This window comes from Gilvimarinus sp. 1_MG-2023 (assembly GCF_030548285.1).
Window position 1 is genome coordinate 1 of record NZ_JAUOSC010000001.1, and the last position, 57,671, is coordinate 57,671.

General features: G+C 50.5%; 49 protein-coding genes and 1 pseudogene (1 of these 50 running past the window's edge). 25 read left to right on the forward strand and 25 right to left on the reverse strand.

All coding sequences use genetic code 11. The features are described 5' to 3' along the window. Positions 1-465: 465 nt before the first annotated feature. Complete coding sequence (locus tag Q4563_RS00005) at positions 466-831, reverse strand: SirB2 family protein (RefSeq protein ID WP_303603194.1); 366 nt, start codon at positions 829-831, stop codon at positions 466-468. 207 nt (positions 832-1,038) lie between these two features. On the opposite strand from Q4563_RS00005, the gene Q4563_RS00010 reads away from it, so the two are divergent. Further along, a complete protein-coding gene (locus tag Q4563_RS00010; RefSeq protein WP_303603195.1) occupies positions 1,039-1,236 on the forward strand; it encodes a hypothetical protein in 198 nt (65 codons plus the stop codon). A gap of 80 nt (positions 1,237-1,316) precedes the next feature. Here Q4563_RS00010 and Q4563_RS00015 read toward each other — a convergent pair whose 3' ends face one another. The 3 genes from Q4563_RS00015 to Q4563_RS00025 form a co-directional block, all read right to left on the reverse strand. Beyond that, a complete protein-coding gene (locus Q4563_RS00015) occupies positions 1,317-2,615 on the reverse strand; it encodes a methyl-accepting chemotaxis protein (RefSeq protein WP_303603196.1) in 1,299 nt (432 codons plus the stop codon). Between the two features lie 232 nt (positions 2,616-2,847). Then, positions 2,848-4,200, reverse strand: coding sequence for an NADP-specific glutamate dehydrogenase (gdhA, locus tag Q4563_RS00020; protein WP_215975562.1), 1,353 nt, complete (start codon positions 4,198-4,200; stop codon positions 2,848-2,850). A gap of 372 nt (positions 4,201-4,572) precedes the next feature. Then, positions 4,573-6,168: an ABC-F family ATPase gene (locus Q4563_RS00025; protein WP_303603197.1), complete on the reverse strand. Its 1,596-nt coding sequence runs from the start codon at positions 6,166-6,168 to the stop codon at positions 4,573-4,575. Between the two features lie 26 nt (positions 6,169-6,194). On the opposite strand from Q4563_RS00025, the gene Q4563_RS00030 reads away from it, so the two are divergent. From Q4563_RS00030 to Q4563_RS00060, 7 genes are all read left to right on the forward strand, one after another. Then, on the forward strand, positions 6,195-6,365 hold the full coding sequence (locus Q4563_RS00030; protein ID WP_303603198.1) for a hypothetical protein: 171 nt from the start codon (positions 6,195-6,197) through the stop codon (positions 6,363-6,365). Positions 6,366-7,315: 950 nt separating this feature from the next. Then, a complete protein-coding gene (locus Q4563_RS00035; RefSeq protein ID WP_303603199.1) occupies positions 7,316-8,122 on the forward strand; it encodes a LuxR C-terminal-related transcriptional regulator in 807 nt (268 codons plus the stop codon). A 240-nt stretch (positions 8,123-8,362) separates the two neighbouring features. Further along, the gene (locus tag Q4563_RS00040) at positions 8,363-8,764 is read left to right on the forward strand and encodes a collagen-like triple helix repeat-containing protein (RefSeq protein ID WP_303603200.1); all 402 of its coding nucleotides are present in this window, start codon (positions 8,363-8,365) and stop codon (positions 8,762-8,764) included. Continuing rightward, complete coding sequence (locus tag Q4563_RS00045; protein ID WP_303603201.1) at positions 8,761-10,014, forward strand: collagen-like protein; 1,254 nt, start codon at positions 8,761-8,763, stop codon at positions 10,012-10,014. The genes Q4563_RS00040 and Q4563_RS00045 overlap by 4 nt, the downstream gene beginning before the upstream one ends. A 1-nt stretch (position 10,015) precedes the next feature. Next, a complete protein-coding gene (locus Q4563_RS00050) occupies positions 10,016-11,923 on the forward strand; it encodes a hypothetical protein (protein WP_303603202.1) in 1,908 nt (635 codons plus the stop codon). 725 nt (positions 11,924-12,648) lie between these two features. Next, positions 12,649-14,838, forward strand: a complete 2,190-nt coding sequence (locus Q4563_RS00055; RefSeq protein WP_303603203.1) for a DUF7933 domain-containing protein — start codon at positions 12,649-12,651, stop codon at positions 14,836-14,838. Positions 14,839-15,572: 734 nt separating this feature from the next. Further along, positions 15,573-17,849, forward strand: coding sequence for a S8 family serine peptidase (locus Q4563_RS00060; RefSeq protein WP_303603204.1), 2,277 nt, complete (start codon positions 15,573-15,575; stop codon positions 17,847-17,849). A gap of 35 nt (positions 17,850-17,884) precedes the next feature. Here Q4563_RS00060 and Q4563_RS00065 read toward each other — a convergent pair. From Q4563_RS00065 to Q4563_RS00075, 3 genes and pseudogenes are all read right to left on the reverse strand, one after another. After that, positions 17,885-18,292, reverse strand: a pseudogene (locus Q4563_RS00065) (transposase); the annotation flags it as partial. 331 nt (positions 18,293-18,623) lie between these two features. Beyond that, positions 18,624-22,334 carry a methionine synthase gene (gene metH, locus Q4563_RS00070; protein ID WP_303603205.1) on the reverse strand — a complete coding sequence of 1,237 codons (3,711 nt, stop codon included), beginning with the start codon at positions 22,332-22,334 and terminating at the stop codon, positions 18,624-18,626. A gap of 118 nt (positions 22,335-22,452) precedes the next feature. Next, entirely contained in the window at positions 22,453-23,364 is a 912-nt protein-coding gene (locus Q4563_RS00075; protein WP_215975586.1) for a D-hexose-6-phosphate mutarotase, read from the reverse strand. A gap of 61 nt (positions 23,365-23,425) precedes the next feature. Between Q4563_RS00075 and rapA the strand changes: the two genes are divergently transcribed. The 3 genes from rapA to Q4563_RS00090 all read left to right on the forward strand — a co-directional run bounded on the left by rapA (position 23,426) and on the right by Q4563_RS00090 (position 27,205). Beyond that, positions 23,426-26,434 (forward strand): RNA polymerase-associated protein RapA, encoded by a 3,009-nt coding sequence (gene rapA, locus Q4563_RS00080; RefSeq protein ID WP_303603206.1) that lies wholly within the window; start codon positions 23,426-23,428, stop codon positions 26,432-26,434. A gap of 81 nt (positions 26,435-26,515) precedes the next feature. After that, a complete protein-coding gene (locus Q4563_RS00085) occupies positions 26,516-26,803 on the forward strand; it encodes a hypothetical protein (RefSeq protein WP_303603207.1) in 288 nt (95 codons plus the stop codon). A 60-nt stretch (positions 26,804-26,863) separates the two neighbouring features. Beyond that, positions 26,864-27,205: a putative signal transducing protein gene (locus Q4563_RS00090; RefSeq protein WP_215975588.1), complete on the forward strand. Its 342-nt coding sequence runs from the start codon at positions 26,864-26,866 to the stop codon at positions 27,203-27,205. A 48-nt stretch (positions 27,206-27,253) separates the two neighbouring features. On the opposite strand, the gene Q4563_RS00095 is transcribed toward Q4563_RS00090, so the two are convergent. Beyond that, positions 27,254-27,748: a MarR family winged helix-turn-helix transcriptional regulator gene (locus Q4563_RS00095; protein WP_215975604.1), complete on the reverse strand. Its 495-nt coding sequence runs from the start codon at positions 27,746-27,748 to the stop codon at positions 27,254-27,256. 367 nt (positions 27,749-28,115) lie between these two features. Between Q4563_RS00095 and ectA the strand changes: the two genes are divergently transcribed. The 6 genes from ectA (at position 28,116) to Q4563_RS00125 (ending at position 34,494) form a co-directional block, all read left to right on the forward strand. Then, on the forward strand, positions 28,116-28,613 hold the full coding sequence (ectA, locus tag Q4563_RS00100) for a diaminobutyrate acetyltransferase (RefSeq protein ID WP_215975589.1): 498 nt from the start codon (positions 28,116-28,118) through the stop codon (positions 28,611-28,613). Between the two features lie 72 nt (positions 28,614-28,685). Further along, complete coding sequence (ectB, locus tag Q4563_RS00105; RefSeq protein WP_303603208.1) at positions 28,686-29,960, forward strand: diaminobutyrate--2-oxoglutarate transaminase; 1,275 nt, start codon at positions 28,686-28,688, stop codon at positions 29,958-29,960. A 73-nt stretch (positions 29,961-30,033) separates the two neighbouring features. Further along, positions 30,034-30,432, forward strand: coding sequence for an ectoine synthase (locus Q4563_RS00110; protein WP_215975591.1), 399 nt, complete (start codon positions 30,034-30,036; stop codon positions 30,430-30,432). A 52-nt stretch (positions 30,433-30,484) separates the two neighbouring features. Then, the gene (locus Q4563_RS00115) at positions 30,485-31,921 is read left to right on the forward strand and encodes an aspartate kinase (protein ID WP_215975592.1); all 1,437 of its coding nucleotides are present in this window, start codon (positions 30,485-30,487) and stop codon (positions 31,919-31,921) included. Further along, positions 31,909-32,817 carry a TPR end-of-group domain-containing protein gene (locus Q4563_RS00120; RefSeq protein ID WP_215975593.1) on the forward strand — a complete coding sequence of 303 codons (909 nt, stop codon included), beginning with the start codon at positions 31,909-31,911 and terminating at the stop codon, positions 32,815-32,817. Before Q4563_RS00115 ends, Q4563_RS00120 begins: the two co-directional genes overlap by 13 nt. A gap of 60 nt (positions 32,818-32,877) precedes the next feature. Beyond that, entirely contained in the window at positions 32,878-34,494 is a 1,617-nt protein-coding gene (locus tag Q4563_RS00125) for a BCCT family transporter (protein WP_215975594.1), read from the forward strand. 115 nt (positions 34,495-34,609) lie between these two features. On the opposite strand, the gene Q4563_RS00130 is transcribed toward Q4563_RS00125, so the two are convergent. Next, on the reverse strand, positions 34,610-35,200 hold the full coding sequence (locus Q4563_RS00130; RefSeq protein ID WP_442903682.1) for a lytic transglycosylase domain-containing protein: 591 nt from the start codon (positions 35,198-35,200) through the stop codon (positions 34,610-34,612). Next, on the reverse strand, positions 35,178-36,911 hold the full coding sequence (locus Q4563_RS00135) for a proline--tRNA ligase (RefSeq protein ID WP_303603209.1): 1,734 nt from the start codon (positions 36,909-36,911) through the stop codon (positions 35,178-35,180). The genes Q4563_RS00130 and Q4563_RS00135 overlap by 23 nt, the downstream gene beginning before the upstream one ends. A 136-nt stretch (positions 36,912-37,047) precedes the next feature. On the opposite strand from Q4563_RS00135, the gene Q4563_RS00140 reads away from it, so the two are divergent. Beyond that, positions 37,048-37,524: an HIT domain-containing protein gene (locus Q4563_RS00140; RefSeq protein WP_215975597.1), complete on the forward strand. Its 477-nt coding sequence runs from the start codon at positions 37,048-37,050 to the stop codon at positions 37,522-37,524. A gap of 92 nt (positions 37,525-37,616) precedes the next feature. Here the strand turns inward: Q4563_RS00140 and Q4563_RS00145 are convergent, their stop codons facing one another. The 10 genes from Q4563_RS00145 to cspD form a co-directional block, all read right to left on the reverse strand. After that, entirely contained in the window at positions 37,617-38,024 is a 408-nt protein-coding gene (locus Q4563_RS00145; protein WP_215975598.1) for an HU family DNA-binding protein, read from the reverse strand. A 276-nt stretch (positions 38,025-38,300) separates the two neighbouring features. Further along, positions 38,301-38,801 carry a DUF7931 domain-containing protein gene (locus Q4563_RS00150; RefSeq protein ID WP_215975599.1) on the reverse strand — a complete coding sequence of 167 codons (501 nt, stop codon included), beginning with the start codon at positions 38,799-38,801 and terminating at the stop codon, positions 38,301-38,303. Then, a complete protein-coding gene (locus Q4563_RS00155; protein WP_303603210.1) occupies positions 38,779-39,321 on the reverse strand; it encodes a GNAT family N-acetyltransferase in 543 nt (180 codons plus the stop codon). The genes Q4563_RS00150 and Q4563_RS00155 overlap by 23 nt, the downstream gene beginning before the upstream one ends. Before the next feature lie 60 nt (positions 39,322-39,381). After that, complete coding sequence (locus Q4563_RS00160) at positions 39,382-40,545, reverse strand: cupin domain-containing protein (protein WP_303603211.1); 1,164 nt, start codon at positions 40,543-40,545, stop codon at positions 39,382-39,384. Between the two features lie 57 nt (positions 40,546-40,602). After that, positions 40,603-41,967 carry an adenylosuccinate lyase gene (gene purB / locus Q4563_RS00165; RefSeq protein ID WP_303603212.1) on the reverse strand — a complete coding sequence of 455 codons (1,365 nt, stop codon included), beginning with the start codon at positions 41,965-41,967 and terminating at the stop codon, positions 40,603-40,605. A gap of 134 nt (positions 41,968-42,101) precedes the next feature. Further along, the gene (hflD, locus tag Q4563_RS00170; RefSeq protein ID WP_215976757.1) at positions 42,102-42,734 is read right to left on the reverse strand and encodes a high frequency lysogenization protein HflD; all 633 of its coding nucleotides are present in this window, start codon (positions 42,732-42,734) and stop codon (positions 42,102-42,104) included. Between the two features lie 46 nt (positions 42,735-42,780). Further along, on the reverse strand, positions 42,781-43,875 hold the full coding sequence (gene mnmA / locus Q4563_RS00175; RefSeq protein ID WP_303603213.1) for a tRNA 2-thiouridine(34) synthase MnmA: 1,095 nt from the start codon (positions 43,873-43,875) through the stop codon (positions 42,781-42,783). A gap of 38 nt (positions 43,876-43,913) precedes the next feature. Beyond that, positions 43,914-44,360 carry an NUDIX hydrolase gene (locus tag Q4563_RS00180; protein ID WP_215976759.1) on the reverse strand — a complete coding sequence of 149 codons (447 nt, stop codon included), beginning with the start codon at positions 44,358-44,360 and terminating at the stop codon, positions 43,914-43,916. 26 nt (positions 44,361-44,386) lie between these two features. Beyond that, positions 44,387-45,031: a pseudouridine synthase gene (locus tag Q4563_RS00185; RefSeq protein WP_303603214.1), complete on the reverse strand. Its 645-nt coding sequence runs from the start codon at positions 45,029-45,031 to the stop codon at positions 44,387-44,389. 74 nt (positions 45,032-45,105) lie between these two features. Next, entirely contained in the window at positions 45,106-45,330 is a 225-nt protein-coding gene (cspD, locus tag Q4563_RS00190; RefSeq protein WP_215976761.1) for a cold shock domain-containing protein CspD, read from the reverse strand. A gap of 264 nt (positions 45,331-45,594) precedes the next feature. On the opposite strand from cspD, the gene clpS reads away from it, so the two are divergent. Then, positions 45,595-45,984: an ATP-dependent Clp protease adapter ClpS gene (gene clpS / locus Q4563_RS00195; protein ID WP_215976762.1), complete on the forward strand. Its 390-nt coding sequence runs from the start codon at positions 45,595-45,597 to the stop codon at positions 45,982-45,984. 57 nt (positions 45,985-46,041) lie between these two features. Then, on the forward strand, positions 46,042-48,324 hold the full coding sequence (gene clpA / locus Q4563_RS00200) for an ATP-dependent Clp protease ATP-binding subunit ClpA (RefSeq protein ID WP_215976763.1): 2,283 nt from the start codon (positions 46,042-46,044) through the stop codon (positions 48,322-48,324). 77 nt (positions 48,325-48,401) lie between these two features. On the opposite strand, the gene Q4563_RS00205 is transcribed toward clpA, so the two are convergent. The 5 genes from Q4563_RS00205 to trxB all read right to left on the reverse strand — a co-directional run bounded on the left by Q4563_RS00205 (position 48,402) and on the right by trxB (position 51,888). Beyond that, a complete protein-coding gene (locus Q4563_RS00205) occupies positions 48,402-48,800 on the reverse strand; it encodes a globin domain-containing protein (RefSeq protein ID WP_336623023.1) in 399 nt (132 codons plus the stop codon). A gap of 154 nt (positions 48,801-48,954) precedes the next feature. Continuing rightward, complete coding sequence (infA, locus tag Q4563_RS00210; RefSeq protein ID WP_049722125.1) at positions 48,955-49,173, reverse strand: translation initiation factor IF-1; 219 nt, start codon at positions 49,171-49,173, stop codon at positions 48,955-48,957. A gap of 147 nt (positions 49,174-49,320) precedes the next feature. Further along, positions 49,321-50,028: an arginyltransferase gene (locus tag Q4563_RS00215; protein WP_215976765.1), complete on the reverse strand. Its 708-nt coding sequence runs from the start codon at positions 50,026-50,028 to the stop codon at positions 49,321-49,323. Positions 50,029-50,168: 140 nt separating this feature from the next. Further along, positions 50,169-50,879: a leucyl/phenylalanyl-tRNA--protein transferase gene (gene aat, locus Q4563_RS00220; protein WP_215976766.1), complete on the reverse strand. Its 711-nt coding sequence runs from the start codon at positions 50,877-50,879 to the stop codon at positions 50,169-50,171. 73 nt (positions 50,880-50,952) lie between these two features. Continuing rightward, positions 50,953-51,888: a thioredoxin-disulfide reductase gene (gene trxB, locus Q4563_RS00225; RefSeq protein ID WP_215976767.1), complete on the reverse strand. Its 936-nt coding sequence runs from the start codon at positions 51,886-51,888 to the stop codon at positions 50,953-50,955. Between the two features lie 319 nt (positions 51,889-52,207). On the opposite strand from trxB, the gene Q4563_RS00230 reads away from it, so the two are divergent. The 5 genes from Q4563_RS00230 to serS all read left to right on the forward strand — a co-directional run. Further along, a complete protein-coding gene (locus Q4563_RS00230; RefSeq protein ID WP_215976768.1) occupies positions 52,208-54,547 on the forward strand; it encodes a DNA translocase FtsK in 2,340 nt (779 codons plus the stop codon). Between the two features lie 66 nt (positions 54,548-54,613). Continuing rightward, positions 54,614-55,234, forward strand: coding sequence for an outer membrane lipoprotein chaperone LolA (gene lolA, locus Q4563_RS00235; protein WP_303603216.1), 621 nt, complete (start codon positions 54,614-54,616; stop codon positions 55,232-55,234). Between the two features lies 1 nt (position 55,235). After that, complete coding sequence (locus Q4563_RS00240; protein WP_215976770.1) at positions 55,236-56,576, forward strand: replication-associated recombination protein A; 1,341 nt, start codon at positions 55,236-55,238, stop codon at positions 56,574-56,576. 2 nt (positions 56,577-56,578) lie between these two features. Continuing rightward, positions 56,579-56,956, forward strand: a complete 378-nt coding sequence (crcB, locus tag Q4563_RS00245; RefSeq protein ID WP_215976771.1) for a fluoride efflux transporter CrcB — start codon at positions 56,579-56,581, stop codon at positions 56,954-56,956. Positions 56,957-57,000: 44 nt separating this feature from the next. Continuing rightward, on the forward strand, positions 57,001-57,671 hold the 5' portion of the coding sequence (gene serS / locus Q4563_RS00250; protein ID WP_303603217.1) for a serine--tRNA ligase. 610 nt of this gene lie beyond the right edge of the window; the window shows 671 of its 1,281 coding nt (coding positions 1-671); its start codon is at positions 57,001-57,003; its stop codon lies off the right edge, out of view.

The window sequence follows — 57,671 nt, forward strand, 5'->3', positions numbered from 1 at the left end:
CCGGTTCCCGGTACAATTGGCTCGCACGTACGTGTGCTCGGCCTTACAGGCCAGCGAAGCTGCCTAAATCTGTTCCGAACAGATTTTTCCGGCTCCGCGCATGACATACAGGGAGTGTATTAATGTCGCGGGCGCAGGACGCGCAAGAGCGACCCATTATTTTTTCTTCGCTCCAAACTCCCAGTAAATTGAAACAAGCGGTATCTTTCTAACCAAGCCGTCATTGAACCGGTTCCCGGTACAATTGGCTCGCACGTACGTGTGCTCGGCCTTACAGGCCAGCGAAGCTGCCTAAATCTGTTCCGGACAGATTTTTCCGGCTCTGGGCGCTATTATTTCTTTTTTGATTATCTATTGTTGTGTTTCCGGCTAACATTTCGTCAGGTGGGGCAGAGTGGATCTAGTGTCCGCCTTAAACTCATTGGATGGAATATACATGGGTTTAAGGCGGTTATTGAGCGAGGGCTAGAAGCTTTTACTGAGTGCTAAATGCAAAATGCCGGCAATGCAGAGTAGGGCGCCGGCCGCCGCACCCCAGCGGATTGCTTTGGTTGAAGACTTCATCGCTACGATGCCGCAGCCAATATAGGCCACAACGAGTAGCAACTTGACTGTCAGCCAGTTTATGGGCCACAGAGGGTAGCCAACCAGGATGATTAAGCTGATACCGCTTAACAGAAGAGCCGTGTCGATGATATGTGGCGCAATCTTGAAAGGCTTGGCATGGATAAAGCGAGCGTTACACTGGGTTGCGATAAATCGCAGAAAAAACAGCCCGATGGATAAAACAATCAGTAGCAGATGCGTATGCTTTAATGCCATATAGCCCATGGTGGGAGTGTCCTTTATTGTGGGTGGTCTGGCTGGAAGTTTATCACAGTCTTATTTCTCGCCGGGAAATCACCCTTGTCGAGTTGGTGTTCGTTGGCTATTCGCTATACGCCTTGTCGGGCGTTGTTGAGAGTGGAGTCAATGGCACTTTACAGTATTTCTGATAAGCTCAGTAGACTGTTTATTGCTTGAGCAAGTGGTGATGTGATGAAACGATTTTACCTGATTGGGTTTGTAGCGTTGTTCGGTTTACTGGGCAGTGGTTGCGAAAAGTCCGATCGCGATAACAATTCTCAAGGGGCGGGCACTGTGTTTGACGATCAAATTCAAGCCCATCAAACCGCTAAAGATTTGGAAAAGAGCCTCCAGGAGGCGGCTGAAAAACGAGCCGAGCAAATGCCCTAGAAAACCTGTGGGGCTTCTCTAGGGCGCCCGCCCGCAAGGCTTACGCAAGTGTTTAACGCCGGGGCCTGGCAATAGCTAAATTATTGCTGCCCCAATTGGTTAACTACTTGGGCAAAGTTGGTAACCCCTTCCGCAATTTGCTCAACACCCTCGGACACCTGATTAATTCTATCCTGCCCTTGGGTGGAGATGGTGCTGACGTCTTCCATCTGTTGTTTAATTTGGTGGGTTAATTGGTGGTTCTCCCCAACGACCGTAGAAATTTCTTGCGTCGCCTCACTAGTGCGAGCCGCAAGTTGCCTAACTTCATCCGCTACCACCGCAAACCCTCGGCCCTGATCACCGGCCCGGGCCGCTTCAATAGCCGCATTAAGGGCCAGTAGGTTGGTTTGTTCTGCAATCGCGCGAATGGTGGTGACAATCTCAGAGATGCTATCTGATTGAGTGCTGAGCTTATCGGTCAGGGAGGCGGCTTCATGGATTTGGCTGGCGACCTGGTTTGAGGTGCTGACCGCATCCCCCAGCAACTCTTTGGCGTGAGTGGTAATCTGCGAGGTTTCCTCCGATGTGCTGGATGCTGCCTCAACCGCGGCAAGAGCGGCCTGAATACGCTCGGTAATATCCGAGGCAAACTTAATGACTTTATATACTTTACCTTCGGCATTTTTCATAGGGTTGTAGGTGGCTTCTAGCCAAACACTCTCACCGGCCGAATTTATGCGCTCAAACTTACCCGAGTTAAAATGACCATTGGCCAGTTGCTGCCAAAAGTCTGGGTTTTGCCGATAAAAACTGTCGTGACAGAACATCCGGTGGTGCTTGCCCACGACCTGTTCTAGTTGATAACCCGTGGCGGCTAAGAAGTTACTGTTAGCGCTAAGTATGGTGCCGTCTGGGGTAAACTCGATCACTGCCAGTGAGCGGCTAATGGCGTCAAACATGGCGTTGCGATCAAGCAAGTCTATGTGGTGTTGGGTTACATCAGAGGCTATTTTGATAACCTTAGTAACTTTGCCGTTCTCCCGAACTGGAAAGTAATTTGACTCCAGCCAAAGCGCTTCACCATTTTTATCGATACGTTTGAAGGTGCCGTTCTGACTGATACCGGCGTTTAGATTGGCCCAGAAAGTGTGATACTCCCCGGAGCGGGCATAATCCTGCTCGCAAAATATCTTATGGTGTTTTCCTTTTATCTCATCGATAGAGTAGCCGACAAGGCTTAAAAATATCTCGTTAGCATCCAAAATATCCCCGCCCGGGGTGAACATAATATAACCAATGTGTGTGCGGATGGCACTAATGTAAGAGCATAACTGACGATTTGTTGCTTCTAATTGGCGGTTTTCCGCCTCTAGCTCACGGTTTCTACCAAACATCATGAAATCTTCCTAGATAATGCGGTTTAATCAATTATCGACCAAAGTCTTGGTTTCTCAAGTTTTTATTGTGGTTTAACCGCGGGGGGATGCTTGTCGAACGCAGCTCGATACGCCGAGCAGCCAAGGGGTAACGCCGAGGGGGACTAAACGTATGCACAGTCGGGCGGGGCTCTTCCATGAGCATTTTGCCGTGACTACGTTTGCAGTGGTGTGTTCTTGTTAGGGTTGTTGGCTAGACAACCCCTTGTTCAATCATAGCTTCGGCTACTCGCTTAAAGCCGGCTATATTGGCGCCAAGTACTAAATTATTCGGTTGTCCATATTCTTGCGCCGCATTACTTGCAGCGGTAAAGATATTTTTCATAATGGCTTTGAGTTGTTCGTCGACTTCTTCGAACGTCCAGTTGCGCATGCTGGCGTTTTGCGACATTTCTAGTTGACTGGTAGCGACGCCCCCAGCATTGGCGGCTTTACCCGGGCCGTAGGCAATTTGGGCTTTAATAAAAGCCTCAACGGCCGCTTGCGAAGATGGCATGTTTGCGCCTTCGCTGACTAACGTGCAACCGTTGGCCAATAGTACTTGCGCGTCTTCGCCAGTTAATTCGTTTTGGGTCGCACAAGGAAAAGCTGCATCGGCATTAAAGCGCCATACGGCGTGGCCATCTTCAGGGTATTCACCGCTGGGTGTGTAAATAGCATCGCTGTGAACTCTCATATATTCTTCAAGACTGAGCCGGCGAACCTCTTTGATATCTTTGATTAGTTCGAGGTCGATACCTTGCTCGTGGAAAATCGTTCCGCGAGAATCGGAGCAGGATACCGGGGTTGCCCCTAGTTCAAGCAATTTTTCGATGGCGTATATGGCGACATTGCCTGCGCCGGACACAAGGCACTTTTTCCCTTTTAGTGAGCTACCCTGTGCTTCGAGCATATACTGGGCAAAATACACAGTGCCGTAACCGGTGGCTTCTTTACGTGCTAGGGAGCCTCCCCACAATAAACTTTTACCGGTTAAGACTCCTTCATAGCGGCCGGTCAGGCGCTTGTACTGGCCAAACATATAACCAATTTCACGGGCGCCGACACCAATATCGCCAGCCGGTACATCGGTGGTGGGGCCGATATGGCGGTATAGCTCGTTCATATACGATTGGCAAAAGCGCATAATTTCGTTGTCGGAGCGACCTTTGGGGTCAAAGTTAGCGCCGCCCTTACCGCCGCCAATGGGTAGCCCGGTTAAGGCATTTTTAAAAATTTGCTCAAAGCCTAAAAATTTAATAATGCTTGCATTTACGCTAGGGTGAAACCGCAACCCACCTTTGTAAGGGCCAAGAGCCGAATTAAACTCAACACGGTAGCCCTTATTAACTTGCACATTGCCGTTGTCATCTACCCAGGGTACCCGAAACATAATTTGGCGCTCAGGCTCAACAATGCGTTGAATAATGGCGTGCTTCTGGTAGCGCTTACTGGTTTCCAGGAGTGGCTCGAGAGACTCTAAAACCTCTTCTACGGCTTGATAAAACTCGCATTGGGCCGGACTGGATTGCTTTAGGTCGGTAATGGTCTGATGTATATAAGTCATAAGCAAAGTTAAATTTTAGGGGGTAAGAAGCTGTTGTTGCAGCTGAGAAGGTAAAGCAGACGCACTGATTACAGGCGTTCGAATTTTTGTTTTAATATTATTTGCTTATTGTGCCCTACGGTGGTGCGAGGGGTCAAGATTGGTGCGTTTTGAGGGGGTGCATACTGCACTTGTTGGGCCGCAAACGTTGAAGGAGGGGGGTGTTTCCGGCGGCGGTTGGTTGTAGGGGGCAAGTCGTATTTTGTGGCCGCCTATCATTACAATTCACGATTTAAAGCTGAGGCCAATCATTTTTTCTTATGATGGCTAAGCGACGTAGCGCCGCTTAGCCATAACAGGCCGTGAGTTTAACAAACCGTCAATGTTAAAGCGTTAACCTTGTAGGCCTTTACTGGCCAAGTACTCGTCGTAAGTGCCCGAGAAGTCGATGATTTTATTATCGGTGATTTCTAAAATACGGGTGGCTACCGAGGAGACAAACTCGCGGTCATGGCTGACAAAAAGCAAAGTGCCGGCATAATTCTCAAGCGCCACGTTAAGCGACTCGATAGATTCCATATCCAAGTGGTTCGTGGGTTCATCCAGCAACATCACGTTGGGCTTTTGCAGAATTAGACGGCCAAAAATCATGCGGCCCTGCTCTCCACCGGAGATCACTTGCACGCGCTTATTAATATCGTCATTGCCAAACAGTAAGCGCCCTAAGGTGCCACGAATTAACTGCTCGTCACCATTAACCGGTTTAAACTGGCTCATCCATTCAAACAGCGTCTCGTTGTTGGCAAAGTCGCTGCTGTGGTCTTGCGCGTACTGACCCAGCCTAACGTTTTCGGACCACTTAACCGTACCGCTGTCGGGGGTAAGCTCGCCCAATAGAGTGCGTAACAGGGTGGTTTTACCCGCGCCGTTCTCACCAATAATGGCAATGCGCTCGCCCACCTCAACCATTAAATCAAAAGACTTAAACAGCGGGCCATCTTCAAAGCCTTTGGTTAAATCGTGCACCTCTAGCGCTAAGCGGTGCAGTTTTTTATCTTGCTCAAAGCGGATAAACGGATTCACCCGGCTAGAAGGTTTAATGTCTTCTAGCTGGATTTTGTCTATTTGCTTAGCGCGCGAAGTGGCCTGCTTAGCTTTAGAGGCATTGGCCGAAAAGCGGCTGACAAACGATTGCAGCTCGGCGATTTGGGTTTTCTTTTTGGCGTTGTCGGCGTGTTGACGGTCGCGCACGGCGGTGGCGGCGGTCATGTAATCGTCGTAGTTGCCGGGGTAGAGGCGAATCTCGCCGTAATCCACATCGGCCATATGGGTACACACGCTGTTTAAAAAATGACGGTCATGCGAGATGATTACCATGGTGCTGTTGCGCTGGTTAAGCGTCTCGCTTAGCCAGTGAATAGTGTGAATGTCCAGGTTGTTGGTCGGCTCATCCAGCAGCAGTACATCCGGGTCCGAGAACAGCGCTTGGGCCAGCAGCACCCGTAGCTTCCAACCGGGAGCGATCTCACTCATGGGGCCAAAATGTTGCTCGACACCAATGCCCAGGCCAATCAGCAGCTCGCCGGCACGCGATTCGGCAGTGTAGCCGTCCATCTCGGCAAACTCGGCCTCCAGGTCGCCCACACGAATACCGTCGGCTTCGCTCATCTCAGGCAAGCTGTAAATACGGTCACGCTCTTCTTTTACCGCCCACAGCTCGGCGTGGCCCATAATCACGGTATCCACCACTGAGTATTGTTCAAAGGCGAATTGATCCTGGCGCAGCTTACCGATGCGCTCACCGGGGTCGAGCGAGACGTTGCCGGCGCTCGGCACCAAATCGCCACCGAGGATTTTCATAAAGGTAGACTTGCCGCAGCCGTTGGCGCCAATTAAGCCGTAACGGTTGCCGTTGCCGAATTTAACCGAAACGTCTTCAAATAACGGCTTAGCGCCGAACTGCATAGTGATATTGGCGGTAGTGAGCACACGAGATCCTGTAGTGGGAGGGGTGTTTGTCGAGCACAGATGTTGTATTCCGTCAGCGCTCTTGCAAGAAGCGCGCGATTGTCCCAGAAGTGGGGGGATACATCAACGGTAAAGGTATGAATATGTCGCTAACGCCGGGTTTCACGGTTATGCCGGCCTTGAGCTGGTATTTAGGGGTGGCGCCGCCGGAGGCGTAAGCTTTTTATATGCCTGTATCGCCGAGCGTGGCGAGTTACTTTTCTTTGTTTGGGTAAATCAAAGTAACCAAAAGGTCGTTCCTGCGCACAGCCCAGGCTGCTCTCTCTTGCATCGCAATTCACCTTTTCCTACTTGCTTACCCCCTAAAATGAGCCTCCGATCGGCTCAGTCGCATGGGCCCTCAATGCGGCACTTCGTAGCGATACTGGGTTGGTGGTTGCCTTTATCGCTATGGCATAATTCTACAGAAAACATAAGCACCGAGCGCGCATTTCAGTGGTCAATTAATCTCGGACAAGGAGCTGTCAAAACTACTATTTTCTCTTTTTTATCAAACACGTTCGGTAATATCCTAGATCCACCTCTCTTGGAGATAGCTTGCCGTGGGTGCGCACAATTCAAGGCTGAACCCCAGCAATTTCATTTAGCGAGGAGGACATCCATTGTGTTGATGATTTATGCGGCATAAATTTGATCTGACCCCATTTATTTCATTTATCCTGTTTCCGTTGCAAGGCTTTAACATATGATAAACATAGGTCGTGGTTTTGCAGTTAGCCGAAAACATTCTTCTGGTGAGTCTACATAGTTTGCACTTGAATAAGGCATCATAATTTTTTACTCTCGCGACTTTATTGCTAAAGTCTGTTGTCGGCGGGACAAAACAGCTCATAAGTTAACAACTGGCAAGGGGCCCATGTGTCAAAAGAACCGGATGGCTTATTGGAGGGTTGTGCGGGTAGATCAATACTATTCGAGGTGGTTTGAATCAATCAAGGCAATGAGAATTAGCTGTAAATGGTGTTATGCTGAGCTCATGGCATTAATGATGAGATAAACCTACGGCTTTAGCTCACAAGTTGTTATCTGGTTCCTGTTTATTGCTTCTAGCTTTAAATTAAGCGATTAGCTGCTTATATTAAAACGAACAACAAGAAGTTAGCCTGCTATGAATTTATCAAATGCTGAGGTCAGGCAAGTTGCTGAGTTAATACGCAATCCCCCACATCAAACCTTTTTTACGTTGCAGGCCTATATGCAGCTGTTGTGCAGAGTGCTGAATGCTGATGCCGTTGGATGGCTAGCTGCATTTGGCGGTCGGTTTGGCCGTAGGGATGATCGTGAGCGTGAATTGCTAACCGATTGGAAGGTTATTGATATGATCTTTCTTGGCATGCAGCCGGCTGAAGCTCAAATGGCAAAGCGCGAGTATTTGAGCTTGTCAGATTTACTTGACGAAGTGGATCCGTTAACACAGTGGGCCTTGGGTACCACAGGGTGCGACAGGGTACATACAATGCAATGTTCATTGCTGAGCCGTGATGACGTCGATCATTGGTTTCCAGAGTTTTTTTTGCATAAAAACAATATCCAAGATCGTATGTTGGGCGTAATTTCGTTGGGTCCAAATTGTGAAAGCTATATGATAATAGACAGGAATAGGGGCAGTGCTAATTTTAGTGAGGCTGATCAACAACGATTGTTGTCTTTTAACGCATTAATGGCGAGGCTCCATTTTTGGCTTATGTTGGAGCGAGGCCTAACCCAGTGTGCCAATGGTGTATTGACACCCCGACAGCGTCAAATTGTTCATCTATTGTTGCAAGGGTTGCCGGAGCAGGCCATAGCTAAGCAGCTGAAGCTGAAGAGCACTACAGTTCATAACTATATAATTGATTTGTACAAGTTATACCGAGTAAACAGCCGCAGCGATTTGCTTCTCAAGTGGTTGAATACCCCCTATCTGACGCGTTAGCACCGTTACGTATTGATCAGGCCCGTAGGGCATAGCTGGCAGTGAAAGTATAAAAAAGGATTTTTTATATCACTGGTGGGTTTTGTTAGATATGGGCCGCATGTGTTTTTGTCTTCCATTACTGTTCTTTTTGCCGCCAGCCATATATCCATACCACCATATGGTAGAGGAGCATTTTTGGGCAGTTTAGTAATACGCCATATACTTACGTATTACACCTACCTGTCGGGGGACTTCACAATGAAACGGAAACTTCTAGGGCGTTACGGTGCCGCCCTGATATTGCTTTGTTTGCTATCTGGTAACACCTGGGCGGGTGAGGTGGAGTACCAGCAGTTGCTATCGAATTACCGCACACTGCATGCGTTAAGACTGTCTTTGACCGAAATAAAACTAATAAGCGGACCAATGGGGCCACAAGGAGAGGTGGGTGAAAAAGGACTGCAAGGCTCACCGGGGGACCCGGGAGTTGGGTTTACTCAAGAGCAAGAAGATGAGCTGGGTGCCAAGCTTGATGCGAGCCGGGATCATATCACCGAGCTGCACGCTCGTATGGAACAGCTACGCCGAATGATCAGCACGACAGAAGTCTATATACAGGATTGGCATGATATTGCCGACCAGCTGGAGGCTCAAGAATGAAGCTACAATTGATAATGCTTTGTTCATTAATAGCCACTTTGGCGGCTTGCGGTGGGTCAGGTTCAGATAGCTCTGGCGCAGCGAATGAGTCTGTCACTAGCGACTCATCTTCGGTCTCCAGTGCCGCTTCTTCGGTCTCCAGTACCACTTCTTCGGTTTCCAGTACCGCTTCCTCACTAAGTAGCTCCAGTGCTGATCAAGAACCTTCGCCCTTCACGCACTATCAGACTTTGATACAGGAGGTTAATGACGCCGGAGCTATTTTGGTGGAAAATCATACAAACTCAAATGAGGCTGTTGAGCTTGTTGACCTTCAGGCGATAGTCGAGGCGTTGAACACCTTGGAGCAGGAGGTTACGGAAGACACGATCTTGAAGGATAGTGAAAGGGACCTATTATTCGATGAAATTTCACAGTATCGAGAAGGGCTAACCCAAGCAATTTTGCAAATAGAAATAAACAATCAACTAATTGCTGATAATGAACAACTTCAAATTCAACTCAATGAATTAAAACTGGTCAGTGCAGAAGCGGCACAGTTCGAGATTGAGTTGGCCACACTTGAACTGCTGCTTAATATTCTGGATGAGCAACATCAGCGAGTTGGTCCTGATGAAGAGAGTATTGATCGCTTACAAGATGAGTACGATAAATGGCAAGAGAAGCGTTTGGTATTGCAAGCTAAATATCAGGTTAATCACGACGTCTACGATTCATACTCCATTGCAGCCAAGTCCGGTACCGTCGCTCAGATTGAATTCGCCAAAACACTAAGTGAGCGGCAAGAAGAAATAAATAGGCACCTTGAAGAGTTTAATCAAAGCCTGCTACATATAAAGAGTGTTCTCGATGCGATCATTACTCTAATTTCTCAGCTAGAAACGAAAATTTCGAACGCACAATTACAATGGAGCCGGCTGTTGAGCTATGTAGAAAGTAACAACTCTATAGAGCGAAGCCTTACCGAAAAAGTAAATAATCTGACATTAGTTCCGGGTCCACAGGGCCCGCCAGGTGAGCGCGGTCCACGGGGTGGACAGGGCGAGAAAGGTGTAGAAGGTGACGGTCTGAATGACAATGATTTCAATACGCTGAATGCAATGATTGAGGGCGCCTTGTACTGGGAGTATTTGGGCGGCATAGATCCTGACGAATATTTTAATATGGGTGAAAAGTATATTTTTACCTTTGAGGAAAATTTAGGCAGGATCAATAAAACGCTCTACAATATGCACGTCGAGGAAAAGTAGCATGAGGTCATATCTGGTATTTTTTTTCCTGTCTTTATCTGTCGTTGCCTCTGCACAAACAGATCCGTGCGAGCAGGCTTCAGATAAAATAACTTGTATTGTAAATAAAATTAAATATGAGAAGGGGGAAATTGAAGCTCTTTTAGAAAATCTAGATAGGCCAGGTCCGCAAGGGCCTCAGGGCCTTATGGGTGAGGTGGGTGAGGTGGGGGATGATGGGGTACAAGGATTGTCACAAACGTTGTTCTATGGCTCAGTTGTAGAAAGGCATGATGAGTTGCTAGCGTTGATGGGTGATTCTTCCAACGAGGGTACTGTATTAGGTGATGAACTGTATGTTCGAAGAAAATTAGCGCCCATAAATAATGTGGGATCTACACTTGTATCTGAGTTTCAGCGAGCCAGGCTGAGAGTTTCCAATCACAATCGCAATCCCTCCGATGTTATTACTAAGTTGCCATATGGTGAGGTGACTGAAATCGATGGAATCACCTATTATATCTATGAGGGCTTGGCATTCCCTCGTGCGGATAACAGTAGTTCTGTTGTTGCCGGCCCATCAAGAGCGGGCTATTTTTTTAACGCCGAAAATGGTGATGTATTTCATGCTTGGGCGGAAACCTCTGGTTCAGGCGGTGATTTATTTGAAAATGTTTTTGTGGATCCTGTAGTAAATCCTGGTCAAAGTTACCCCGTAGAGCCACTTTGCAAGGCGCTACCTGGTATACCGGTTTGCTCGACCCGAATGGGGAGTCGGGTGTATTCGGATACTATTCTGCTGACCTATACGGATATCGATACGCCAATAGATGTTGACTTTGATGAATACCTTGATGAGCCTGAAGAGCTGCCGGGGCTGTACGATGTTCCTATTCGCGTTGTGAGCCTTAAGGATCATGCCAGTTACTTGTTAGGGGCGGAGCCAGAAAATCCGATATTTCAACGAGCGGTTAGCCGTACGCTGGATCTACTCGAAGAAGATGAACTGAAAATTATTGAGTCGTTGGACGAGGCGAGATCAAGCTTCGTGATTGATTATGCGGCGTACTCAGGCATTCCTGATTTTGCGGAGGAAGCTGCTAACATTGATACTTCCTTTACCAAATCTATCGAGCTTGTTCAGGTTTTGGCCCAGAACAACCCACACGCAAGAATAGTACTGGAAACACTGGCGCTCGAATCGCCTTTGATGCGCTATTTGCTGGTGTGTAATCTTATCGATATATACCTTGAATATCGTGATGGTTCGCTTTTTGGGTTAAGTGAAACGGAAATATACCATCTAGAATTGTTCGAAGATGGACTGGCTAGATTTGTACGCAGTTATACCGTTAAAATGCGGGACATATCTAAAAAATTGCTTGCTGCAGATATGAGGACAAGAGCTAGCTTACACAATGTTCTGGCGCTTCCGTTTGGGCCTTATGTAGATTCTGCGCGGGATCTGTTGTATGCAGATGCTGTGATTAAGCAGCCGCAGGTGTATAGGGAATTGTACGATGCATTATTTGTCAATGATGCTGATTTAGAGACAGTGGCGGTCATTTCTGCTGCGGTATCCACAACTACCGGTGTAAACCCGACATTACTTCTAGAGCAACAACTTGAAGGCACCATTCGGCGTGTGGTCGATAAAGCCATAAAAAAAGTTGCGGCTAAAGGTGCCAAGGTTTTGGTTAGAGTTCTGAAAGTCGGTGGCAATAGTAATGTTGTTGCCAAAATCATAACTACCTCCATAGAAATTGCTATTGAAGGCGGCTTACAAGCTAGCGAAAATTCCAAACAACGGGATGCTTTTTATGCCTTGATGGAGGCTGCGAGTCAGCTACCTGATTTTGACAGGTGGACCGATGAGGATATCGCTAATGCAGCACAAGACTGGCTAACCATTGGTATCGATGTCAATTAACAATTTTGAGTGGCCTCAGTCGCTGGGCGGACGAGAGAAATATTAATGGAGTCGGGCCTTACAAATCACATTTTATATTTTTCGCGTGTGTAAATTGTAGGGCCTACCTCACTCAACGCGCAAGAGCTATTCCTGATGTTGGTTGGGTAGGTGCAGCGTACGCGAGTGGAAAATCAATGTGTTGTCAAATGAAAGGCAGGAAACTTTGATTGTGCGAGATTATATTTGGGCTTTTCTAATAATTTTCTTGTTGATTTTTTCTACCATGGCGTAGCATTTTTATCACTAGATTCTCTAGTTAAATCGTCTTTATATTTGAGTTTTAAGTGGGGCGTAAGCTACCCCACTCAGTAGCCCCCCCCCCAAAAAAACATCTGAGGCGCGACAAATGGGCATGGATACTGGGCAGTGAGCAGTTTAAGCGCGATTTCGAGTCGAAAACGGGAAAATCCGTCGTTTCCAGACAGCTCGGCGGCGACCGGAAATCACCAAGCTGGAGAAATCAATGACTTTGACCCCATTGATCCCGGATTCCATCGATCCCTTGTATATCATTGCCCTGCCTCAAATGGTCTTAATCTGAGCCGGACATTAAGGTAGTACGACTGCGATTATCGGTAGATATGAAACAATAGGAATCGTATACTTTATGCTCTCGGCGGAAGATTCCGAGTGATAGCGGCTTTGAACGGAAGCCGCAACAAACCATTAGGGATATTTCCAACATGAAAAAACTTCTCTGGCTTACGCTCTTGGGCTGCCTGTTCTCAGTATCAGCCTCAGCGCAAGTGTCTCCTACCTTTAGCAAAACGTTTGTTCCTGAAAAAATAGAAACCAGCGATACAGCAGTGCTAACCTTCACGCTGGATAACTCGGCCAACGCGACGACCGCACTGACGGTGAACTTTAGCGATACTCTGCCACCCCCGATGGTTGTGGGCGCACCATCGAATGCCAGTACCAACTGTGTAGGAGGCACGCTGAGTGCTCCTGATAACGGGGGTAGTATTACCTACACGGGCGGCGCAATTCCCGCAGGCGGGATCTGTCAAATTGTCGTCGATATAGTCGCACCCAGCACCGAAGGCTTGTACGTCAACACCACCTCGGATCTTACATCTTCGTTTGGCAACAGCGGACCTGCCAGCAGCACACTGGAGGTAATCGAAAACGTTTTATTCCTACCTCTGCCGGTCGACCAAGACTTCGAGAGTATCCCCATTCAGGAAGTGAGATCCAACGACGCCCTGCTGGACATCCCCGGTTTTCGGTATGAACAAAACTCGCCCAATGGTCGATTCGCGATCCGATCCGACTTCGACCCCGATGGTATGCGCATAGCCTCTATGGATAACCCATACGGAGAGAGCTTAAACCACATCATTCTGGGGTTTGACGGATCGGCCCATCCTCCAGGCCAAGAGCTCTACTTGGATTTCAACTGGTACGATCACGGTGACGAAGCCGACATCGAGGACATCGTTGAAATCCGTGGTACGCCGACTGATGCATGGCTCCAGATTTACAATTTTGGCGCTAACTCGAATAATGGCGCTTGGACGTCGGTCACTGACCGAGAGCTCACTGCGGTGCTAAACGGCAACGGCCAGTCTTTAAGCAACCAAAGCCAAATTCGATTTGGCCAAAACGACAACTTTCCGATCAATACCGATGGAATCAGTCTGGACGATATCGAGATCGGCCCGTCCGTCAAGTTTGATAAGGCGTTTAGTCCTACGCTGGTTGCACTGGGTGATTCGGCACGGCTAACGTTCTCCATCGACAACCGCGGAACCCTCGATGCGACCGGCATCAATTTCTCGGACAACTTACCAGCAGGCATGACATTAGCGACACCCGCCAATGTTATCAGCACCTGCATCGGCAACCTGACAGCCGCCAACGGCACCAGCTTGATCGACTACAGCAGCGGCTCTCTAGTCTCAGGTGCCAGCTGCACGATCGAGGTCGACGTAGTCACTTCGGCGCCGGGCGACTTGATCAATACCAGTAATGCGCTGACCTCTTCGGCGGGTGACAGCGGCTCGGCTTTGGCCACGCTGACGGTCACCACTGAGCCAAGCTTCAGCAAGGCATTTGCGCCGGCCTCGGTCACCACAGGCACGACGAGCACTCTGACCTTCTCGCTAGACAATTCGGCCAATAGCGTAGCTGCCACTACGGTCGACTTCACCGATAACCTACCGGCCGGCTTGGTCGTGGCCACCCCCCCGAATCTCACCACCACCTGCACCGGCGGTACGCTCACGGCCCCAGCCGGCAGCGGCAGTATCGGCTATAGCGGCGGCACCATTTCAGCGGCTTCGGTTTGCACCATTGCTGTTGACGTCGTTGCCAGTACACTCGGTGAACTCATCAACCTCACCGGCGACCTGACCTCCAATCTGGGCAACAGCGGCACTGCCAGCGCCACGCTGGCTGTCAACGATGCTCTAGGCTTTGGCATTAGCTTTTCTCCTACGAGAATCACCTCTGGACAGCAATCGACGATGAGCTTCACCATCGACAACAGTGGCTCAATTGATACCGCGACAGATCTGGAGTTTTCCCTGCCGCTACCACCAGGAATGGAGGTTGCCTCACCCATCAACTTAATCGACGACTGTGGCGGCGCACTGATAGTCAGCGGTAGCACTCTCGATTACAGTGGCGGATCCGTGGCGGCGGGAGCAAGCTGCAGCATCAGCCTCGACGTGACGGCGTTCATCGGCAGCAGCTTCTCGCCGATGACTACGCTCTCGTCCAGCCTTGGAAACACATCCAGTGTATTATTGCTCGGTGCGCTGGGCGTCAACGCGCTCCCCCTACCGATGCTTTCAAACTGGAGCTTGGGACTACTCATCATAATGGTTATGGCCAGCCTGTTCATCCGCAGACGTCAGTTCTTCGGTTAATGGCTGGTTGAGTAAACGCAAAAATCCCCGCCTGTGTGGCAGGTGGGGATTTTGTACCTGATCTCTAGTCAGCTCATTGTAGAGGGCCGTATCGACAGGGCGCGGCCCAAGCCGACTTCTCTGCCTCCGGCATTCACCTTCTCTTATCTGCTTACCCCATAAAATAGGCCTGCGCTCGGCTGGCTGCAAGGGCCCCAAAAGCGTCATTTCGTAACAGGCTTGGGTTGGTAGTTGTGTTTATCGTTATGGCGTAATACTCTACGGTAAATATACGCGCCCAGCGCACATTTTAGTGGTCAATTAATCTCGGACAAGGAGCTGTCAGAAAATGCCGTTTTCCTCTTTTCGATCAAACACATTCCGCAACTCCTTAAACCGATTTTCACCGAGGATAGTTTGTCGGGGTTATTGGGGGTAGACCTTACAGTTGAGAATATTAAGTTTTTCGCGTGTGTAAATTGTAAGGCTTGACCCCGGTGGTTCCGTAGCCAGTTAGGAAGGTGAGATAATAAAGGGCGCAGCCCAGGATATACGCAGTAGCTCTTATCCCTACCTTTCCAGTTTGCAAGTCATCGCATAGAAATTAATGAACGAGTCATCGTGTTTGGGGTTTACATTGTGTGAATGTAAGGCCTCGTATATTGACGATGCCGATGATCTCGTAGAGCAGCTGTACCTAGCAACCACTTAAACTATGGCCGAATTGACTTGGCCACAACAACAAGGAGTTTCTTATGAATAAAATGAAAGTCATATCAAGCATTATTTTGTTAGCGTCCCCGCTAGCTTGGTCACAAAACTATCTAGACATTCCTTCAGGTAAGGACCCCAAGAAATATCAGTGGGGGTTGCACGCCATGGAGTTTCCTGATGCTTGGGAGATCACAACAGGCAATGCATATGTTGGTGTGGTTGATGGCGTTAACTATCAAGAAGTTCAATCTATAGAGGGCTTAAAGAGTAATCTGAAACCGCATATGTCAAATAAATTGAATAATTATGTTGATCCAGGCAAAGTGATACATAGTTTGCATGTGGCGGGAATAGTTGCGGCAGATGGGAAAGATGGAATTTATGGTGGTTGCCCTACATGTAATTTAATGGTTTGGAGTCGTTTAGATGAGCATGAAGAATTAACAGGTATAAGATCAGGCACAGCTGAGGGTGAAGCGATAGAGGCTGCGATTGAATCTGGGGTTCAGGTTATCAATCTTAGCTGGGGCGGGTCGACAGAATACAAAACTACTATCGGTTCCGCCATAACTAATGCGAAAAACAGAGATGTATTGATAGTGGCAGCCAGCGGTAATAGAGGCAACAAGTTTAATGGCCCTGATTTTCCAGCAAAAAATACTGGGGTATTAGCCGTTGGAGCAATGTCGCATTATGATTTTGATGGTTGGATCTTGATGAATTATGCTTGTAATAACGATTCTGGAGATATATATGTATCGCAACCCTTCGATGAAGACAACGGGGGAGTAGTTGCTCCTGGCCTAGACATACTTTCTTATTATGTTAAAGGAGATAACTATTTAGGCCTGGAATCTCTTAATGAAAATGATCCAGATTATCCAGTATACCCTGAGCTGTGCTTGTGGACCGATAGCGATAATCATAGAACTGTGGTGGATCCCAATATTGCAAATGACGGAATTGGTTTGTTATCTGGGACGTCTATGGCTGCCCCGCACGTCTCAGCATTAGCGGGTATTATTCGTTCTATTAACCCACTTATGTCAGCCAGTACAGCGATAGAAAAAATTAAAAAAGCATCAGACCGTTATGGTGCGAGTTATGAGGCATTAACTGAATTAATAGAGATGCAGGAAAGTAACTTTGAGGATGAAATACAAGATACTTTTGGCACTTCTGACGGATCAGTAGCGTATTATGAACCTATCAATCCATCAAGCCCTTCTGATCCATCAAACCTTCCTGATCCTCTGGGGAGTGGTTTGCCCAGTGCAAGCAGGGCATCACACTTGGCTTTAGCTACACTACCTTCTCGTTTAACACCATTGTTTTCATTGTATAGCAATGATCGAAAGGATCATTTTTACACTACTATTCCGCAAATGGCTGTTGGCGCACTAAATGGTCTTTTGTTACCTACATCATCTGAAAATTCCGCATCAAATATTTATACTACATTTGGAGAAGATATTCGAACTAGAAACTTTAAGTATGGGTATAATAAATTTCCATCTCTTTCTGACACAATAATTCCAAAAGCTGAAATATTTGTTTTCACTACACCACAAAATCCTTCGACAGGGGACGATCTTTCACCTTTATATAGAGTCAGTAAAAGTTGTGAATCTGAAATGGATTACTTCTGTATCAATAATCCTAATAATGTAGATATTGGTTATGCGATTGATATGGATGAACTACAAATCTATAAGAATAGTGGTTATTCAATCGATGGAATTGAAGGCTATGTGTACCCATATGATGAGCCTCAACCTCCAGGAACAGTCAAGCTGTTTAAAGGCTATTCTTTAAGTGTAAAAGATATAGCAATTTTTCCAGAAACCAAATTGCAGGAAATGGAGGACAAAGGTTATACAGGAAGCATTGGTAAGAGACATATTGGTTACGTATATGAAAACTTAGGTGCCTATGAGCCTTTACTTGATCAGCACAAGTCAATACAGCCACATGCTGTTCCTTTGAAGCCGACATCAGCGATTATTGTTGAACATAGTGAAAGTAGAGTTTTAAGATTTACTTGGAGTAAGGTTCCAGGTGCAGACAAGTATAAGCTCCATTTCTATGCTAGGACTAACCCACAAGGGGGCTTTACTAAAGTAGAGCTGGGCGCTAGTAGTAGTATTTGTAGATCAACGGGGAGTACCTGTTCATCGGCTGTCCAACTAACAACGGCGTTAAAATATTCAGAGTTTGGGGAAGTAAGGCCATTTCACTGGGAAGTTAGAGCTCGAGTCAATGGGACTTGGCAAAGTAGAAAATTCGTGAATAGTTTAAGTGTTAAGATGGTCGAATAAGAGGGTGTTCAAAACTCTGTGTCAGCCAACTAGCCTCATAGGCTAATGTGTTTTTCTAGGCGCTCCGGGAAGTGAATCGTCAGCTGTGACAGCGTCAGGTTCCAGTTCTGAATCGGGTGCGTCCAGCGCTCAGAAGCTTTGAGTATACCGGCGTACAGAAGTTTGAGTAAGCCGTTCTCGCCGGCGAAGCCACCTTTAGTTTTTGTCAGCTTTCGGAACTGGCGGTGAACAGCCTCAACCGCATTGGTGGTGTAAATCGCTGTGCGCACGTAATCCGGGTATTTGAAGTAGGCTGACAGCGTCGCCCACTTACTGCGCTAGGATTTGATCACCATTGGATACTTGTCGCCCCACTTGGCCTCCAGTTCGTCCAGGGCGCTCTCGGCGGCATTCAAGGTTGCCGCTTTGTAAACGCACTTTAGATCAGCCATGAACGCTTTCTCGGGTTGTTGAGGGTCAAGTCTTGAATCGTGAATTTCATGTATTGGTGACTACGAAGCACCGCTTTTAACTCCCCCTGCAACCAGCCGAGCGCAGGCCTATTTTAGTGGGTAAGCAGATAGGACATCTGCGCAAGCATCGCCACGCCAGGGATGGCGTGTCGATGCGGCCCTCTAAAATCGGCCGGAGCGAGGGAACCCGAAGGGCTGAGGTGCCGGGGTGGGCTTTCTATTGGTTACTTTGATTTGCCCAAACAAACAAAAGTAACTCGCCACGCCCGGCGACACGGGCATATAAACAAAGCCCCCGCGCTAGCGCGGAACCCCTAAAAACCTACTTCCCCGGCTCATACCCCAGCACCGGACTCAACCACCGCTCCATATCCACCATACTCATTCCCTTACGTTCCGCCAAGGATTCCACCTGATCTTTCTCGATTTTGCCGATGGCAAAGTACTCGGATTCCGGGTGCGAGAAGTACCAGCCAGATACCGCTGCTGTAGGGAACATGGCATAGTGTTCGGTGAGCTCTAGGCCGGTGTTCTTTTCCGCATCCAGCAGTTTAAACAGCGTGCCTTTTTCGGTGTGATCCGGGCAGGCGGGGTAGCCGGGAGCGGGGCGTATGCCCTGATAGCGTTCGCGGATTAGGTCGTCGTTGTTTAGCTGCTCGTCTTGTACGTAGCCCCAAAACTCGGTGCGCACGCGTTTGTGCATATGTTCGGCCAGTGCTTCGGCTAAGCGGTCGGCCAGGGCTTTAACCATAATGCTGTTGTAGTCGTCGCCAGCGTCTTTGTACTCTTGGGCCAGTTCTTCGGCGCCGATGCCAGCGGTAACGGCAAAGCCGCCAACATAGTCTTGTTTGCCCGAGTCTTTAGGGGCGACAAAGTCGGCCAGCGAGTAGTTGGGTTTTTTGTTGCCGGGCTTTTGTTGTTGCTGGCGTAGGTGGTGCAGGCGAGCGAGCTCGTTGCCGTCATCGTCGTGTACGGCGATGTCATCGTGGTTAACGGTGTTGGCGGGCCAAAAGCCGATAACCGCACGCGCGGTTAATAGCTTGTCGTCAATCAGTCTTTTGAGCATGGCCTGGGCGTCGTCAAACAAGTTGGTGGCCGCTTCGCCGACGACTTCGTCGGTTAAAATTTTGGGGTACTTGCCGGCCAAGTCCCAGCTGATAAAAAACGGCGTCCAGTCGATGGTGTCGAGTACATCGTTGAGTGGGTAGTCGTCGAATACTTTAACGCCGGTAAAGGCGGGCTTGGGTGGGGTGTAGTTGTCCCAGTCGGCTTTAAAGCCGTGCTCGATGGCGTCGGGGTAGGTGCGCAGGGTGCCGCGCGGCTTGCGGTTGGCGTTGCGCACGCGCACGGCTTCGTATTCGTCTTTGAGCTTGGCCACAAACGGGTCGCGGGCCGTGTCGGATAGCAGTGTGCTGCACACACCGACGGCGCGCGAGGCATCGGCCACGTACACCACTTGGTTTAAATCAAACGCTGGGTCAATTTTTACCGCGGTGTGGGCCTTGGAGGTGGTGGCACCACCAATCAGCAGGGGTTTGTTAACGCCCTGGCGCTCCATCTCGCGGGCAACGCTGACCATTTCATCCAGCGATGGGGTAATCAGTCCAGACAAGCCGATAATATCGCAGTTCTCTTCAATCGCGGTTTGGATGATTTTTTCGCCGGGCACCATCACGCCCATATCGACCACTTCGAAGTTGTTGCACTGCAACACCACGCCGACAATGTTTTTACCAATATCGTGTACGTCGCCTTTAACGGTGGCCATTAAGATTTTGCCGTTGGGGCGGGCGCCTTCGACTTTTTCGGCTTCGATGTAGGGCTGCAAATAAGCCACTGACTGCTTCATTACCCGGGCCGATTTAACCACCTGGGGCAAAAACATTTTACCGGCGCCGAATAAATCGCCCACCACGTTCATGCCGTCCATTAGCGGGCCTTCAATCACATCCAGCGGGCGTTCGGCTTGCTGGCGAGCCTCTTCGGTGTCTTCAATAATATAGGTCGAGATGCCTTTAACCAGCGAGTGCTCCATGCGCTTTTTAACGTCCCAGCCGCGCCACTCTAGATCTTCTTTTTTGGCTACGCCGCTGCCGCCTTCGCGGTATTTCTCGGCAATATCCAGCAGTGCCTCGGTGCCTTCGTCGGTGCGATTTAAAATTACATCTTCGACTTTGTTGCGCAGCTCGTCCGGTAGGTCGTCGTATACGGCCAGCTGGCTGGCGTTAACAATGCCCATGTTCATGCCGACTTTAATGGCGTGGTACAAAAATACCGAGTGGATGGCTTCGCGTACCGGGTTGTTGCCGCGGAACGAGAAAGACACATTGGATACGCCGCCCGATACACCGGCGTGGGGCAGGTTTTCGCGAATCCAGGCGGTGGCCTCGATAAAGTCCACGGCGTAGTTGTTGTGCTCCTCAATGCCCGTGGCAACGGCAAAGATATTCGGGTCAAAAATAATGTCTTGGGGCGGGAAGCCGACTTTATCGACCAGCAAGCGGTAGGAGCGCTCGCAGATTTCTTTTTTGCGTGCAGCGGTGTCGGCCTGGCCGTCTTCGTCAAAGGCCATTACCACCACGGCGGCGCCGTAGCGCATGCACAGGCGGGCTTTGTCGATAAACTCCTGTTCGCCTTCTTTCATGCTGATGGAGTTAACGATGCCCTTGCCCTGAATACACTTAAGGCCGGCTTCGATTACCTCCCACTTGGAGGAGTCCACCATAATGGGCACGCGGGAGATGTCCGGCTCGCCGGCGATTAGGTTTAAAAAGCGCACCATGGCCGCTTCGGCATCGAGCATGCCTTCGTCCATGTTGATGTCGATGACCTGGGCGCCGCCCTCGACTTGCTCCAGCGCAACTTCCAGCGCGGTGTCGTAATCTTCTTCGACAATTAAGCGTTTAAAGCGCGCTGAGCCGGTGACGTTACAGCGCTCGCCCACGTTGACAAACAGTGAGTCTTTGGTGATGTTAAACGGCTCAAGCCCGGATAGACGACAGGCGGGTTCGATGTCCGGAATCTGGCGCGGCGGGTGCTTGGCGACGGCCTCGGCAATAGCCTGAATATGGTCGGGGCGGGTACCGCAGCAGCCACCGATAATGTTTAGAAAACCAGCGCTGGCAAATTCTTCGACAATGACCGCCATTTCGTCTGGCTCTTGATCGTACTCGCCAAACTCGTTGGGCAGGCCGGCGTTGGGGTGCGCCGAGACATAACAGTTGGCAACTCGCGACAGCTCTTGCACGTACTGGCGCAGTTCGGCTGCACCGAGGGCGCAGTTAAGGCCAATAGAGATAGGCTTGGCGTGGGCCAGCGAGTTGTAAAACGCTTCGGTGGTTTGGCCTGACAAAGTGCGGCCCGAAGCATCGGTGATAGTGCCCGAGATCATAATGGGCAGTTCAACACCCAGCTCGTCAAACACGGCTTGCACGGCAAAAATGGCGGCCTTGGCGTTGAGAGTGTCGAAGATGGTCTCGATTAAGATTAAATCCGAGCCGCCTTCAATCAGCGCTTTGGTGGCCTCGATGTAGTTCTCGACTAATTGATCGAAGGTGACGTTGCGCGCACCGGGGTCGTTTACATCGGGCGAGATCGAGCAGGTGCGCGAGGTGGGCCCAAGCACACCGGTCACGTAGCGCGGCTTGTGCGGTTCGGCCTCGGTTAGCTCGTCGGCCACTTCGCGGGCAATGCGTGCGCCGGCCAGGTTTAACTCGTAGGCGAGCGACTCCATGCCGTAATCGGCCATGGACACCTGAGTCGAGTTAAAGGTGTTGGTCTCGATAATATCGGCACCGGCCTCTAGGTATTCCCGATGAATTTGTTTCATCATCTCGGGTTGGGTGAGGTTGAGCAGGTCGTTGTTACCCTTTACATCGCTGGGGTAGTCGGCAAAGCGCTCGCCGCGATAGTCCGCCTCCGAGAGCTTAAGGCTCTGAATTTGGGTGCCCATGCCACCGTCGAGGATTAAAATACGCTCGGTTATGGCTTGTTTTAATTGGGCAATGCGTTGCTCGCGATCTAAAGCGCTCATTCGGGGAACCTATCGTCTTTCGAAGCTGGGAAGATTAAAGCCGCGCATTTTAACAGTAAATGCACGACATTGGGCGCCGGCCTGAGTCGCAGGGGCACAGGGCGATGCACGCAGCGATTTATTCGGGTATCAGTACCATGCTGGCCTGGCGGGTCTCACCCGGGGCCAAGCGCCAGCTATCACCCAAGCAGGCGCCGCGCTCCACACAGACATAACCACTGTGATTGCCGGGGCCAATATCGGCTATTTGGCCACCCAAGGCGCTACCGGTATTCCACACCACAACGCTGGGGCAGTTGTCGCCTTCAATATGGATGCGTCTATGCCCCTCGATGGTAACGGGCAGCTGGATATCTTCATACACGCGGTCCACTTCGCCGGCAAAGGTAACTGGGCCGCTTTGGGTAAAGTATTTACCACCGGCTACTTTGTCAGCGTATTCGCGCCCCTCAAGGCCCAGCACTCGGGCGGAGGTAATATCCTCAATGGCAAAATAGCTGTGCATGACCCAGCTGGCACCAAAGCTGTCGGCGCTATGATTGGATAAGGCGAGGGTCAATTGAGCGGTAGTACCCAGTATGATCGTCAGTTGCGCACTAAAGTTATGGGCGAACCGCTCATCGGCCTGATGCTCAAAGCGTAAAACCAGGGTGCAAACACCGTCTTCGTTTTGGCTGGCGCTAGACAGTTGCCAAGGGGCGGTACGGGCGATGCCGTGGTTAGGTTTGGTGCTGTCAGTCGGGTGAGGCCCAAACCAAGGTAGGCACAGGGGGATGCCGCCACGCAGGCTCGCGCCCGGTTTAAACTGGCAGTTGGGGCTTACCCAGAGCAGTTCTTTACCCCCGGTGGGGCAGAAGCTCATTAACTGCCCGCCATTAAGGGCGATTACCGCACGGCAGTGCTCGCTGTTTACCTGAAGCAGGGGTAAACCCTCGCCGGGGTGGTCCGGAAATAGAGTTCGGCTATCGGTAAGGGTAAGAAAAGCGTGCTTGTCTACCAAGTGCTGCAGTGGTACTGAACTCTGACTCATAATACATCCGGGTAAAAGGTAGGTATTTTAGCAAATATTGTCACGGCTGTTGTCGCCTCTTATGGTTGACTTTCGTTTACTGCCCAGTCGCAGTATCATGCGCGGCCAGATAGAACAGCGTGAGGTTAGAGTGTCGCAATTAGAGTTCACCGTTGGACAGCGTTATGTCAGTGATACCGAACCCGAGTTGGGGTTAGGTGTGGTTTTGCAGGTGGGTAGTACATCCGCCGAAATAGGCTTCCCCGCTGCCGGTGAGCGCCGCAATTATTCTATCAAACAGGCGCCGTTAAGTCGGGTGCGTTACCAAGTCGGTGAAAAGATAAAACATCAGGACGGGCAGCGCTTAGTGATTAAGGATGTCGCAGAGCACGGCGGTTGCCTGTTGTACGACACCCGCGATGCTGACGAACAGCCGCGCTCGGTGCCTGAGTTTGAGCTCGATAGCTTTGTTCAGTTCAGTAAGCCTCGCGAGCGGCTATTTGCCGGTCAAATCGATAAAAGTAATCATTTCTCGCTGCGGTACCGCAGTCGTGTCTTGCGCCATCAGTCCGAGCAGCGCAACGGCTTTGGGCTCGGGGGCGCACGGGTGTCGCTCTTGCCGCACCAGTTGTATATTGCCAGCCAGGTTGCCAGCCGCTACGCCCCCAGGGTATTGCTGGCCGATGAGGTGGGGCTGGGGAAAACCATTGAGGCTGGGTTGATCCTGCATCGCCAACTGCTGACCGGGCGCGCTCACCGGGCTTTGGTGATTGTGCCCGATACTCTCCAGCACCAATGGTTGGTGGAGATGCTGCGCCGATTTAATCTGTCGTTTACATTGTTGGATGAGGCGCGCTGTCAGTCGCTGGAAGGCAAAGACTGTGACGATTTGCTGGATGATATCGACGAGCTGGATGATTTCGACCCCGATAACTTCGTTAACCCCTTTGAATCGGCCCAGCTTGTGCTCTGCTCGCTGAGTTTTCTGACCGACAATCCCGAACGGCTAGAGCAGGCCAGCGCCGCCGATTGGGACTTGCTCTTAGTGGACGAAGCTCACCATCTAGACTGGAGTCGTGAACAGGTTAGCTTGGAGTATCAAGCGGTAGAACAGTTGGCGCGAGTCGCTCGCGGCTTATTACTCTTAACGGCCACCCCGGAACAGCTGGGGTTAGAAAGCCACTTTGCCCGCCTGCGTCTGCTCGACCCAGATCGCTATTACGATCTAGAAACCTTTATTGCCGAACAAAAAAGCTACCAGCCATTGAGCGAGCTGGTGGAGCATCTCAACTCTATACGTCCGGATGAAGTAGCCGTTACCGGTGAGTTATTTGATGATCAAGTGAAAGAGCTGGCCGACTATCTAGACCCTGCCAGTATTGAGCGCGCCATTAAGCAGGCCCAAACCGAATCCCTACAGTTGGCCATTGACTACCTAGTAGAGGTATTGCTCGATCGTCACGGTACAGGCCGGGTATTGCTGCGTAATACTCGACACGGCATCAGCGGATTTCCCGAGCGAATATTGCATCAGCATAAGGTTGAGCTTGAGCCCACCGATGCCCAGGCTTTGGTAGAGCAGCCATTAAAGGTTCAATTAAAGCCCGAAGCTTATTGGGCCGAGCAAGGCGACTGGTGTCAGTTTGACCCACGTGTGCCTTGGTTGAAAGACTTTATTAAGTCCAAGCGCGGCGAAAAAATATTGGTGATTTGCGCCGATGGAGAAACGGCGTTAACGCTGGAGTTGCACCTTCGCTTGCGACACGGCATCGCTTCTACCGTCTTTCATGAAGGGATGAACCTGATTGCCCGCGACCGCGCGGCTGCTTATTTTGCCGATGCGGAAGAAGGCGCTCAGGTCTTGATTGCCTCAGAGATTGGCAGCGAAGGGCGTAACTTCCAGTTTTCACAAGACTTGGTGCTGTTTGATTTGCCATTAAACCCCGATTTACTGGAGCAGCGTATTGGCCGGTTGGATCGCATCGGCCAAGAGGGCTCGGTCAATATTCATCTGCCTATCTACCACAGTGACACAACCGTCCAGGCGCCGGCTAAACTGGCGAGGTGGTATCAACAAGGGCTTAATGCCTTTGAACAGACCTGCGCCATTGGCCAGACCGCCTATCAGGCCTTTGCCGAACGACTGGTGCCCGCACTGGGCGATGCAAGCTCGGATATAACTCCTTTGATACAGGAGACCTCCGAATTCGCCAAATCCCTAAACGATGAGCTACAAGCAGGCCGCGATAAACTGTTGGAGCTAAACGCTTGCCGACCCGTGCCCGCACAGGCCATGGTGGATGCGCTTACCGAGCTCGATCAAGACGACACTCTGCCCGATTACCTAATGCGAGCGCTGGATAGCTTTAATGTCGATTACGAGCGCCACAGCGATATCAGCTGGGTATTGCACCCTGGTGAGCATATGCGAGTCGACCCCTATCCCGGGCTGCCAGAGTCCGGGTTAACCGTGACCTTTGATCGTGCCACGGCTTTGTCACGCGATGATATGAGCTTTTTAACCTGGGAGCATCCACTGGTTCGGGGTACTTTGGAGCTGGTGGCCGATACCGAATTTGGTAATACCGCCGTCGCCACACTCAAACTGCCACCGCTGAAGCCCGGCACCATGCTGGTGGAGGCAATCTATTGCCTGTACACCCCGGCACCGGCCGACTTACAGCTCGGCCGTTATATCAGTCAGCCGGTTATGCGGGTATTGATGGATACCAATGGGAAAGATTTTGCCCAAGTGCTCGGGGCCGATAAGCTAAACAGACTGTTGCAAAAAGTGCCCCGGGCTAGCGCGCAAGAGCTGGTGCGACACAGTCGTGAGCAAATCTCCTCGGTACTGGATAACACCGAGCAGGCCGTAGCGCCCCTGCGCGCCGGACAAATAGACGACGCCAAAGAGAACGTCAGACAAGACATTGGCCGCGAAGTAGAGCGCTTGCAGGAATTGGCAAAAGTGAACCCCAATATTCGCAGCGAGGAGGTCGACTACCTGAATCGGCGCTTGGCGCGCAGTTTGGAGTATTTGGATCACGCCAGTTTGAAGCTCGATGCCGTTAGGGTGATTGTGGCGGTATGATTGTACGTCTGAAGTCCGATGTTTGACGTTTGATGCGTCTGACCTCGGGCCTCCGACATCAGACATTTTTTAGAGGCACCTATGTATATATTCTCCGCAGACGCCACCGCGCGTAAAGACATCGATGACGATGTAAAAACGGGCCAGCAAGTGCCTTTTATTGTCTATATTAATTTTGTCGATCTTTTTGGCGCTGAACAGTTGTGCAAAATTTATTTAATGCGCGCCGGCTTTACCGAGATTAATATCCACAAGCGCAAAGGCGTGGCTTCATCTCTGCTGGCCGATGAACGGGTCATAGCGGCCGATCAAGCCATGGCCGAAGCGCTCGATGGCGGTTATCACATCCAGATGTTTGATGACTTCTAGTCTAGACGACATGACTGTCTGTTAGCCGATGTTTTAGGCTGCTGCGCCGGAGGCTTTGCTATGGACTGTATCTACAACGCTGCCAACACCATTGAGGGGCAGCTGGTGTTGGACCAACTGCATCAGCAGGGAATCCGCGCGCGCATGGATGGCGAGTATTTGCAGGGCGGAGTGGGGGAGTTACAAGCCTTAGGGCTTATTCGTATCTTGGTGGCCCGCGACGATGTCGCGCAAGCGCAGGCTGTCGTACAGGCGTGGGATAAACGCACAGTTGTAGATGGCCCGAGCGATGTACCCGCCCAGGGTTCCGGTGCTAGTGGTAAACGTGGGTTGGGGGTGCTTGTAGGGGTGTTGGTGGGAGCTGCTTTGGCGCTAGCACTGCTAATATTGAACGCAGATTAGCGCCGCTGGGGGTGCTGTTCGTGCCTGTCCGTTAACTGGGGTGGCCCGTTAATTAGGGCGATCAAGCAGTTCGCCGCGATCGAGCGCGCCAACATCCAGAAAGGGCGAGGCGTCTAACGTGTGGGCGTCCATCATTTTGGCGACTCGCTGCAAGGACGCGATAATCATACCTTGTTCCCACTCTTCTAAATGTTTAAAGCGACGAACAAAGTCATCCTGTAGGGCGGTGGGGGCGCTTTCCAAAATCTTTGCGCCCTTGTGGGTCAGCTGGGGGTAAACCTTGCGTTTATCCTGCTGAGAGCGCACTCGGGTAATCAGCTCGCGCTTTTCTAAGCGATCTAACACCGTAGTGACTGTGGCCTGAGAGAGGCTCATATCGCGCGCCAGTTCACTGATCGTCATATCACCCTTGTTGTTCAAAATCTGCATCAATAACAGCTGAGGCCCCGTTACGCTGGCGGTTTTGACCAGCTTCTTAGAATGCAAATCCGTGGCGCGAATCACGCGCCGCAGTGCTACCAACACTTCTTCAATCTTATCCATGGCGGTTCTCTGCTGGGAAAGTTCGAGATTATATTCAGCTTTTACTTCGAGGCCTAATGTTTCTTGGTCGAGTTGCATAATAAGTGCTCGTGCCATATGGCTGTTGATTGGTGTGTGGCCCCATTATTGGCTGCATTTTGAGCAGCTTGGGTGCCAAATGGATTATTTTGGTGCTTCTGGACAACACAATATCCATAGTGTACTATAGATTAAAGCTTAGATCACTAAGTATTGTTTTGCAGTGAATTGAGTGTTTTGTGAGCGAATTAGAGCTTTTTAGGGCCGGAATTGGCTAAAATCGTCGCTTTCTCGTCACAAAATACATATAGATTCTTCATTTAACTATATAGAGAAAGAAATATTAGGTATGTCAGACATTGACGAGATTACCTTGCGACATCCCACCGCCGTAGACGGTCGGCATGTCCATGCGCTGGTTGCAGCAAACCCACCACTCGATCCCAACTCGGTTTACTGCAATTTATTGCAGTGCTCACACTTTGCCAGCACCGCCGTGGCGGCCTTTAAAGGCGAGCAGATGGTAGGTTTTGTGTCGGGTTACATTCCGCCCGAGCAGCCGCACGTACTGTTTGTATGGCAATTGCTGGTCGATGCTGCCGGTCGCGGTCAGGGTTTGGCCAAGCGCCTGGTAAAGGCACAGCTTAATGGTGAGGCCTGTCAGCAGGTAACGCACATTCATACCACCATTACGGCAGATAACGACGCCTCTTGGGGCGTGTTTAAATCCCTGGCAAAAGAGTGGGGCGCAGAGCTAACCCATGATGTGTACTTCGATAAAGATGCGCACTTTGGCGGTGAGCACGATTCGGAGCATTTGCTGGAAATTGGTCCTATCGCGCGGTGATTGAGACAAGTGGTGATTAAGCGCTGAGCACCGAGCTCAAGCAGCTAACCCTATTTAACGACGAGGTCTGTTATGAAAATATTTAATGAAATGGAATCGGAAGTTCAGTCATACGCCCGCTCATTTCCGGTTGTATTTAACAAAGCAAAAGATTGCTATTTGTACGGCGAAGATGGCAAAGAGTACATTGATTTTCTCTCTGGTGCCGGCTCTTTGAACTATGGCCATAATAATGACCATTTGAAGCAGGCGCTAATCAATTACATCGCAGCCGATGGTATTACCCACGGTCTGGATATGCACAGTGCCGCTAAGGCAAAATTCTTAGAAGTTTTCCGCGATAAAATCTTGCAGCCGCGGGATATGGAGTACGTGCTGCAATTTTGTGGTCCTACCGGTACCAATGCGGTAGAAGCAGCTTTAAAAATTGCCCGCAAAATCACCGGGCGCACTAACGTGATTTCGTTTACCAACGGTTTTCATGGTTGTACCTTGGGTGCAGCGGCGGTAACGGGTAATCAGCACCATCGTGGCGGCGCACAAGTGGCGTTGAACGATGTTGATCGTATGCCTTTTTGCGGATATTACGGTCACGATGTCGACACCGTTAAAATGATGGATAAACTGCTGTCTGATCCATCAAGCGGTATTGATAAGCCGGCGGCTGCTATTGTCGAGGCCGTACAGGGCGAAGGTGGTTTGAATGTGGCCACCAACGATTGGCTTAAAGCGTTAGAGAAAGTGTGTAAAAAACACGGTATTTTGTTGATTCTGGATGATATTCAAGCCGGTTGTGGCCGTACGGGTACATTCTTTAGCTTTGAAAAATCGGGCATTAGCCCTGATATTGTAACCTTGTCAAAATCCTTAAGTGCCTATGGTTTACCGTTTGCTGTGGTAATGATCAAGCCCGAGTTGGATCAGTGGGAGCCCGGTGAGCACAATGGTACTTTCCGCGGTAATAATCACGCATTTGTCACCGCAACGGCGGCTATTGAGCACTATTGGAGCGATGATGCTCTGGAGCAGGCAGTCAACGAAAAAGCTGCTATCGTTTCCAGTCGTTTTAAGAAAATCATTGCCGCTCATGGCGAAATGACTTTGCGCCTGAAAGGTCGCGGGTTGATGCAAGGTATTGACTGTAAAACCGGTGAGCTGGCCAGTAAAATATGTGCTCAGGCTTTTGAGCATGGCGTGGTGATTGAAACCTCCGGTAATCATGGTCAAATCGTTAAATGTTTTTGCCCGCTTACGATTGAAGTGGATGCCTTAAACAAGGGTCTGGATCTGTTAGAGCAGAGCTTTGCTGAAGTGTTTGCCAAGGAAGCACTGAAAAAAGCGTCGTAAACCTCCCGCTAGCTTGGGTTAAATGGCGGCCATTGCCGCCATTTTTAATGAATTGAGTATCAGAGGAAAGCAAATGATTGTTCGCAACTTGAAAGACGCCGAGAAATCCGGTAGAAAAATCGTATCTGAGGGCTGGGATAGTACCCGTCTATTGTTAAAAAACGATAAGATGGGCTTTTCGTTTCATGTGACGACCATTTACCGCGATGCGGAATTGCACCTGCACTATCAAAACCATCTTGAATCTGTGTATTGCATGAGTGGTTATGGTTCGGTGGAAAATCTGGCTGATGGAAAAGTATATCCGATTGAGCCGGGTACGATTTATATTCTGGATCAGCACGACAAGCATATCTTGCGTGCCGATGAAGAAATGAAAATGGCGTGTGTGTTCAACCCGCCGTTGCACGGTAAAGAAGTTCATAACGCAGAAGGCGCTTATGAGCTGGACGCAGAGGAGGTTACCGACTGAGGTCATTAGGCGGTAGAAACACTCACCTAACCTCAACGATAAAGGCATAGCTATGAATCATACGGTAGAGAAAATTGGCGGCACGTCCATGAGTGAATATGAGGCGGTTCGCGACAACGTAATATTGAAAGGCAATAACAGCACTGACATTTTTAATCGCGTCTTTGTGGTGTCCGCTTATGGCGGTATGACGGATCTTTTGTTGGAAAACAAAAAGAACGGCAACCCAGGTGTTTACGCTATGTTCGCGAACACCGATAGCGATGACGAATGGCAAAAAGCCTTCGCGAAGTTGCGCACTGAAATGTATGCCATGAACAATGCACTGTTTGGCGCTACTGAGTTGGGCGGAAAAGCTGATACCTTTATCTCTAAGCGCCTGGACGACGCTGAGCGTGTGCTGGTGGACCTGGAGCGCTTGTGTCAACACGGCCACTTTGAGCTGGAAGCACACCTGTTTACCGTACGAGAAATGCTGGCGAGTTTAGGCGAAGCTCACAGTGCCTGGAATATGGCTCACCTGCTACAGCGCGATGGCATTAATGCACGCTTTATTGACTTGTCCGGTTGGCAGGCCGATGGTGCAGAGTCTCTCGACAATATGATTAAGCAGTCTTTTGCCGATGCCGATTACGACAATGAGCTACTGATTGCCACCGGTTATACCCACTGCGACAAAGGCCTAATGGCCAGCTTTGATCGTGGCTACAGCGAAATGACCTTTAGCCGAATAGCGGTATTGACCGAAGCCCGCGAGGCCATTATTCATAAAGAATATCACTTAAGCAGTGCCGACCCACGTTTGGTAGGCGCTGAGAAAGTCGTACCGATTGGTCGTACCAATTACGATGTGGCCGATCAATTGGCGAACTTGGGTATGGAGGCGATCCACCCACGCGCGGCTAAAGGCTTGCGTCAGGCCGATATTCCACTGCGTGTTATGAACACCTTTGAGCCAGACCACGCCGGTACTTTAATCACAGGCGACTATGTCAGCGAGACGCCACGGGTTGAAATTATTGCCGGTCGCAAGCGCGTTTACGCGATTGAGCTGTTTGACCAAGATATGATGGGTAATATTGAAGCTTACGATAGCGCAATTTTAAAAGCGATTACTCGCTTTAAAGCGCATGTGGTCAGTAAAGACTTAAACGCTAATACCATCACTCATTATGTTGGGGCTAACCTCAAGACCGTTAATCGTATTCGTCGAGTACTGGAAGAAACCTATCCGGATGCCGAAATCAATACCCGTAAAGTGGCCGTTATCTCTGCTATTGGTAGTGATATGAAAGTGCCGGGTATGCTCGCTAAAACGGTATCGGCTCTGTCAGAGGTTGATATCAGTATTTTGGCTATGCACCAGTCGATCCGGCAGGTGGATATGCAGTTTGTGATCGGTGAAGATGATTACGATAAGGCAGTGCAGAGCCTGCACCGTTGCCTGATTGAGGTGCATAATCACGGTGATGCTATATGCGCAGCCTAACGGTTATTTTGCCATGGATCATGGCACTGTTAGTTTCACAATCGGCGTTGGCGCAAGCTAACGCCGATGTTGCATCTGACCAAGAAAAATCTGCGGTGACCGAAAGTGACGCTCGCGACCGGGTGAACAATCTAGAGGAGCCACTTTATAACCCATTTGTTGAGCGCTATGTGCTGGATGAGTTAAAGCAATTGCGCGCTGATATGGCCTCGCAGCGGGTAGAGCTCACCGAGCGGATTGTCGATCGCCAGGCCGAGTCGATCGATCGCGGTGTTAGTTATGCCACCAGTACTATCAATAATTTTTTCTATCTAATTGCCGGTGTGACATCGCTGTTGGTTTTAGTGGGTTGGTCATCGGTACGCGATATGAAAGAGCGCATGAATAAAATTGCCGATGAAGAAGTCGGCAAGTTAATTGCGACCTATGAGCAGCGCTTGGAAGCCATCGAGCGACAAATGACGCAAAAAACACGTCATATTGATGCTAACCGCGAAGAAATTGAGCGTACTCAGGAGTTACACGCTCTCTGGCTTAGGGCAGGGCAAGAGATCCAACCTGCTAATAAGTTAGCTATTTATGATCAAATCCTTGAATTAGATCCCGATAACTGCGAGGCTCTTACTTACAAGGCCGATGAAGTTCTCGAACAGGGCGAAGTTCAGTGGGCGATAAATCTATGTCAGCAGGCGCTGGCGATGGATCCTGATAACGCGCATGCGTTTTATCAGTTAGCCTGTGCTAAAACTAACTTAGGTAATTATGAGCAAGCTTTGCATTACCTTAAAGAAGCTCTGGACCGTTCGAGTAGCTATTTAGAGTCCATGACCGAAGACCCTGCATTAAAGCCGCTGTTGGAGTTGGATGAGTTTAAGGAATTAATGACGGCCAGTTAGTGTCGGGTTTGGTTGAGCTCAGTCGGTTGTTGGTTAAATATGTAACATTAAGGAACAAGCATGTTGGATGCATTAGCGAAGCGTATGGGGCTGAGCGCCATTCCGCAAATATTTTTTATTTCGGTGGCGGTGGTCGTGCTCTTTGTTGGCTTTGCGGTGCCATTTCACGATGAGTTCGCACAATTTTTTGACAGGCTAGGGCAGTTTACCTTTACCCGCTTTGGCTGGTTTTACGTGGTCAGTGTCAGTGGATTGTTGTTGTTTTTATTGTGGCTCAGTGCCAGTCGCTACGGTCATATTCGTTTAGGGCCTGAGGATGAAGGGCCTGAGTACAACACGGTGACTTGGTTTTGCATGCTGTTCGCTGCGGGCATTGGTACTATCTTGATGTTTTGGGGGGTTGCCGAGCCCATGTACCACTTTGCTCAACCCCCTTTTGCCGATATTGACCCCGAGTCGGTAGCATCGGCAAAGCTTGCCATGCAAATCTCCATGTTCCACTACGGTTTACACACCTGGACGATTTTTACTCTGCCAGCGTTGGCTATTGGCTACTTTGCCTATCGCCAAGGATTACCGATGCGCATTAGCAGTGTGTTTTATTCGGTATTGGGGGATCGTATCTACGGCCCCATCGGCTGGGCTATTGATATTATTGCCGTATTGGGCACGTTGTTTGGGGTGGCGGTTTCGGTTGGTTTGGGCACATTACAAATCAATAGCGGCCTAAATTACTTGGTGGGAATGCCCGATACGACCTTGGCCAAAATGGCTATTGTGGCTGTTATTACCGCCGTGGCGACGGTGTCTGTGGCGCTGGGGTTAGACCGCGGTATTAAACGCTTGTCAGAGTTTAATATCATCATTGCCATCGCTATTTTGCTGTTTATTTGGGTTTGTGGCCCCACATTGTTTGTCACCGAAGGCATGGTGCAAAACGTGGGTATGTATCTGGATAAAATTCTCTGGTTCTCTTTCTGGACCGAAGCTTATAGCGAATCGGATTGGCAGCGCAGCTGGACGGTTTTCTATTTTGCCTGGACTATTTCCTGGGCTCCCTACGTTGGTATCTTTATCGCCCGTATTTCGAAAGGGCGGACCATACGACAGTTTATTTTGGGGGCATTGGGTGCTCCGTTAATGTTTACCTTAGTGTGGTTTTCGGTGTTTGGTTTATCAGCGATTGATCTTGAGCTCAATCACGATGTTGCCATTGCCGCCGAAGTGCAAAAAGATGTTTCAGTGGCTTTGTTTTCATTTTTAGAGAACTTCCCGTTGCCGAAGCTGATCTCCACGTTGGCACTGATAGTCATTGTGGTTTTTATTACCACCAGTGCGGACTCTGCGGCCTTGGTGATTGATCTGCTTTCTCGTAAAGATAAGCAGCCTTCTAAAACCATTCAGCGAATATTCTGGACTCTTTTACTCGGTGCCACGGCTGCAACTTTGTTGTTGGGGGGCGGTTTGAAAGCCCTGCAGAATGTGATTACCGCACTGGGCTTTCCATTTTGTGTGCTCTTGGTGTTTATGGCGGTGTCACTGGTGCGTGCACTGCACGCCGATTACCTTGGTTACTCGATGAAAGAGTTATCACAAGGTAAAGCGCCCGGTATACATCCTATGGGCTCATTGCCCCGTGAAAAAAAGAGTCATTCCGAAAAGAGCAGCCGCGAGTAGCTCGCTATCATTTGGCAATAATCAGACACTCGATCTAAGAGAGTTGTTTGATTATTGCTTAGCCCGAGAGTTGTCGATCCAATAGTCTGGTCAGAAAGCGGCCAGTGCTAAGTCACTAGCGCCAATAATCCCAAGCATCCATAACCTTTGCTGAATATCGATAGCTGCCATAGCTGCCGTTGTAGCGAGCTAGTGCCTCGGCCAGACGCCCATTCGAGCGGTCGATGTAATGTTTAAGAATGATACAGCCGTAGCGAAGGTTGGTGTTGAGATTAATGAGGTTGTCTTCCGGGCGGCCAATTTCATGCTTCCAAAAGGGCATGATTTGCATTATACCCATCGCGCCGACCGGCGAAATCGCGAAGCGATCAAAATGGCTTTCCACCTGGATAACAGCCAGTACTAACTCGGGCTTTACCCCGGCGGCGGTGGCTTCTTTATGGATAGAGCGCAGCATAGAGAGCCGCTGATCGTGGTCTTTTATATAACGCTTGAGTCTGCCGTCCATCAGCATTAGCCAAGCTTCGGCATCAAAACGGTCGCTGAAACTATCGGCCTGTTCGATGTGGCTTTTTAACAGGAGTGCGAGGTCCTGGTCGACGGCTTTCGGAGGAGCAGTTTGTGCGTTTGCACTACAAGTCGCGACGAGTATCGCGGCTTGTAGTGCAAGTGTCGACCGGCTTTTAACCGCGGCCCAGGGATTCACGCAGCTGCTGTCCAATATCTGCCAGAGGGACGTCTTGCTTGTCGGCTTCGCGGCGATTTTTGTACTCAACATTGCCTGCCTCTAGGCCGCGCTCACCGATGACCACCCGGTGGGGGATACCAATTAGGTCGGTATTGGCGAGGGTTACCCCGAGGCGCGCATTTTTCTCATCCATAAACAGGGTGTCGATACCTGCTGCGGTCAGCTCTTGATAGAGTTTTTCACAGGCCTCGGCTACGCGCTCAGATTTGTGCATATTGATGGGCACAATCGCGACCTGAAACGGGGCGATATTATCGGGCCAGATAATGCCATTATCGTCATAATTTTGCTCAATAGCGGCGGCTATCACACGGGTTACCCCAATACCGTAACAGCCCATGACCATTGGCAGACTTTTACCGTTTTCATCCAGCACTGTGGCGCCCATGGCCTCTGAGTACTTGGTACCTAGTTGGAAAATGTGGCCCACTTCAATACCGCGTTTAATTTCCAGCTGGCCTTGGCCGCAAGGGCTGGGATCGCCGGCGACGATATTGCGCAAGTCGGCGGCCTCGGCGAGCGGAAGGTCACGCTCCCAATTCACACCGGTAAGGTGATAGCCGTCTTTGTTGGCGCCACAAGCAAAGTCTGCGGTGTGCAGTGCGCTGTGATCGGCAATAATACGGATGTTTAAGCCGACCGGTCCAATCGAACCGACGCCGACGCCCAGCTCTGTTTTGATACGCTCTTCTGGCGCAAAGGTCAGCGGGTGGGCAATACCGTCGAGCTTTTCCGCTTTAATATCGTTGAGCTCGTGATCACCGCGCAGCACTAGAGCAACCAGTGGTTGTTCTGCGCCCTCTGTTTCTGCTTCGCCCAGTACAATCAATGTTTTCAGGGTTTGTGCGGCGGGCAGTTGTAAAAACTCGGCTACCTCTTCGATACTGTGTTTACCCGGGGTCGCCACTTCAGCGGTTTCGGCTGTAGCCACTGGGCGCGGGCCGGTAGGAGCCAATGCGTCGGCTTTTTCAATATTGGCGGCATAATCTGAGCCGTCACTAAAGGCAATGGCGTCTTCACCGCTGTCGGCCAGCACGTGGAATTCGTGTGAAAAAGCACCGCCGATGGAGCCGGTATCCGCCAGCACGGGGCGATAGGCTAAGCCAATGCGCTCAAAGATATTACAGTAGGTTTGATGCATCACATCATAGGTCTGCTGTAGGCACTCAGCTGAGCTGTGGAATGAGTAGGCGTCTTTCATAATAAATTCACGCGAGCGCATCACGCCAAATCGCGGGCGAATCTCATCGCGAAATTTGGTCTGAATTTGGTAAAAATTGGCCGGCAGTTGTTTGTAGCTGCTCAGCTCATTGCGGGCCAGATCGGTAATGACTTCTTCGTGGGTGGGGCCCAGACAAAATTCGCGTTGGTGGCGATCGTGGATACGCAGCAGCTCGGGCCCGTATTGCTCCCAGCGGCCGGAGTCTTGCCACAGTTCCGCGGGCTGTACCACGGGCATCAGCACCTCTTGGCCGCCGGAGCGGTCCATTTCTTCACGCACGATAGTTTCGACCTTACGCAGCACTCTGAGACCCAGTGGGAGCCAAGTATAAAGGCCTGTGGCGAGTTTGCGGATCATGCCGGAACGGAGCATCAACTGGTGGCTGATCACCTCGGCATCGGCAGGGGTTTCTTTTAATGTGGCAATTAAATAACGGCTGGATCGCATATTCGGGGTCTGACTTACTATAATGGTTAAAGGAATGCCTTGTGGTTTACACAGGCCGAGTCTATTTTACACGGTATTCTACGCAGCTTCACAAGCTGGGTACAGGCCCTTAGTAATACGGATACAGGAGCAGGCAATGTTTTCTTTAGATAGTAGATTACGCAGTGACAGCTTTGTGATTGGTCGTTTTGAGTTATCGTTATTACTGCTTGCGCGAGATGCCAACTATCCATGGTTTATTTTAGTGCCAGAGCGCGCCAATACCTATGAGCTATACCACTTGGCCGAGGAGGATCAAAAACAACTTATTCGTGAATCCAGCCGTTTGGCGGAGGTTATGCACAATATCTTTGATGCTGACAAATTGAACATTGCTACCTTGGGCAATGTAATTCCACAGTTGCATGTACATCATGTGGCCCGCTTTGAATCGGACCCCGCCTGGCCGGGGCCGATATGGGGTAAGGTGCCGGCCAAAGAGTACCCATCTGATCGATTATCTGAGATTGTAGAGAAAATAACCAATGCCCTGGCCGGTGAGGACTTTCACCCTATACGCGAAGGGGATGATATTACGCGAGATGTGGCCCCGAAGCCAGTGATCGATTGTTAGTGAGGTAAGCGGTAGGGAAACAAATACTGAACAAAAAAAAGCCCGCATTGCGGGCTTTTTTTATATCTTGCAATGGAAAATGGCCGTCAGGTTTACAGGGCCATTTCTTTAAGCTTTTTCAGGGGGCGAACCTTAACCTGAGTGGTGGCAGGTTTGGCTTTGAACATGGTTTCTTCACCGGTGAATGGGTTGATCCCTTTGCGAGCCTTAGTGGCAGGCTTTTTCACGGTTTGAATTTTCATCAGACCCGGCAGGACAAACTCACCGCAGGCACGCTTTTTGATATGACCTTCAATCACATCTGACAGCTCGTCCAAAACCGCTTGTACCTGCTTTTTGCTCAGCTCGGTATTCTCAGCGATTTGGTTCAGAATTTGAGTTTTGTTGTAACGTTCACGAACGGCGGTAACTTTTTTAGCTGGCGCGGCTTTGGCAGCTGGTTTCTTGGCAGCGGCTTTTTTTGCGGGCGCTTTTTTTGCTGGAGCTTTTCTGGCGGCCATTTCTGTATCCTTTTGATGAGTGAGTGTAAAGGTGTGGTTGGGCAGGTTTTTGCCCGCTTGCCTGGCACCTCTATTCGCAACTGAGTGATCGGCGACCGATCTGTAAAAAAGCGAATGGCACTATATATAAAGGATTAAAATCGTGTCAGCAAGAAAAAAGTGCTTAAAACCCGATAAAAATGCATTTTTTTGACGAATGGTCGCTATTTAGTCGCAGGCTTGCGGGGGATGTGTAAAAGCCGTTGACTTAAAAGCCGGTAACGAGTAGTTGCGAAATTAAAGATAGAGAGAACGCAAGTCTGGAATGTCGCGGGCAAATTCCCAGATACGACGAAACTCTTCACTCAGAGATTTGATTTCACTGGCCGCTTGCGGGTTGGCAAAACCAAAATAGGCACTATCGTCGTTTTTATAAACCAATTGCTGTTGGTCAGCGCAAATAAACGCCATTTTCCGGTTGTTTGGCTCAAGGGTTATTTCTCGCAATTGCACCTTGCTGGTGAGCCTTTGGTGCAATCGGGCCAAACGATGGCCGCGCTCAACCAAATCTTTACCATTATGTACAAGAATTCTTAAGTCTATATTGCGTGAGCGCCTGACAAATTCTGACAGGGCATTAAACATTTCATCGGTGTCGTAGACGTAGGGGTCGAGATTTTCACTTAAAATAAATAAACGCCGGCGAGCCGTTTGCGCTGTTTTAAGGCTGTGCTCGACAAAGTCGTTGACCGATTGCAGACGGATTAAAGGCGCACTAACTGGAGAGTTCGTTTGCATTTTCTGCTCCCATGTTGACTGTACTTTTGCTTAGCACCATCGTGCGATGGGGAATGCCGGCATCGATAAATTCCGGTCCAACACATTGAAAGCCCAAACGCTGATAAAACCCTAGTGCCTCTATTTGAGCGTGCAAGAAAACAGTGCGGTGGCTATTGGCCCGCTGTGCACACCAATAGAGCATGGCGTGCATTAATTGTAGGCCAGCTCCCCGACCACGCCAGGGTTTTAAAACTGCCACTCTACCAATATGTAGACCTTTTTCTCCATGCCAAGTTTCTTCTATAATTCTAGCGCAACCAATCAACTCTGACGGGTCTTTGCGGTAATCTTTCACTGCAAAATGCCAGGCGTTCTCATCTTTACCGTCCCACTCTTCTTCACTGCTAACCCCTTGCTCTAAGATGAAGACTTGGTGGCGAATGTCCGACAGCGCCCTAGAGCTTTTGGGCCAATCAACCAAGTAGCTTTTAAACGCGCTGCGCTGATCGTTAGATTTATCTTGCCTGGAATAAGTCATTGAATTATGGCACTAATCCGACTGTTGAGTGTATTGTCAGCTGATTTAAGTCTGTGCTGGTTAATTAGCGTAGTCCAGCTCTAGTAGGGCGCCTCGAGCCAGCATTTCATATAATAGCGTTTGCTCATCGGCGGTAGCTGTGACATCGAATAACGACTGCCAGCGCCAACGTGTGTGATTGCTTAGTTCTGCGGCCAATGTCGCATTGCATGTGTATTCATGCCCGTCGATAAACAGTGAAGCTTTTTGCTCATTGTGAAGATGATAACAAAAACGTGATGCCGGGCTGGCTTCAATCCAGGGGTTATTTTCGTTTAGTTTTTCTTGTTCTTGAGGGCTTAATGGGTGCCAATCGTACTCATCACCAGCCTCTTTAGGAGTGCTCATATAGCGGCCAAACCAATCTGCTAGTGCCGGTTCGTCCAAATGCTGAAGGATAATAGACTTGAGCTTAGTAAGGGTATGCTGGTCAATTAAACCCGGTTCTTGTGCCGGTGATAAATCGGGGTCGGTAAAGCGCCGATCATTACTTAAATGCGAGGCTTGCTCCTGGGCAAAATCACCTAAAATATCGGCATGACTGGGGGCGCGAAAACCAATGGAGTAAGTGACACACTGATCGTCTAAGGCTTTGCCCCAGTGAGCAACGCCCGGCGGTATATACAAAATGTCCCCCGGCTTGGCGGTGTGCTCGCTTGCGGTGGTGAAGTCGCGCAGAATTTTTAGGTTAGTACCTTCTTGCAATGCTGTTTGGCTGTCACACATTTGCCCCAACTGCCAGTGCCGTTCTCCTTCGGCCTGAATTAAAAAGACATCATAGTAATCAAAGTGCGGGCCGACACTGCCCCCTGTGGGAGCATAGCTGACCATTACGTCATCTAAACGCCAGTTGGGAATAAAGCGAAACAGCCGTAATAGATCGGTTATTTCGGGTACCCAATGATCCACCGCATTGACCAACAAGCTCCAGTCGCTGGCCGGTAATTGCGCGAAACGTTCTTCATTAAATGGCCCGTTTTCTAACTGCCAAGGCGCATCGTCTGTATTGATAATAAGACGAGATTCAATGTCTTCCTCTAATGCGAGGCCGGCAATTTCATCTGGACTGAGCGGTGAGCGAAAGTCGGGTAGGGCGCGGGGTAGAAAGATGGCTTTTTTTTGCCAGTAATCGGTTAGAAAATCACGGACTGAAAGTGTGCCAAGTTGGGATAGGGGAGTGTTCATAAGTGGTCACGAAGTGAGTGTGTGGGAAGTGTTTCTCCCCACACACTGATGGCCGATTTAAATCGCGCGAGCTTGCGATTCGGCGTTGCCAATATAGTTGGCCGGGGTTAGTTCCCGTATGGTTTGCTTGGCGTGTTCGGGAATATCCAAAGTTTCCACAAACTCGGCCAATACTTCTCGTGTAATGGCCTGGCCGCGGGTGAGTGCTTTTAGTTTCTCGTATGGCTCGGCAACGGCGTAGCGACGCATAATGGTTTGAATTGGCTCGGCCAATACTTCCCAGCTGTTGTTTAAATCTTCGGCCAGACGACCGCGATTAATTTCCAGCTTGCTGATGCCCTTTAAGGTAGAGGCGTAAGCAATCAGGCTGTAACCAAAACCTACACCCATATTGCGCAGAACAGTAGAGTCGGTTAGGTCACGTTGCCAGCGAGAAATCGGCAGCTTTTGCGCCAGGTGAGAGAAAACCGCGTTGCCTATGCCGAGGTTGCCTTCCGAGTTTTCGAAGTCGATAGGGTTAACCTTGTGCGGCATAGTGGATGAGCCCACTTCGCCTGCAATGGTTTTTTGCTTGAAGTAGCCGAGTGAAATATAACCCCAAATATCGCGGTCAAAGTCGATTAAGATGGTGTTAAAACGAGCAATTGCATCGAATAATTCCGCAATATAATCGTGTGGCTCAATTTGAGTTGTGTACGGGTTCCAACTCAAACCAAGGCTGGTAACAAATGTTTCGGCATTGCTCTGCCAGTCAATATCGGGGTAGGCGGATAGATGAGCGTTATAGTTGCCCACTGCACCGTTAATTTTACCCAGCAACTCGACGGATTTAATTTGAGTGATTTGACGGCGTAAACGTGCTACCACGTTGGCCATCTCTTTACCCACCGTGGAAGGGCTGGCGGTTTGGCCGTGGGTGCGCGATAAGATTGGGTCGGCAGCGTAATCGTGTGAGAGCTTGGCGATAGCATCGGTGATGGTTTGAGCATCGCTCAGCAGTACAGTGCGGCCACGTTGCAGCATAAGGGCGTGAGAGAGGTTGTTAATGTCTTCACTGGTACAGGCAAAGTGTACAAACTCAAGCACCGCTTCAAGTTCGCTGTTGCCACTGAATTTTTCCTTGAGGAAATACTCTACTGCTTTCACATCGTGGTTGGTGGTGCGCTCAATGTTTTTTATGGCCAGGGCATCAGCTTCGCTGAATTGGCTGATCACTTCATCCAGTTGGCGATTGGTAGCGTCAGTGAAGGCGGGTACTTCGACCACGCCCTCTAAACGGCTTAGCTGCTGCAGCCAGCGTACTTCGACTTCCACGCGGCAGTGGATAAGGCCGAATTCGCTAAAAATAGGGCGAAGAGATTCAGTTTTACTGCCGTAACGTCCGTCGATAGGAGAAACGGCGCTCAGAGAAGAAAGGTCCATGGGCGGTCTCGCAGGTTAAACAAGTTGAGATTGGGTTAGGCTGCCACTGACAGCCCCGTCAATTAGGGGCGCTATGATACCTTATCAGTGGCCATTTTTCAGGCATTATCGCGCGCGGCAGGCTTTGCGGACTGCTAGAGTGGGATTTGTTGCAGTAAGCGCTCGGCCTCGGCCAGTAATCGTTTGCGCTGCAGCAATATTTGCAGCCTGGAGCCACCCACCTGCCGCCACAACATGGCCGAGCGCACTGAAGCCAAGAGCAGTGCTCTAACCTGATTAGCCACGCGTTTTTGCTGTAAGTAGGTCGGCTCTCCGGCTACTTGAATCCGAAAGCGAAAACGACTGAGTGTATCGCTGTAGATATCGGCTAAATTGGCAATGACATTGTCATGAGTGCTGCCAAAGTGCCCGGCTTGATGTTTCGCGGTATCAATACGACTGGAAATCACTTGCAGCATATCTTTGCGTTTGCGCAGGCGACCTTGTAGGTGCAGTACTCCGGCGCTATAGCGTACGGTGTGGTTTTGCAATTGGCGGTTCGACTGTAAAAGATCGCGCCAGGTTTCTAGCCCTAAGCGCAAATTGGCCAGCTCGCCGTAGACGCTCAATGTGTCGGTCGGTGAGGTTTGGAACAGGCTGTTAATACTGCAATGGTAGGCATCACTGGGAATAAAGCCGGTGCGTGCTAACTGATCCACAAGTGCAGTGGCCTGCAATGTTCCGGCTGCGGCCAGGGTGATGTCTTGCCATTTGTTCGATTGAGCCAAGGGTAATTCCTACATCAAGTAAATGGTGAAGCTTGCAGTTGAGGAGCTATTGATTGTCGGCAAATTCGATAACCGCACCGCCTAAGCAGATCTCGCCATCGTAAAAGACAACCGACTGGCCAGGGGTAACCGCTCGTTGTGGCTGGTCGAAAAGAACCTTCAAACCCTTATCGGTAATGGTCACTGTACAGGCTTGGTCGGCTTGCCGATAGCGAGTTTTGGCGGTGCAGCGAAAGGGGGTTTGTGGTGCGCCATGATTGATCCAGTGGGGTTGGGCGGCACTTAAATGGTTGGTGAAAAGCCGTGGGTTTTCTGTGCCTTGGGCGACTTTTAATATATTGCGGGTTAAATCTTTTTCTACCACAAACCACGGATCGTCGCTGGCGCCTTTCACACCGCCAATGCCAAGCCCCTGACGCTGGCCAATCGTGTGGTACATCAAACCGCTGTGCTGGCCGATGACACGACCTGTATCGTCTTCAATAGCCCCAGGCTGGGCGGGTAAGTACTGCTCTAAAAAATCTTTAAATCGACGCTCGCCAATAAAACAAATACCGGTGCTGTCTTTTTTGCTGTGGGTGATTAAACCGTGAGCCTCAGCAATGCTACGCACTTCGGGCTTGTCCAGTTCCCCGACTGGAAATAGAGTCTGAGCGAACTCGGCTTCACTGACAGCGTGCAGAAAATAGCTCTGATCTTTATTGCTGTCTAAGCCGCGCAATAGGTAGGTGTGTCCATCGCGCTCGGCGCGACGCACATAGTGGCCGGTGGCAATATATTGCGCACCGAGCATCTGCGCGTACTCGAGAAAGACTTTAAATTTGATTTCACGGTTGCACAGAATATCTGGATTGGGCGTGCGCCCGGCTTTGTATTCGGCCAAAAAATGCTCAAAAACATTATCCCAGTATTCGGCGGCAAAATTGGTGGTGTGTAATTTAATGCCCAGGGTTTCACACACTTTTTGTGCGTCGGCTAAATCTTCTTTGGCCGTGCAGTAATCTGTGCCGTCGTCCTCCTCCCAGTTTTTCATAAACAGGCCTTCTACCTGATAACCTTGCTGTTGCAAGAGTAGGGCAGAAACGGAAGAGTCGACACCACCGGACATGCCGACAATGACTTTTTTGGAGGCTTGATTCATACAACGTGTGTCTTTGCTGAGCGAGATTGGGCGCTATTCTAACCTTGCCCGCCGGTTACCTCCAAGGGGAAACGGCGGCCACTTAAATAGTCTTCAATGACTTTTAGCACCATTGGGCTGCGCAATTGTGCCGCGCGGCTGCGAATTTGCTCTACGCTTAGCCATATGGGGCCAATGATCCCGGTATCCAAGGGGGCCTCTGCATTATGTTGAACGGCCCGAGCAATAAAAGTCGTGCGCACATAGGTGATTTGGTTGGCCGGTGCTTTGTAAAGATCAACGCCCACCACGCCGGTTACTTCTACCTCCCAGCCGGTTTCTTCCATAGTTTCACGCCCAGCCGCTTGTGCCAGTGTCTCACCGGCCTCAAGGTGCCCAGCCGGTTGATTGAGCCGCTCTTGGCCGTCGATCCACTCGCGTACCAGTAAAAACTGACCTTCTTGCTCGACGATGGTGGCGACAGTCACATGGGGTTGAAAGCTCATACGGGGTCCTGATGGGGTGAACGGGTTTATCGGGGGCGTTTGCCACCGGGTTTCGGCCCTTTAAAGGCGGGCCCCTTGCTGCCAAGTCGTTTTTTATTAATGGGTCGCTTAGCGGCGGGTGGCTGTGGGAGGTGAACGGTCTCCATATGCCACTGTCCACTGTCGAGATCACCCAGTTGCCACTGACCGATACTCACTCTTATCAATCGCAAGGTGGGTAGATTGACGGCGGCCGTCATGCGTCGAACTTGACGATTGCGGCCCTCCGTAATGGTAATGGCCAGCCAAGTGGTGGGGATGTGACGGCGCTCGCGTACCGGTGGGTGGCGAGGCCAAAGTGTGGGTGGTTCAATAGTCTGCACTTTGGCGGGGCGGGTGAGGCCATCTTTCAGTGTTACGCCTCGGCGCAATTGCTCTAAGGCTTCTGGGCCTGCGTCCCCTTCCACTTGCACCCAGTAGGTTTTGGGTAGTTTGTTACTCGGGTGAGTAATACGCTGTTGCAAAGCGCCGTCGTCGGTCAGTACCAGTAGGCCTTCGGAGTCGAGGTCCAGTCTACCCGCGGCATAGACATTGCTTTGAGTAACATAGTCCGCCAGAGTCGGACGCCCTTCGGGGTCGGTAAATTGGCACAAAACCCCATAGGGCTTATTGAAAAGCACTAATTTGGCCATAGATATAGGTAAGTTGGAGTGAAAACGCGGCCAGTGTAGCTTAGTTAGCCGCGTTTTGGCGAACCGTTCGGCCGTTAGGTGTGGGGCGTTGCTGGTTCTGGTAGAGTGATATTGACAGCATGTAAGCCCTTATCACCTTTAGAAATGTCAAAACTTACGGCTTGGCCAGCTTTCAAGGTTTTGTAACCGTCCATACTGATGGCGGAATAATGGGCGAATAAATCTTCGTTTCCTTCATCCGGGAGGATGAACCCGTAGCCTTTGGCATTGTTGAACCATTTGACAGTACCGGTAGGCATATTATTAATCCTTCTTATTATAGGCGCGCTACTCTTAGGTTACGCACGATTATTATTAGTACTTGCCCTCACAAATGCCACAGCGATTGCAGTGCGTCAATAGAGTGACGGTCAAGTTGAGTGGCGAAAAAACGACCACCGGGTGACTTTTTATCTGACAGGAGAGGTCTTGTCAAGCCGTAGGAGTTCGTGATGCCCGAGGGGAATGGGTTACAATGCTTAAACCTACAATTTGCAGAAAAGAATCGGTTCTTGTGTACGACTATGGGAAAGTTTGAAAACTATCGACTAACATTAAATCAGGTGAGTGGTCACAGTGACGGTGACGACGACTATAACCATGAGGGTGGGGCGGCAGTGCAAGAGGCTCCGCCGGAGCTTAAAAAGCCCGCCAAGTATCAAGTGGTTATGCACAATGATGATTACACGCCAATGGAGTTTGTGGTTTATGCGTTGGAAACATTTTTCAGCATGAACCGAGAGCAGGCCACACAGGTAATGCTCACCGTGCACACTAAGGGCAAGGCAGTTTGCGGCACTTACACCCGTGATATCGCCGAAACCAAAGCCGCTCAGGTTAACCAGTGTGCCAAAGATAACGAGCATCCATTGTTGTGTGAGATCGAAGCAGTAGAAGGGGACGAAGACAATTAAGGTGTCATTCGGTATTTATATAACCGGTGAATTGGGCTCCCTAGAGAGGTACCGTAGATGTTAAGTAAAGACCTTGAAGTAACCTTAAATATGGCTTTTAAGGGCGCGCGAAGCAAACGGCACGAGTTTATGACCGTTGAGCACTTGCTGTTGGCTCTGATTGACAATGAGTCGGCTGCCGGTGTGTTGCGTGCCTGTGGGGCAGACCTTGTGGTTCTAAGGCGCGAGCTGATCGAATTTGTCGATTCCACAACCCCATTACTGCCTGAAAACGATGATGAGCGTGAAACGCAGCCCACCTTAGGTTTTCAACGTGTGCTCCAGCGTGCAGTCTTTCATGTGCAGTCCTCTGGTAAGCAAGAGGTCACCGGCGCCAATGTTTTGGTAGCGATCTTTAGCGAGCAAGAGAGCCAAGCGGTGTACTACTTAAAACAGCAGAGTATTGCCCGCATCGATGTGGTCAATTACATCACGCACGGTATTCAAAAGGTGGCCGGAAACGAGCACGGCGCCGAAGAGGGTTCGCAAGAACAAACCGATGACGAGTCGCTAGGGGTAGAGCAGCCCTCGCAAAGCCCATTGGAAAACTATGCGACCAACCTTAATGAGCTTGCCGCCAACGGCAAAATTGACCCACTGATTGGCCGCAGCTTCGAGTTGGAGCGAGTCGCGCAGATATTAACCCGCCGTCGCAAAAACAACCCGCTGCTGGTAGGTGAGTCCGGTGTGGGTAAAACGGCCATCGCAGAGGGTTTGGCCAAGCGGATTGTCGACGGTGAGGTACCCGAGGCATTGGCCGCCAGTGTGGTTTACTCTTTGGATATGGGCGCACTATTGGCTGGCACCAAATACCGCGGCGATTTTGAAAAACGATTTAAAGGCCTGTTGCACGAGCTGAAAAAACAGGACGACTCAATTCTGTTTATCGATGAAATTCACACCATTATTGGTGCTGGTGCCGCTTCTGGGGGCGTAATGGATGCCTCTAATTTACTTAAGCCACTGTTGAGTTCTGGTCAGCTACGCTGCATGGGTTCTACCACTTATCAGGAATACCGCGGTATTTTTGAAAAAGATCGCGCCCTATCGCGTCGCTTCCAAAAAGTTGATGTGGATGAGCCCACGGTCGATGAGACTTATCAAATTCTTAAAGGTCTGAAAAAGCATTTCGAAGAGCACCACGGCCTGCGCTTTACCGATCCGGCGTTAAAAGCCGCTGCCGAAATGGCCGAACGCTATATTAATGATCGGTTTTTACCCGATAAAGCCATTGACGTTATCGACGAGGCCGGAGCTTATCAACAGTTGCAACCACCGAGTAAACGGAAAAAAACGGTGGGCGTCACCGACGTGGAAGCCGTTGTGGCAAAAATTGCCCGTATTCCACCGAAAAGTGTATCGGCTAACGACCTAGAGCAGCTGCGCAAGTTGGAAGACAATCTTAAGTTGACTGTGTTTGGTCAAAATGAAGCGATTGAAACACTGGCTACAGCGATTAAACTGGCTCGGGCAGGTTTGCGCACGGGTGATCAGCCTATCGGCTCCTTCCTCTTTGCGGGTCCCACCGGTGTGGGGAAAACCGAGGTGAGTAAACAATTGTCCCGCAGTTTAGGGGTCGAGTTGCAGCGCTTCGATATGTCGGAATATATGGAGCGACACACCGTGTCTCGCTTAATAGGTGCGCCTCCGGGGTATGTCGGCTTTGACCAAGGTGGTTTGCTCACCGATGCGGTGACAAAAAACCCACACTGTGTGGTGCTGTTGGATGAAATTGAGAAAGCTCACCCGGACGTCTTTAATTTATTACTGCAGGTAATGGATCACGGAACCCTAACGGATAACAATGGTCGCAAAGCAGATTTTCGCAATGTGATTTTGATTATGACCACTAATGCAGGTGCTGAAGACGCTAGTCGAGCTTCGATTGGCTTCACCAAGCAAGATCACTCCACCGACGCCATGGAAGCACTGAAGCGGATGTTTACCCCAGAGTTTCGCAATCGCTTGGATGCCGTTGTACAGTTTGGTTCGCTGCCACTGAGTGTAGTGGAAACGGTTGTAGACAAATTCTTGACCGAGCTGCAATCCCAACTGGACGACAAAAAAGTGACTCTCGAAGTCTCTGAGCGAGCGCGTAAATGGTTGGCGGTTAACGGCTATGACGAGAAAATGGGTGCAAGACCTATGGCGCGATTGATTCAGGAGAAGGTGAAAAAGCCATTGGCCGAGGCGGTACTGTTTGGCGACTTAGCCAACGGCGGTGTGGTTGAGGTGGATGTGGATGAAGCGCGCGATGAGTTGGCGCTTGGCTACGAAACCAAAGAGCTTGAGCCCGCTTAGTATTTAACCGTGCTCCTGCATAAAAAAACCGGCATTGGCCGGTTTTTTTATGCAGTTGTTTAAGTTGTGCGTTTAACTTAATAGGCGTCGCGAATAATATTAATGCCTGGTGTAAGAGCTGCTTGCCAACTGCGCTCTATGCTCGGTGAAAACTGCGGGTCAAATTGTGCAAGCGTCTCTAACAGAGCATCAAACCACAACGAATACCAGTGTGGTTGAATATCGTACCCAGTGCGAGAGTGACTCTGCCCCAGAGATTGTAACTTTGTAGAGGGCATGCCTCGGGCGTGGAGTACTAGCTGCATGATGCCGTTGCGCAATAAGTGCCGTTGAGCTGACATGTCGGTATCGCGAAATAGCTGGCGAATTTCATCGGACTTGCTCATAAATCGATCATAAAATTCAACGAAAAATGCATCGTTATTACAGCACCGTCCATAGCTTTGGAAAACAATATCCGAATCGAGTTGCCCCATAACTGTCGCCTTCTATAGTGTCTGTAGGATAAGTGGCGGCACTTTACTCCAATACAGTCAGTCGGTATTTGATATTGGTCAATCAACGCATACGAAAAAGCCCCAATAAAGGGGCTTTAGCGGGCGTTTAAGTGTAAAACGCTTGCGGCTGAGATTAGCGCGCGCGGTAGGTGATACGACCTTTGCTTAAGTCGTAAGGTGTCATCTCCACCTTAACTTTATCGCCGGTAAGAATACGGATGTAGTTCTTGCGCATTTTGCCGGAAATGTGGGCGGTGACCACGTGACCATTTTCCAGCTTAACGCGGAAAGTGGTGTTGGGGAGTGTATCGATCACTTCGCCTTCAAATTCAATATTGTCTTCTTTCGCCATTCGGCAGAGTCCTCTACTTGGCTGTGCTTCTGCGGGTGTTGTCTAAAACGGCGTGAATTGTGCCTGAAAAGACCCCATTAGCCAAGCCTGAGCGGCCAAATATTGGGCAAAAGACGTTAAATAGGCAAAGTTTACGTCATAAAAAGCTTAATTTAGCCGAACCCAGCGTTTATTAACCAATAATTCCAGTGGTCGATACTGAGTTTTGTAGTTCATCTTCGGGCATTCTTTAATCCAATAGCCCAAATAGACATAGGGCAAAGACAGCTCTTGAGCCTTGGCAATTTGTTGCAAAATAACGAAAGCACCGAGGCTGCGCTTTTCTAATTCAGGGTCAAAAAAAGTATAGACTGCGGATAAACCATCCAGAAGGCGGTCGCACACGGCAAGTCCCGCCAGCTTATCGCCCAATCGGTACTCAATATACTGGGTGCTGCCCCACTCGGAGCTTAAAAAGGCCTTGTACTGTTCGCGGGTTGGCGGATACATATCACCATCGCGATGACGGGTATTGATATATTGTTCATAGAGCTGATAGTGCTCATCGGTGTCGATGTTGTCTATCCAGCTGACGTTCAAATCGCTGTTGCGCTTTAAGCAGCGCCGTTGATTGCGATTAGGGCGAAACAGCCGAACCGGAATACGGCAAGAGAGGCAAGCCTGACACTGGGCGCAGTGGGGGCGATAAAGGTGTGAGCCACTGCGACGAAACCCCAATTGAGAGAGTTCGGTGTAAAGCGCTGAGTCGACATCGGCAGCCGGGTCGATAAAGACCGTGGTGGCTTCTTCGCCGTCCAGGTAGCTGCACGGGTGAGGGGCCGTGGCAAAGAGTTTTAGTGTCGATAGGTCGCTCATGGCTAGTTCATCCAATACGGCTAATAATGTAATGTCTGTTCAGCGGCCGTTTGTGTCTGCAGTATGAGCCGCTGAATGGCTGCTATCTGCCCCTAACTCTAGAGTATTTACACGCTTTTGTCTGCCTGCTAGGTCTAGTGTTATTGCGGAATGAGTAGTGGGGTCTGGTTGCGCCAGTGCGAGGCGCTGGTAGCGCCAATGTGGCGGTTTAACTGCTCGGCAAATGCTTCGCGTGGGATTTCGTCTGCCCCCAGTGAGGCGAGGTGTGAGCTGTGCACCTGACAATCAATTAACTCAAAGCCCCAGTCATTAAGGTTGTAGGCCAAGGTGGCGAAGGCCACTTTGGAGGCATCGCTGACCCGGCTGAACATGGATTCGCCAAAAAACACCTTCCCCAGTGCCACTCCGTAAAGCCCGCCCACCAGTTGCTCTTCCAAGTACACTTCAATCGAGTGGGCGACTCCCAGGCGGTGCAGTTCTATATACGCTTCTCGCATCTCACCTGTGATCCATGTGCCGGGCTGGCCGTTGCGCGGCTCAGCACAGGCATCAATGACCTCGGCAAAGGCGCGGTCAGCCGTGACGCTAAACAGCTGTTTTCGCAAGGTTTTGCGCAATGATCGCGACAAGTGGATAGCGCTTGGCGTGACCACCGTGCGCGGGTTAGGGCTCCACCACAGAATGGGCTGATCTTCTTCATACCAAGGGAAAATGCCCTGAGCATAAGCGTTCACCAATCGGGTGGGGCTGAGGTCGCCGCCGGCGGCCAGCAGACCATCGGGCTCGTTTAGTGCCTGATCGAGCGCGGGAAAAACAGATGGGTTGGGGCCGAGCCAGGGAAGTTGAATCATTGAGACCTTTTTAGTTACAACAAAAAAACGGGCCGAAGCCCGCTTTCATTGTAACTTATCGTACAGTGGGGCGTTAATCGTCGAGAAACTTCTCGGCGTCCAGAGCGGCCATACAGCCAAAGCCGGCTGAGGTAATCGCCTGACGGTAGATGTGGTCAGAGACATCACCGGCGGCGTATACGCCCTCTACGCTGGTGCAGGTGGCATTGCCATCTAAACCGCTTTTGATTTTGATGTAGCCGTCTTTCATATCCAGCTGACCGGCAAAAATATCGGTATTGGGTTTGTGGCCAATGGCAATAAATACCCCGGCAACGTCGATTTCTTTCTGGGTATTGGCATCCAGGTCGTTCAGGCGCAAGCCGTTAACACCACTGTCGTCCCCCAAAACTTCCTCTAGAGTGTGATTCCAGAGAATCTTAATATTGTCTTTGGCGAACAACTTATCTTGAAGAATTTTCTCTGAGCGCAGGCTGTCGCGGCGGTGAATTAGGGTCACTTCACTGGCGATATTGGACAGGTAAAGCGCCTCTTCAACCGCGGTATTGCCACCGCCGATGACGGCCACTTTCTGGTCGCGGTAGAAAAAGCCATCACAGGTAGCACAGGCGCTAACACCACGACCCATAAACGCTTCCTCGGAGGGAAGTCCCAAGTATTGTGCCGAAGCGCCGGTGGCAATAATCAACGCATCGCAGGTGTAGGTTTCAGTACCTTTTAAGGTGAAAGGGCGCTTGGATAAGTCGGTTTCGTTGATATGATCAAAAATGATTTCAGTGTCGAAACGCTCTGCGTGCTGCTGCATTTGCACCATCAAATCGGGGCCCTGCAAATCGGCCACACCACCCGGCCAGTTTTCTACCTCAGTGGTGGTGGTGAGCTGGCCGCCTTGCTGCATACCGGTAATAACCACTGGTTTTAAATTGGCGCGAGCCGCGTAAATAGCCGCGGTGTAACCGGCGGGGCCGGAGCCCAGAATAATTAAGCGGTGGTGCTTAGCGTCGCTCATTTGCAGTATCCTTGTTCAAAGTGTTTGATCGGTGAGGGCGGTATCTAGCGGTTGTCATTGGTGTAGAACAGCCCCTAAAGTGGCGACAATCATAAGGGAATCAAACTCATCAGGCAAAATTGTAGTCTTTAATGCGTTAGATTGGTAAATACTATAGCGCCGATCCTGCATTATTAGAGATGCTTGTGTCCACAGTTTACGTATTGGGGCGTCACAGCCCGCTGGCAATGATTTACAATGGGCTAGTTTAGAGTATTAAGCCCCAGGGCAGAATGAAATAATTAGAATACAGAACAACGATAATTGGAGTAGGAAACGTTTGAGTAAAGCCAGTGCCAAGCAGGCAAAGAACAACAGCCCAGAGACCAACAACCTAACCGGGCGCATTCTTCGCGAAGGCGCATTAATCGGCTTGGTGTGCGCTTGTGTCTTAATGCTGATTACCCTGGTGACCTACGATACCGGCGACCCAGGGTGGTCGCGCACCGGGGAAAATCTTCATGTGCAAAATGCCGGTGGCCCAGCTGGGGCTTGGTTTGCCGATGTTTGCTTTACCCTGTTCGGGTATCTGGCCTTTTTGTTTCCGTTAATGCTGGGTTACCGCGCTTGGTTGGTTTTTCGCGATCGCTCCCATCCTCCGCAGTTTGACCCGGTTTTAATCGGCCTGCGCACGGTTGGCTTAGTGTTGGTGATGGTGGCCGGCACTGGGCTGGCGGTACTGCATGTGGGCGGAAATGGTGGCGCTTTGCCCTTCTCCGATGGCGGTTATTTAGGCTTGTCCGTGGCCGAAGCGGTGGCAGGAGCATTCAGTCACACCGGTGGCACCTTATTGCTGTTTGCGGTGTTCTTTTTTGGGGTCACTATTTTTACCGACTTATCTTGGTTGGGGCTGATGGATCGCATCGGTCTTTGGGTGCTTACCGGCAGTCGCAAGTTGGCTGAAAAGTGGACTCATTGGCGTCAGCACCGTGCGGAGCAATACGAGGCCAATAAGCAACAGCGCGAACGCAAAGCGGCCATTGTGACTCGTAAAAAAGAAGAGGCTAAGCGCGTCCCCCCCAAGATTACCGAGCCTGCACGCAAACCGGCACCGGTCAAACGTCCACCACCGGCCAAACAGGCTTCACTGTTTGAAAAAACCGATGCACCCGTGGGGGAAATGCCCGCCATTGAGCTGCTCGATCCGGCCGACAAGCACAGCGACAAAGCTTTCTCAAAAGAGTCGCTAGAGGCTATGTCGAAGTTATTGGAGCTTAAGCTCAAAGATTTCGGTATTGAAATTGAAGTCACATCGGTGCAACCAGGGCCTGTGGTGACTCGCTTTGAAATTAAGCCCGCTCCTGGTGTGAAGGCCAGCCGCATTACCAATCTCGCCAAAGATTTAGCCCGCTCGCTGGCGGTTATTAGTGTGCGTGTGGTGGAGGTGATTCCCGGTAAATCGGTAATGGGTATTGAGATCCCCAACGAACACCGCGAAATGGTAAGACTCAGTGAGGTGATCGCCTCCGAGCCTTACGATCGCTCCAAGTCGCGCCTGACCATGGCGCTTGGCCACAATATAGCCGGCGAGCCGGTCATTGCCGATTTGGCCAAAATGCCTCACCTGTTGGTGGCCGGTACCACCGGTTCGGGTAAGTCGGTAGGGGTTAACGTTATGTTGCTCTCGCTGCTGTACAAATCTTCCCCCAAGGATGTGCGCCTTATTTTGGTGGATCCGAAAATGTTGGAGCTGTCGGTTTACGAGGGAATTCCTCACTTGCTGACCCCAGTGATCACCGATATGAACGACGCCTCTAACGGTCTGCGTTGGTGTGTGGGCGAAATGGAGCGGCGCTATAAGTTGATGGCGGCTATGGGCGTACGCAACCTGGCGGGCTTTAACCGCAAAGTCAGTGAGGCAGAAAAAGCCGGTACGCCAATCGCTGATCCTTTGTTTAAGCCCGATGAGAATTTTGAAGCGGGCAGCGCCGAAGCCACGCCCCCTAACTTAGAAACACTGCCGGCTATTGTGGTGGTGATCGACGAATTCGCCGACATGATGATGATAGTCGGCAAAAAAGTGGAACAATTAATCGCCCGTATTGCCCAAAAAGCACGGGCGGCAGGAATTCACTTAATTTTGGCCACCCAAAGGCCGTCGGTGGATGTGATTACCGGTTTGATTAAAGCCAACGTGCCTACCCGTATGGCCTTTCAGGTGTCCAGTAAGATTGACTCGCGAACGATTCTGGATCAGGGCGGGGCAGAGCAACTCTTGGGCCACGGTGACATGCTCTATTTACCGCCCGGCACCAGTGTGCCCGAGCGGGTGCACGGCGCCTTTGTGGACGACCACGAGGTGCATAATGTGGTATCGGATTGGAAAAAACGCGGCCAGCCGAATTATCTCGAGGAAGTCGTGGACGACAGCACCAACAGTATTCCGGTGCCGGGCTTACCTGGCGGTGAAGAGGGCAGTAACGATGAAGGCGATGCCCTCTACGATGAAGCCGTCGCTTTTGTGATTGACTCGCGCAAAGCCTCTATCTCGGGCGTCCAGCGCAAATTGCGCATTGGTTATAACCGTGCGGCACGCCTGATTGAAACCATGGAGGCCGCCGGAGTGGTATCGGGGGCCGGGCACAACGGCAATCGTGAAGTATTAGCCCCCAAAGGTTAACGGGCATTAGTTGTGCTTGTGGCCGCCCAGACTTAACTGGGCAACCGCTTGAAAATTGAGGAAGTTATGTCAAATATTCGATTGTGTGTCACCTTTGTAGCCGCGTTTTTGTTGGCTGTTAATGTTCAGGTGCGGGCCGCGACAGATGTCGAGGTTTTGGTGGGTAAATTAGCCCAAATTACCAGCATGAGTGGTCAGTTTGAGCAGGTGCTGTTGGATGAAACCGGTGAGACGATTGAGTCCAGTCGGGGTCAGTTTGTATTGCAAAAGCCCGGTCGTTTTTACTGGCTGACTACCGAGCCGTTTGAGCAAGAGTTAATCAGTGATGGCGAAACCATCTGGCTCTACGATCCAGATTTATTTCAAGTCACTGTGCGCGAGGTGAGCGAAGCCATGGACAAATCACCGGCTCACTTACTCAGCGCGAATGCCGCCACTTTGTCAAAAACCTATCAAGTTGAGCGTCAGGGCCAAAATGAATTCACCCTGACACCGAAAGAGCCGCAGGCTCTGTTCGATACCCTGGTCATCGGTTTTGACGATAATAGCGTGGGTCTTATCCGACTCAATGATGCCTTGGGTCAAAGCACCGTGATTACGCTTGCGGATACGCAACTGAATCAACCGGTTGACGCGTCACAGTTTCAATTTGTCGTGCCGCAAGATGTCGATGTGTTAGTCGATTAATATGAACGATTTGTTTGCCCAAGAGGGGCCAGCACAACCCTTAGCGGCGCGAATGCGACCGCGCACGCTCGATGAATACATTGGCCAGGAGCATATACTCGGTAGGGGCAAACCCCTGCGCGAAGCGGTGGACAAAGGCCAGCTGCATTCGATGATTTTGTGGGGACCACCGGGTGTGGGGAAAACCTCCTTGGCCAAGCTGTTTGCCGAGCGAGCCGATGCGCGCTTTGAAACCATCTCCGCGGTATTGGCCGGGGTAAAAGATATTCGGCGCGCGGTTGAATTGGCCCAGCAAGAGCGGCAAATGCGCGGCCGTCAAACCATTTTGTTTGTCGATGAGGTGCACCGGTTTAACAAATCGCAGCAAGATGCTTTTTTACCCTATGTGGAAGACGGCACCTTTATTTTTATCGGCGCCACCACCGAGAATCCCTCCTTTGAGCTCAACAACGCGCTCTTGTCCCGTTGCCGGGTCTATGTGTTGCGCTCTTTGCCCCAAGAGTCACTGCTGCGAGTAATTGAACAGGCAATTGCCGATGAGCGCGGCTTTGCGGCCGATATAGAGGTGGACACCGAAACCCGCGAGCGTTTAGCGGCCGCCGCCGATGGCGATGCCCGCCGGGCACTCAACCTGCTGCAGGTGGCGGCGGATTTGGCTCGGGATGAGAACGGCCGCAATATTGTTGATGGCCAAGTGTTGGCCGAAGTGGTGGGGGGGGATGTACGCCGCTTCGACAAAGGCGGCGATCTTTTTTACGAGCAAATCTCCGCTATGCACAAAGCCGTGCGCGGCTCCTCACCGGACGGCGCTCTGTACTGGATGGCACGTATGCTTGATGGTGGCTGTGACCCGCTGTATATCGCAAGACGGGTAGTGCGTATGGCCAGTGAAGACATTGGCAATGCCGACCCGCGCGGTCTATCGCTGGCACTGGCGGCTTGGGATACCCAGGAGCGGCTCGGCAGCCCGGAAGGTGAACTGGCCATCGCCCAGGCGATTAGTTACCTCGCCTGCGCGCCGAAAAGCAACGCGGTGTATAATGCGTTTAATCAAGTCATGGCCGATGTACGCAGTGACCCGGCTTACGATGTTCCCATGCATTTGCGCAATGCCCCGACGGCACTGATGAAAGATATGGCTTACGGTCAAGAATACCGCTACGCCCATACCGAGCCGGGTGCCTATGCCGCCGGCGAGGTTTATCTGCCAGAGGAAATAGCCTCGCGCCGCTACTATCAGCCCACCGATCGCGGGTTGGAAGGTAAAATCAGCGATAAGCTGGAGTATTTGCGTCAGTTGGATGACAGCAGCCCAATAAGGCGCTACTTACACGAGGATTAACCATGCAGTGGTTGTTTATTGGTTGTGGCGGGGCGCTGGGCGCTATGTTGCGGTTTTATATTACCGCGCAGTTATTTCCCGTGACTGGTAATAAATTTCCGCTGGGCACCTTAACAGTCAACCTGCTCGGTTGCGCGCTGGTCGCTGTTTGCTATGTGGCCATTGTGGAAAAAGGCCTTTTACCCCCTTATTGGCGGCACTTGGCCATCGGCGGCTTTTTAGGCGCACTGACCACTTTTTCTACGTTTTCGCTCGACGCTTTATTGTTGTGGCAGAACGGTTTGCACATGGTGGCCGTGCTCTATGTTCTGGCCAATGTGCTCGGATGTCTGCTGGTGGTAACCGGTTCGTGGTATTTGGCCAACTTTATGTTATCTTAACCGCCCTAAAAATTACCTTCCAACCGTTAACAACAGTCAATCTTATGCTAGATCCAAAACTGATTCGCGCCAACCTTGATGAAGTGGCTCAGGGGCTTGCCAAACGCGGCTTCGAGCTCAATGTCAATTTATTGCGTTCGCTGGAACAAGAGCGCAAAGAAATTCAGGTTAAAACCGAGAACTTACAATCCGAGCGCAACAGCCGTTCGAAAAATATCGGCAAAGCCAAAGCTGCCGGTGAAGATATCGCACCACTGCTTAAAGAAGTGGATCAGCTCAAGCAAGATCTAGCCAGTGCTGAGACTGAGCTGCACGAGGTGCAGAATAAGTTGGATGAGTATTTATCCACCGTGCCGAATATTCCCGCTACCGAAGTGCCAGAGGGCGCCAGTGAAGACGACAATGTCGAGGTGCGTCGCTGGGGCACGCCGCGCCAGTTCGACTTCGAGGTGAAAGACCACGTTGATCTCGGCGCCAGTATCGATGGTCTTGACTTCGACACTGCCAGCAAAATTACCGGCGCTCGCTTTGCTGTGATGCGCGGTGGTATTGCTAAATTGCATCGCGCGTTAATACAGCTAATGCTCGACACTCATGAAAATGAGCACGGCTACGAAGAAGTGAACGTACCCTACATCGTTAACGCCGAGTCATTGTACGGCACAGGCCAACTGCCCAAGTTCGAAGAAGATCTATTTAAGCTCAATGACGAGCG

Coding starts and splice junctions, on each gene's coding strand:
- ectA (WP_215975589.1), top strand. CDS start 28,116: ATGTCAGACATTGACGAGATTACCTTGCGACATCCCACCGCCGTAGAC.
- Q4563_RS00005 (WP_303603194.1), bottom strand. CDS start 831: ATGGGCTATATGGCATTAAAGCATACGCATCTGCTACTGATTGTTTTA.
- Q4563_RS00035 (WP_303603199.1), top strand. CDS start 7,316: ATGAATTTATCAAATGCTGAGGTCAGGCAAGTTGCTGAGTTAATACGC.
- Q4563_RS00095 (WP_215975604.1), bottom strand. CDS start 27,748: ATGGATAAGATTGAAGAAGTGTTGGTAGCACTGCGGCGCGTGATTCGC.
- rapA (WP_303603206.1), top strand. CDS start 23,426: ATGGTTGACTTTCGTTTACTGCCCAGTCGCAGTATCATGCGCGGCCAG.
- Q4563_RS00150 (WP_215975599.1), bottom strand. CDS start 38,801: ATGCAAACGAACTCTCCAGTTAGTGCGCCTTTAATCCGTCTGCAATCG.
- Q4563_RS00115 (WP_215975592.1), top strand. CDS start 30,485: ATGAATCATACGGTAGAGAAAATTGGCGGCACGTCCATGAGTGAATAT.
- Q4563_RS00205 (WP_336623023.1), bottom strand. CDS start 48,800: ATGGGGCAACTCGATTCGGATATTGTTTTCCAAAGCTATGGACGGTGC.
- Q4563_RS00145 (WP_215975598.1), bottom strand. CDS start 38,024: ATGGCCGCCAGAAAAGCTCCAGCAAAAAAAGCGCCCGCAAAAAAAGCC.
- Q4563_RS00055 (WP_303603203.1), top strand. CDS start 12,649: ATGAAAAAACTTCTCTGGCTTACGCTCTTGGGCTGCCTGTTCTCAGTA.
- Q4563_RS00015 (WP_303603196.1), bottom strand. CDS start 2,615: ATGATGTTTGGTAGAAACCGTGAGCTAGAGGCGGAAAACCGCCAATTA.
- Q4563_RS00050 (WP_303603202.1), top strand. CDS start 10,016: ATGAGGTCATATCTGGTATTTTTTTTCCTGTCTTTATCTGTCGTTGCC.
- Q4563_RS00185 (WP_303603214.1), bottom strand. CDS start 45,031: ATGGCCAAATTAGTGCTTTTCAATAAGCCCTATGGGGTTTTGTGCCAA.
- Q4563_RS00215 (WP_215976765.1), bottom strand. CDS start 50,028: ATGAGCGACCTATCGACACTAAAACTCTTTGCCACGGCCCCTCACCCG.
- clpS (WP_215976762.1), top strand. CDS start 45,595: ATGGGAAAGTTTGAAAACTATCGACTAACATTAAATCAGGTGAGTGGT.
- metH (WP_303603205.1), bottom strand. CDS start 22,334: ATGAGCGCTTTAGATCGCGAGCAACGCATTGCCCAATTAAAACAAGCC.
- aat (WP_215976766.1), bottom strand. CDS start 50,879: ATGATTCAACTTCCCTGGCTCGGCCCCAACCCATCTGTTTTTCCCGCG.
- mnmA (WP_303603213.1), bottom strand. CDS start 43,875: ATGAATCAAGCCTCCAAAAAAGTCATTGTCGGCATGTCCGGTGGTGTC.
- lolA (WP_303603216.1), top strand. CDS start 54,614: ATGTCAAATATTCGATTGTGTGTCACCTTTGTAGCCGCGTTTTTGTTG.
- Q4563_RS00135 (WP_303603209.1), bottom strand. CDS start 36,911: ATGCGATCCAGCCGTTATTTAATTGCCACATTAAAAGAAACCCCTGCC.
- trxB (WP_215976767.1), bottom strand. CDS start 51,888: ATGAGCGACGCTAAGCACCACCGCTTAATTATTCTGGGCTCCGGCCCC.
- Q4563_RS00160 (WP_303603211.1), bottom strand. CDS start 40,545: ATGAACACTCCCCTATCCCAACTTGGCACACTTTCAGTCCGTGATTTT.
- cspD (WP_215976761.1), bottom strand. CDS start 45,330: ATGCCTACCGGTACTGTCAAATGGTTCAACAATGCCAAAGGCTACGGG.
- Q4563_RS00240 (WP_215976770.1), top strand. CDS start 55,236: ATGAACGATTTGTTTGCCCAAGAGGGGCCAGCACAACCCTTAGCGGCG.
- Q4563_RS00140 (WP_215975597.1), top strand. CDS start 37,048: ATGTTTTCTTTAGATAGTAGATTACGCAGTGACAGCTTTGTGATTGGT.
- Q4563_RS00060 (WP_303603204.1), top strand. CDS start 15,573: ATGAATAAAATGAAAGTCATATCAAGCATTATTTTGTTAGCGTCCCCG.
- Q4563_RS00040 (WP_303603200.1), top strand. CDS start 8,363: ATGAAACGGAAACTTCTAGGGCGTTACGGTGCCGCCCTGATATTGCTT.
- gdhA (WP_215975562.1), bottom strand. CDS start 4,200: ATGACTTATATACATCAGACCATTACCGACCTAAAGCAATCCAGTCCG.
- Q4563_RS00180 (WP_215976759.1), bottom strand. CDS start 44,360: ATGAGCTTTCAACCCCATGTGACTGTCGCCACCATCGTCGAGCAAGAA.
- Q4563_RS00045 (WP_303603201.1), top strand. CDS start 8,761: ATGAAGCTACAATTGATAATGCTTTGTTCATTAATAGCCACTTTGGCG.
- ectB (WP_303603208.1), top strand. CDS start 28,686: ATGAAAATATTTAATGAAATGGAATCGGAAGTTCAGTCATACGCCCGC.
- Q4563_RS00110 (WP_215975591.1), top strand. CDS start 30,034: ATGATTGTTCGCAACTTGAAAGACGCCGAGAAATCCGGTAGAAAAATC.
- Q4563_RS00075 (WP_215975586.1), bottom strand. CDS start 23,364: ATGAGTCAGAGTTCAGTACCACTGCAGCACTTGGTAGACAAGCACGCT.
- clpA (WP_215976763.1), top strand. CDS start 46,042: ATGTTAAGTAAAGACCTTGAAGTAACCTTAAATATGGCTTTTAAGGGC.
- Q4563_RS00125 (WP_215975594.1), top strand. CDS start 32,878: ATGTTGGATGCATTAGCGAAGCGTATGGGGCTGAGCGCCATTCCGCAA.
- Q4563_RS00085 (WP_303603207.1), top strand. CDS start 26,516: ATGTATATATTCTCCGCAGACGCCACCGCGCGTAAAGACATCGATGAC.
- Q4563_RS00155 (WP_303603210.1), bottom strand. CDS start 39,321: ATGACTTATTCCAGGCAAGATAAATCTAACGATCAGCGCAGCGCGTTT.
- purB (WP_303603212.1), bottom strand. CDS start 41,967: ATGGACCTTTCTTCTCTGAGCGCCGTTTCTCCTATCGACGGACGTTAC.
- Q4563_RS00010 (WP_303603195.1), top strand. CDS start 1,039: ATGAAACGATTTTACCTGATTGGGTTTGTAGCGTTGTTCGGTTTACTG.
- Q4563_RS00090 (WP_215975588.1), top strand. CDS start 26,864: ATGGACTGTATCTACAACGCTGCCAACACCATTGAGGGGCAGCTGGTG.
- Q4563_RS00120 (WP_215975593.1), top strand. CDS start 31,909: ATGCGCAGCCTAACGGTTATTTTGCCATGGATCATGGCACTGTTAGTT.
- crcB (WP_215976771.1), top strand. CDS start 56,579: ATGCAGTGGTTGTTTATTGGTTGTGGCGGGGCGCTGGGCGCTATGTTG.
- infA (WP_049722125.1), bottom strand. CDS start 49,173: ATGGCGAAAGAAGACAATATTGAATTTGAAGGCGAAGTGATCGATACA.